At 70.8% G+C, this 42,306-nt stretch carries 33 protein-coding genes; 25 read left to right on the top strand and 8 right to left on the bottom strand.

Annotated elements, in window-relative coordinates; all coding sequences use genetic code 11:
• Positions 1–147 precede the first annotated feature (147 nt).
• The 5 genes from ACFRCG_RS18905 to ACFRCG_RS18885 all read left to right on the top strand — a co-directional run bounded on the left by ACFRCG_RS18905 (position 148) and on the right by ACFRCG_RS18885 (position 4,272).
• Entirely contained in the window at positions 148–441 is a 294-nt protein-coding gene (locus ACFRCG_RS18905; protein WP_078977441.1) for a DUF503 domain-containing protein, read from the top strand.
• A gap of 161 nt (positions 442–602) precedes the next feature.
• Positions 603–1,094, top strand: a complete 492-nt coding sequence (rbfA, locus tag ACFRCG_RS18900; protein ID WP_380032852.1) for a 30S ribosome-binding factor RbfA — start codon at positions 603–605, stop codon at positions 1,092–1,094.
• Complete coding sequence (locus tag ACFRCG_RS18895; RefSeq protein ID WP_380032851.1) at positions 1,091–2,221, top strand: bifunctional oligoribonuclease/PAP phosphatase NrnA; 1,131 nt, start codon at positions 1,091–1,093, stop codon at positions 2,219–2,221. Before rbfA ends, ACFRCG_RS18895 begins: the two co-directional genes overlap by 4 nt.
• On the top strand, positions 2,218–3,111 hold the full coding sequence (truB, locus tag ACFRCG_RS18890; protein ID WP_078977444.1) for a tRNA pseudouridine(55) synthase TruB: 894 nt from the start codon (positions 2,218–2,220) through the stop codon (positions 3,109–3,111). The genes ACFRCG_RS18895 and truB overlap by 4 nt, the downstream gene beginning before the upstream one ends.
• Positions 3,112–3,321: 210 nt before the next feature.
• Positions 3,322–4,272, top strand: coding sequence for a bifunctional riboflavin kinase/FAD synthetase (locus ACFRCG_RS18885; protein WP_380032849.1), 951 nt, complete (start codon positions 3,322–3,324; stop codon positions 4,270–4,272).
• Between the two features lie 53 nt (positions 4,273–4,325).
• Here the strand turns inward: ACFRCG_RS18885 and ACFRCG_RS18880 are convergent, their stop codons facing one another.
• The 3 genes from ACFRCG_RS18880 to eccE all read right to left on the bottom strand — a co-directional run bounded on the left by ACFRCG_RS18880 (position 4,326) and on the right by eccE (position 10,626).
• Positions 4,326–8,270 (bottom strand): AAA family ATPase, encoded by a 3,945-nt coding sequence (locus tag ACFRCG_RS18880; RefSeq protein WP_380032847.1) that lies wholly within the window; start codon positions 8,268–8,270, stop codon positions 4,326–4,328.
• Positions 8,271–8,474: 204 nt separating this feature from the next.
• Positions 8,475–9,299 (bottom strand): hypothetical protein, encoded by an 825-nt coding sequence (locus ACFRCG_RS18875; RefSeq protein ID WP_380032845.1) that lies wholly within the window; start codon positions 9,297–9,299, stop codon positions 8,475–8,477.
• 40 nt (positions 9,300–9,339) lie between these two features.
• Complete coding sequence (gene eccE / locus ACFRCG_RS18870) at positions 9,340–10,626, bottom strand: type VII secretion protein EccE (RefSeq protein ID WP_380032843.1); 1,287 nt, start codon at positions 10,624–10,626, stop codon at positions 9,340–9,342.
• Between the two features lie 167 nt (positions 10,627–10,793).
• Between eccE and eccB the strand changes: the two genes are divergently transcribed.
• The 7 genes from eccB to ACFRCG_RS18835 all read left to right on the top strand — a co-directional run bounded on the left by eccB (position 10,794) and on the right by ACFRCG_RS18835 (position 18,643).
• Positions 10,794–12,269, top strand: coding sequence for a type VII secretion protein EccB (gene eccB, locus ACFRCG_RS18865; protein ID WP_380032841.1), 1,476 nt, complete (start codon positions 10,794–10,796; stop codon positions 12,267–12,269).
• Between the two features lie 276 nt (positions 12,270–12,545).
• Entirely contained in the window at positions 12,546–12,851 is a 306-nt protein-coding gene (locus tag ACFRCG_RS18860) for a WXG100 family type VII secretion target (RefSeq protein WP_020553087.1), read from the top strand.
• 136 nt (positions 12,852–12,987) lie between these two features.
• Entirely contained in the window at positions 12,988–13,275 is a 288-nt protein-coding gene (locus ACFRCG_RS18855; RefSeq protein ID WP_078977448.1) for a WXG100 family type VII secretion target, read from the top strand.
• 250 nt (positions 13,276–13,525) lie between these two features.
• Positions 13,526–14,758: a type VII secretion-associated serine protease mycosin gene (mycP, locus tag ACFRCG_RS18850; protein WP_380032839.1), complete on the top strand. Its 1,233-nt coding sequence runs from the start codon at positions 13,526–13,528 to the stop codon at positions 14,756–14,758.
• A gap of 153 nt (positions 14,759–14,911) precedes the next feature.
• On the top strand, positions 14,912–15,343 hold the full coding sequence (locus tag ACFRCG_RS18845) for a hypothetical protein (RefSeq protein ID WP_380032838.1): 432 nt from the start codon (positions 14,912–14,914) through the stop codon (positions 15,341–15,343).
• A 9-nt stretch (positions 15,344–15,352) separates the two neighbouring features.
• Positions 15,353–17,500, top strand: coding sequence for a hypothetical protein (locus ACFRCG_RS18840; RefSeq protein ID WP_380032836.1), 2,148 nt, complete (start codon positions 15,353–15,355; stop codon positions 17,498–17,500).
• A gap of 90 nt (positions 17,501–17,590) precedes the next feature.
• A complete protein-coding gene (locus ACFRCG_RS18835) occupies positions 17,591–18,643 on the top strand; it encodes a hypothetical protein (RefSeq protein ID WP_380032834.1) in 1,053 nt (350 codons plus the stop codon).
• A gap of 24 nt (positions 18,644–18,667) precedes the next feature.
• Here ACFRCG_RS18835 and ACFRCG_RS18830 read toward each other — a convergent pair whose 3' ends face one another.
• The 3 genes from ACFRCG_RS18830 to eccCa all read right to left on the bottom strand — a co-directional run bounded on the left by ACFRCG_RS18830 (position 18,668) and on the right by eccCa (position 26,198).
• Positions 18,668–19,924, bottom strand: coding sequence for a S8 family serine peptidase (locus tag ACFRCG_RS18830; protein ID WP_380032832.1), 1,257 nt, complete (start codon positions 19,922–19,924; stop codon positions 18,668–18,670).
• Positions 19,925–21,663: 1,739 nt separating this feature from the next.
• Positions 21,664–22,065: a hypothetical protein gene (locus ACFRCG_RS18825; protein WP_380032830.1), complete on the bottom strand. Its 402-nt coding sequence runs from the start codon at positions 22,063–22,065 to the stop codon at positions 21,664–21,666.
• Between the two features lie 182 nt (positions 22,066–22,247).
• Positions 22,248–26,198 (bottom strand): type VII secretion protein EccCa, encoded by a 3,951-nt coding sequence (eccCa, locus tag ACFRCG_RS18820; RefSeq protein WP_380032828.1) that lies wholly within the window; start codon positions 26,196–26,198, stop codon positions 22,248–22,250.
• 273 nt (positions 26,199–26,471) lie between these two features.
• Here eccCa and eccD point away from each other — a divergent pair, with 273 nt between their 5' ends.
• The 6 genes from eccD to ACFRCG_RS18790 all read left to right on the top strand — a co-directional run bounded on the left by eccD (position 26,472) and on the right by ACFRCG_RS18790 (position 33,558).
• A complete protein-coding gene (gene eccD / locus ACFRCG_RS18815) occupies positions 26,472–27,872 on the top strand; it encodes a type VII secretion integral membrane protein EccD (RefSeq protein ID WP_380032826.1) in 1,401 nt (466 codons plus the stop codon).
• 144 nt (positions 27,873–28,016) lie between these two features.
• Positions 28,017–28,304, top strand: a complete 288-nt coding sequence (gene rpsO / locus ACFRCG_RS18810) for a 30S ribosomal protein S15 (protein ID WP_020553079.1) — start codon at positions 28,017–28,019, stop codon at positions 28,302–28,304.
• A gap of 327 nt (positions 28,305–28,631) precedes the next feature.
• The gene (locus ACFRCG_RS18805) at positions 28,632–30,857 is read left to right on the top strand and encodes a polyribonucleotide nucleotidyltransferase (protein ID WP_380003103.1); all 2,226 of its coding nucleotides are present in this window, start codon (positions 28,632–28,634) and stop codon (positions 30,855–30,857) included.
• On the top strand, positions 30,854–32,215 hold the full coding sequence (locus ACFRCG_RS18800) for a M16 family metallopeptidase (protein ID WP_380032824.1): 1,362 nt from the start codon (positions 30,854–30,856) through the stop codon (positions 32,213–32,215). Before ACFRCG_RS18805 ends, ACFRCG_RS18800 begins: the two co-directional genes overlap by 4 nt.
• Positions 32,216–32,338: 123 nt before the next feature.
• Entirely contained in the window at positions 32,339–33,091 is a 753-nt protein-coding gene (gene dapB / locus ACFRCG_RS18795) for a 4-hydroxy-tetrahydrodipicolinate reductase (protein WP_380032822.1), read from the top strand.
• A gap of 5 nt (positions 33,092–33,096) precedes the next feature.
• The gene (locus ACFRCG_RS18790) at positions 33,097–33,558 is read left to right on the top strand and encodes a hypothetical protein (RefSeq protein ID WP_380032820.1); all 462 of its coding nucleotides are present in this window, start codon (positions 33,097–33,099) and stop codon (positions 33,556–33,558) included.
• Here ACFRCG_RS18790 and ACFRCG_RS18785 read toward each other — a convergent pair.
• Positions 33,555–34,274, bottom strand: coding sequence for a TetR/AcrR family transcriptional regulator (locus ACFRCG_RS18785; protein WP_380032818.1), 720 nt, complete (start codon positions 34,272–34,274; stop codon positions 33,555–33,557). The genes ACFRCG_RS18790 and ACFRCG_RS18785 overlap by 4 nt on opposite strands.
• Positions 34,275–34,444: 170 nt before the next feature.
• Positions 34,445–34,990, bottom strand: coding sequence for a GNAT family N-acetyltransferase (locus ACFRCG_RS18780; protein ID WP_380032816.1), 546 nt, complete (start codon positions 34,988–34,990; stop codon positions 34,445–34,447).
• A 174-nt stretch (positions 34,991–35,164) separates the two neighbouring features.
• Between ACFRCG_RS18780 and ACFRCG_RS18775 the strand changes: the two genes are divergently transcribed.
• From ACFRCG_RS18775 to ACFRCG_RS18745, 7 genes are all read left to right on the top strand, one after another.
• A complete protein-coding gene (locus tag ACFRCG_RS18775; protein WP_380032814.1) occupies positions 35,165–35,887 on the top strand; it encodes a hypothetical protein in 723 nt (240 codons plus the stop codon).
• Positions 35,888–35,958: 71 nt separating this feature from the next.
• Entirely contained in the window at positions 35,959–36,702 is a 744-nt protein-coding gene (gene thyX / locus ACFRCG_RS18770; protein WP_380032812.1) for an FAD-dependent thymidylate synthase, read from the top strand.
• 311 nt (positions 36,703–37,013) lie between these two features.
• Complete coding sequence (dapA, locus tag ACFRCG_RS18765) at positions 37,014–37,913, top strand: 4-hydroxy-tetrahydrodipicolinate synthase (RefSeq protein WP_380032810.1); 900 nt, start codon at positions 37,014–37,016, stop codon at positions 37,911–37,913.
• 127 nt (positions 37,914–38,040) lie between these two features.
• Positions 38,041–39,729 (top strand): ribonuclease J, encoded by a 1,689-nt coding sequence (locus ACFRCG_RS18760; RefSeq protein ID WP_126638412.1) that lies wholly within the window; start codon positions 38,041–38,043, stop codon positions 39,727–39,729.
• 427 nt (positions 39,730–40,156) lie between these two features.
• On the top strand, positions 40,157–40,660 hold the full coding sequence (locus tag ACFRCG_RS18755) for a peptidoglycan-binding protein (protein ID WP_380032808.1): 504 nt from the start codon (positions 40,157–40,159) through the stop codon (positions 40,658–40,660).
• 172 nt (positions 40,661–40,832) lie between these two features.
• Entirely contained in the window at positions 40,833–41,753 is a 921-nt protein-coding gene (locus ACFRCG_RS18750) for a type IV toxin-antitoxin system AbiEi family antitoxin domain-containing protein (RefSeq protein ID WP_380032806.1), read from the top strand.
• Positions 41,754–41,772: 19 nt separating this feature from the next.
• Positions 41,773–42,294, top strand: a complete 522-nt coding sequence (locus ACFRCG_RS18745; RefSeq protein ID WP_380032804.1) for a GNAT family N-acetyltransferase — start codon at positions 41,773–41,775, stop codon at positions 42,292–42,294.
• Positions 42,295–42,306 lie beyond the last annotated feature (12 nt).

The following is a 42,306-nucleotide window of genomic DNA, read 5'->3' as shown; positions in this document are numbered from 1 at the left end:
GATCCGCCCGGTGTGCACCGGGCGGATCCGCCGTGTCGCGAAGCAGTGTGGTGGTATCCGGGCCGCGACGTGCGTGCCCGGTTCTTTTCGTCGGCGGCCCCGGTGGCCCCGACCCGAGGCCTCCCGGGCCGGCCAGGCCCGTCGCCTATGTTTGTGGGAACGATCAGCCTCGATGTGTTGTTCGGCGATGTGCACTCGTTGAAGGAAAAACGATCTTTGATCCGCCCGATCCTGGCGGACCTTCAGCGCAAGAATGCCGTTGCCGCCGCCGAGGTGGAGCATCAGGATTTGCATCGGCGCAGCGTGATCGGGGTCGCGGTGGTCTCCGCGACCGTCGAGCGGTGCGCCGAGGTGTTGGACAGCTGCGAGCGGCTCGTCGCGGGCCGGCCCGAGTTGGATCTGCTCTCCGCACGCCGCAGGGTGTACGGGGACGACGACTGACGGACCGGCGGCGACGGCGGTCGCCGCCGCCGCGGCCCCCCGGTCGCGGCCCGGTCGTGGTCGTCGCAGTCGCAGGGAAGAAGAACGAGAGCGGCTCCCGCGCCCGGTGACCCCGGGCGCGGGGGACCCCGCCGAAATGCCGAGCAATCGCAGGAGGATCAGTGGCCGACACCGCGCGGGCGCGCAAACTCGCGGACCGCATCCAGGTCGTGGTCGCCGAGACCTTGGAGCGCCGGATCAAGGACCCCCGTCTGGGGTTCGTGACGATCACCGCCGCACGAGTGACGGGTGACCTCCGTGAGGCGACCGTGTTCTACACGGTCTACGGCGACGAGACCGAGCGCGCGGCGACCGCCGCCGCGCTGGAGAGCGCCAAGGGCGTGCTCCGCAGCGAGGTGGGCCGGCAGACCGGCGTGCGCCACACCCCGTCGCTGACGTTCGTCGCCGACGCCCTTCCGGACAGCGCCAAACTCATCGACGATCTCCTCGCCCGGGCACAGCAGGCCGATGCGGCGGTACGCTCAACCGCCGCGGGCGCCGGCTACGCCGGTGACGCGGACCCCTATCGGACCCCGGCCGCGGGCGACGACGACTCCGACGACGAGTCGACGGCGCAGACCAAGGCGGACACACAGGAGGGCGACCGACCTTGACACCAGGCGTGGCGGCGGACCGGGACTCCGGTCCGGCCGCGGGAGCGAAGCCGCGGACCGGCGGTGGTTCCGACGCGGAGACGAGGCCGCCGACCGCGCCGGGTGCGGCCGACTGGGACGAGGCGGTACGCCTGCTCCTGACGGCCGAGGACATCACCCTGCTGGCACACGTCAACCCCGACGGCGACGCGCTGGGTTCGGCGCTCGCCGTCGGGCTCGCGCTGCGCGAGCTGGGGCGGAACGTGCGGGTCTCCTACGGCGACGATCCCCTCGTGGTGCCGTCCTCGTTGGAGTTCCTGCCCGGTCAGGACCTGCTGGTGCCGCACACCGAGGTCCCCGAGGAGCCGGAGCTGGTCGCGGTCTTCGACGCGGCCGGTTCGGCCCGGCTGGGCCTGCTGGAAGGCAAGGCCAAGGCGGCCGGGGCGCTCCTTGTGGTCGACCACCACGCCTCCAACACCCGGTTCGGCACCCACCACCTGATCGACATCGACGCGCCCGCCACCGCGGTGCTCGCCGACGAGCTGATCACCCGGCTCGGCGCCACGCTGACCGCCGACATCGCCACCGCGCTGTACACCGGTCTGGTCACCGACACGGGCTCGTTCAAGTACGTGGGGACCACGCCGGAGACGCACACCTTTGCGGCCCGGCTGATGGCCACGGGGATACGGCACGACCTGATCCAGCGGGCGATCTGGGACACCTGCCGGTTCGGCTACCTCAAGGTGCTCGCCGCCGCCCTCGCCGGGGCCCGGCTCGACACCGGCGCGGCCGGCGGTCTGGGCCTGGTGTCCACGGTGATCACCCGCGCGGAGCGGGCCGCGCACGGGATCCGCCTGGACGAGATCGAGGGCGTGATCGACGTGGTCCGCAAGAGCGGCGAGGCCGAGGTCGCGCTGGTGCTCAAGGAGGACGACGACGGCGCGCTGCGCGCCTCCGCGCGGTCCAAGGGCGCGGTGGACCTGGGACGGGTCTGCGGGGCCTTCGGCGGCGGCGGACACGCGTTCGCGGCGGGTTTCACCGCATACGATCCACCGGCCGAGGTGGTGGCCCGATTCCGGGACCTCCTCGCCGACGCACTACTGCCGGTCGCCCCGGCACAGGCAACCCCGGGAGACGACGCGTGAAGCGCCGCAACGCAGGACCCCCGCCGCCCGACGGTCTGGTGATCGTGGACAAGCCGGCCGGACTGACCTCGCACGACGTGGTGGGCCGGCTGCGCCGGATCGCCGGCACCCGTCGGGTGGGCCACGCCGGGACGTTGGACCCGATGGCCACCGGCGTCCTGGTGATCGGTGTCGAGAAGGCCACCCGCCTGCTCGGCCACCTCGCGCTCACCGAGAAGGGCTACGACGGCACGATCCGGCTCGGGCAGAACACGGTCACCGACGATGCCGAGGGCGAGGTCACCGACTCGACCCCGGCCGGGCATGTGGGCGACGCCGCGATCGCGGCGGGAGTGGCCGCGCTGACCGGGCCGATCATGCAGGTGCCCTCGAAGGTGTCGGCGATCAAGATCGACGGCAAGCGCTCCTACTCGCGGGTGCGGGCCGGCGAGGAGTTCGAGCTGGCCGCCCGCCCGGTCACCGTGTCCGCGTTCGAGGTGCTGGCCACCCGGCGCGAGGGCGAGACGATCGACCTGGACGTGCGGGTGACCTGCTCGTCCGGCACCTACATCCGGGCGCTGGCCCGGGACCTGGGCGCCGGGCTCGGCGTGGGCGGCCACCTGACGGCGCTGCGGCGCACCAGGGTCGGTCCGTACGGCCTGGACCGGGCTCGCACGTTGGAGGAGCTGGAGGAGTCCTTCGGCGTGTTGCCGATCGCCGACGCGGCGGCGGCGGCCTTCCCGCGCCGCGAGGTGAGCGAGGACGAGGCGCGGGCGGTCTCGCACGGTGGGCGGCTGCCGGCGGACGAGGCGTCGGGGCCGGTGGGCGTGTTCGGGCCGGACGGGACCTTCCTGGCGTTGGTGGAGAACAGCGGGGGCGTGGCCCGGCCGCTTGCGGTGTTCGTGGGCTGAGGTTGTGGGCTCGGCTCGTGGCGGGGCGGGGTTCGTGAGCCGAGGGTGTGGGCCGGGCTCGTGGGCTCGGTTCGTGGGTGGACGCGGGGCTCGCCCGGTGTGGGTTCGGGCCCGGGGTGATCGTCGCCACGGCGGGGTCGGGGCCGGGTGGGGGCCGGTACGTGGGAGGCTGGACCCGCGACACACCACGGAGAACGAGGAGCGGTTACGGTGCAGCGTTGGCGGGGCTTGGAGGACGTCCCCAGCGATTGGGGACGCTCCGTCGTCACGATCGGGTCCTATGACGGTGTGCATCGCGGACACCGGCGGACGATCGGCCGAGCGGTCGAGATCGGTCGCGAGCGCGGTCTGCCCGTGGTCGTGGTCACGTTCGACCCGCACCCCAGCGAGGTGGTCCGCCCGGGCAGCCATCCGCCGCTGCTGACGCCGCACTACCGGCGCGCGCAGTTGATGGCGGACCTCGGGGTGGCGGCGGTCCTGGTTCTCCCGTTCACCCTCGAATTCTCCCGGCAGAGCGCGGTCGACTTCGTCCGCCAGGTGCTGGTGGACACGCTGCACGCGGCCGTGGTGGTCGAGGGACGCAACTTCCGTTTCGGCCACAAGGCGACGGGCAACGTCGCCCTCTTGGAGGAGTTGGGCGTGGCGAACGACTTCACCGTCGTCGAGCCGGAGCTGTTCGTCTCCGGCGAGGTGACCTTCTCGTCCACCGTGGTCCGGGCCCGGGTCGCCGAGGGCGACGTGGCGGGCGCGGCCGAACTGCTCGGCCGGCCACACCGGGTCGAGGGCGTGGTGGTGCGCGGGGACCAGCGCGGGCGCGAACTGGGCTATCCGACGGCCAACCTCGAGGTGCTTCCGTATACGGCGATTCCGGCCGACGGGGTGTACGCGGGATGGCTGGTGATCGACGGCGAGCGGTTGCCGGCGGCGATCTCGATCGGGACGAACCCGACCTTCGACGGTACGGAGCGCCGGGTCGAGGCGTACGCGCTGGACCGGACCGACCTGGACCTGTACGGCGTGCACGTCGCCGTGGACTTCCTCGAATATCTGCGCGGGACGGTGCGGTTCGAGTCGGTCGACGATCTGCTCGACCAGATGGCGCGGGACGTGAAGCGGGCGCGCGAATTGATCGACGCGACGGATCTCGACGCCGCGGGCTGAGTGAACCGACGAGGGCCGCCCCGGAGATGTTCTCCGGGGCGGCCCTCGTGCGTTCAGCCCTGTCGCGGTGGTTGCCAGTCGCCGGGCGGGGGCTGCTGGTAGTACGGCTGTTGGGGCTGTGGTTGTTGCGGGTGCTGTGGCTGTTGTGGCTGTTGCGGTTGGTGTTGTGGGTGCTGTTGTTGCTGTTGGTATGGCTGCTGTTGCGGTTGGCCGTAGTAGGGCTGCTGCGGCGGTTGTTGCCCGTACTGCGGTTGCCACTGCTGCTGTTGTTCGCCGGGCTGGGTGCGGTGGAAGTCCTCGGCGACCAGCGCGGCGAGTTCGAAGTACGCCTCGCGGGTCTTGGGGCGCATCATGTCGAGGTCCAACTCGGCACCCGCGGAAAGGTGTTCGTCGAAGGGCACGACCACGACCGCGCGGCAGCGGGTCTCGAAGTGGGCGACGATGTCCTCGGTCTTGACCATCTTGCCGGTCTCGCGGACCCCGGAGATCACCGTGATGCTGTTGGCCACGAGGTCGGCGTAGCCGTGTGCGACCAGCCAGTCGAGCGTGGTGCTGGCGCTGGTCGCGCCGTCCACGCTGGGCGTGCTGATCACGATCAACTGGTGGGCCAGGTCGAGGACTCCGCGCATCGCGCTGTAGAGCAGGCCGGTGCCGGAGTCGGTCAGGATGATCGGGTACTGCTTGCCGAGCAGGTCGATCACCGAGCGGTAGTCGTCGTCGTTGAACGTGGTCGACACCGCCGGGTCCACGTCGTTGGCCAGGATCTCCAGGCCGCTGGACGACTGTGAGGTGAACCGCCGGATGTCCATGTAACTGTGCACGTGCGCCATCGAGTTGACCAGGTCGCGAATGGTCGCGCCGGTCTCCCGGCGGACCCGGCGGCCGAGGGTGCCGGCGTCCGGGTTGGCGTCGATCGCGATCACCCGGTCCTGGCGCTCGGTGGCCAGGGTCGAGCCGAGGGCGGTGGTGGTCGTGGTCTTGCCGACGCCGCCCTTGAGGCTGATCACCGCGATGCGGTAGCAGCCCAGGACGGGTGTGCGGATGCGTTCGAGGCGTTCGGCGCGGCGGGCGTCGGCGGACTTGCCGCCGAGCCGGAAGCGCGGGGTCTGCCGGCGGGGTTGCGGTTGTTTGCGCAGCAGGCGGTCGCTGGTCAGTTCGACGGCCGCGGTGTAGCCGAGGGGGGCGCCGCCGACGGTGCGGGCCGGGGCGCCGCCGCCGTCGGGGGACCAGGGCTGCTGCTGGGGTTGCGGGTTGCCCTGGGGCGGGGTGCCCGGGTGGTAGGGCTGGGGCGCCTCGGGGGGTTGGGCGGCGTATGGGTCGGCCGGGTTGGGGTGTTGGGGCGTGGGGTGGTTGGGGTGCCCTGGTTGTCCCGGCTGTCCCTGTGCTCCCGGTGCCGCCTGGGGGCCGGGGGCGCCGTGTGGGGGCGTGCCCTGGTGGGGCGGTTGGGCCTCCACGGGTTGGGCGGCGGCAGGGGGTTGGCCGTACGGGGGCTGCTGCGGGGCCGGGGCGCCCTGGGGCGGGATGCCCTGGGCGTAGGGCGGTTGCGGGTGGCCGGGGTTCGGCTGTCCGTAGGGCGCGCCCTGGGCGTAGTCCGGTCCCTGGGGGCCGGGGGGTGTGTGGCCGTAGGGCGGCTGACCCGGCTGTGCCTGGGCGTACGGGTTGGGTCCGCCCTGCTGCGGATCGGGCTGCGGGTACGGGGCGTGGGCCTGCGGGCCGGGGGCGCCGTGCGGCGGGGTGCCCTGGACGTACGGGCCGGGGGCCTGGGCGTACGGGGCGGGGGCCTGCTGGTACGGGCCGGGGGCCTGGGCGTACGGCGGTTGGCCGCCGTGCTGCTGTTGCTCCGGCGCGGCGGCCTGGTCGTTGCCGCCGCCGAAGGCACGACGCATCCACGAACGTTCGTCGCGCTGCTGCTGCGGGGGCGCGATCGGCGCACCGCTCGGCGGCGGCAGCGGTTGTCCGGTCGGCGGCGGTGCCGAGCCGCCCCACGCCTCGCTGTGGCCGGGGGCGGAGCCGGTCCAGGCCGGCGGCGGCAGCGGCGAACCCTGCGGGGGCGTCATCGGGCGCGGCGGGGCATCGGTCGGCGGGCCCTGCTGCGGGACGCCGGGCGGTGCGGCCATGTCGTCGGTGACGGGCGGGATCAGCCGGGTCGCCTGATCGGGGGTCGGGGCGTCCTGCCGGCCCGGATAGGGCTGCTGCGGGGCGCCCGGGTGCGCTGGGCCCTGGTACTGCGGGTAGGGCAGCGGCCCGCCCTGGGGCGGGGGCGGCTGCTGGGGCTGTCCGTAGGGCGGGTACGCGCCGGCGGGCGGCTGTTGCGCGGGGGCGGCCGGCGGGGCGGGGGGCTGGGGCTGCTGCGGATGGTCGGCGGCCGGTGCTTGCGGTGTCTCCGGCGCCTCGGGGGCCCGGGGCGGGCCGGGCGGCTGTGCTTCGGCGGCGTGGGGGGTGTACGGCTGCGCCTGGGGGTGCTGGTCGTAGCCCTGCGGCGGCTGCGGTGGCGGCGCGGGTGCGTCGGCCGGCTTGGTCGGGGGGGCTTCCGGGGTCGTCGGGGCCGGTCCGTCGGCGGGGAGGCCGGGGATCGGCGTGCCGCCGGCGGGGGTGGTGGGCACGTCGAGCGGGTCGAACGGCGCGGGTGTGTCCGGGCGGGCTTCCGCCGCCGGGGGCGCGTCGTCGGCGCGGTCGGGTGCGGAGTCGGGCCGCGGGGCGGCTTCGCCGGGCGGACCGGCGGGCGACTGCTCGGAGGGCGTGGTTTCGGTCGGGCGCGCGTCGCCGGCCTCGACGTCGGGGCGGGGCGGCTCGATCGGCTCCGGGTGCTCCGGGCTGTCCGGGGCCGCGTCGTCCGGAGCGCCGGCGGGCGGGTCGGCGGGGCCGGGCTCGGCCGGCTCCGCGGTCGGACGGCTCGGGTCGTAGGAGGGCGGTACGACCATGGCCGGGTCGCCGGGGGTGTGGGCCGGGCCGGGGTGGTTCGGGTCGCCGGACGGCGGGACGACGGTGGTGCGGTCGTCGGCCGGGGGAGTGGGCTCGGTCCGGTTTCCGTCGAACGACGGCGGGACGACCATCGTCGGGTCGCCCGGGGTGAAGGCCTGGGCCGGGCGGTTTTGGTCGTGGGAGGGCGGCACGACCGTCGTCCGGTCGTCCGTCGGTACGGGCGCGCCCGGGTGGTCCCCGTCGAGGGACGGGGGCACGACCATCGTCGGGTCGCCGGGGGTGTACGGCTGATCCGGTCGGTTGTCCCGGGCGGACGGCGGGGTGGCCGGGCCCGGGCGGTCCTGATCGGTCACCGGCGGCATGACCATGGTCTGGTCGCCGGGGGTGAAGGTCGGGCCGGGGCGGTCCTGCGCGGCGGGTGGTCGGCCGCCGTACGGCAGGGGGGCCGCGGGCTCGTGTGGGGTGTACTGCGGCGGGACGACGGTGGTCGGCTCGCCCGAGCCCGAGCCCGCACCGAACGCCGGCGGAGCCTGGGGCGCGGGCGTGTCCGTGTCGACGCGGTACGGCGCCGGCGGCGCGGTGTTCGGGTGCGCCTCGCCGGGCCCGGCCGGGCGGTGCGCGCCGTGGTCGACGGCGGCCGGGGGTGCCGGCTCGTGCGTGCGGGCCTCGTGCGCGCGGGGGTCGCCGGCCGGCGGTCGGTGGGTGGGCTCGTGCGGCGGGGCGCCCGTTCCGGGCGGGCCGGCGGGCGGCGGTACCGGTGCGCCGGAGCCGTACGGGCCCGGTGCGCCGGCGGTCGGTCCGGCCGGGTGCGCGGCGCCGTGGTCCGCCCCGTACGGCAGCGGCGCGGGCGCGTCCGGCGTGCGTGCCGGCGGCACGAGCGTGGGGTCCTCGCTGCCGTAGCGGGGCGCCTGGCTCGGCCCCGGTGGTGCGGGCGCACGGACCCCGGACGGGGGTGGCGCGGGCGCGCCGCCATCCTGGTGGGTGTACCACGAGGGCATGGTGAAGTCGGGTCCCGACCACTCCTCTTCCTCGTCCGCCCCCGCCTCGATGTGTGCGCCGTCCTGCTCGCTGCTCACGGTGTGGTCCTTCCGATCGTCCGGAGGCGGCTCGGCATCAGAGCACACGGCGCCGCCGTCGGCCGTACCCCGACCAGGGTCGAGGTTGCCCCCTACACGAGCCTCACAGCGTAGTCAGCGGCGTCGGCGGTCGTCGCCGGTCCGTCCCCTGTTCGCGTCGAGGCGGTGCGCGAAATCGCGCGGTCGGTGTGCCCGGACACCGGGTCAGTCCATCCGGCGCGGCGGTCCGAGCAGGTCGAGTTCGGCCCGAGTGGGCGTCGACATCACGTACTTGCGCGATTTCCTGGTGCTCCACAGGGTCAACTCGTCGGCGAGCGTGGGCAACGCGGCCTCGTCCTCGCCGGGCAGGCTCAGCACGGTCGCGGCCGCCTGCGCCTCCATCGGCGAGACCCGCTGGATGCCGATCAGCCCGATGCCCGCGCCGATTCGCTGCCGGGCCTGCGCCGGGTCGAGGAAGGGCAGCAGGGTCAGCGTGGTCTGCCAGGCGGCCGGCGCGAGCCGGTTGCGCGGCGGCCGGGCGCCGCAGTCGCGGACGACCAGGACCGGGCTGCCGGGGGTGGGGCCCTGCGGGCCGAGCCGACCCACCTGATGCACCGTCACGCACGGCTGCGCGCCGCCCGCGGCCTGGGCCATCGCGGACCACAGCTGCGGACGGCCGGACTCGATCGCCACGCGGGCGCCGATCGCCGCCGCCCGCAACGCGATGATCTGCACCACGTACGCGCCGCCGACGAAGGCCACCTCCAGCGGCTCGGGCCGGAACAGGCCCAGGACCGCCGGATCACGATCCGCGTCGACCCCGATCACCACGCCGTCGTCGCCCACCGGCAGGCCGAGCGCGGGCAACTGGGCGGCGGTCAGCAGGTGCCGCTCGTGGCGCGGGCCGATCAACCGGGCCAGGCCCCCGCGCCGCGCCGGCCGCGGTGCGGGGGTGCCGGACCCCGGGGTCGGATTCGGTGTCGGCGCGGGGGCCGGATCGCGCCCGTTCGGCGCCCGACGTCGGCCGCGGCCGGTGTTGGTCGTGCTCACAGCTGGATCCTCCCCGTACGCATGCACATGTGACGCTTCGTCACGACAGGCCGCCGAGCGGCAGCGTGGCCAGCAGGGCCGGCTGCTGCTCCCAGTCGAGCCGGGTCAGCCCGATCCGCTCGGTGCGCGCCCGGCGCTCCAGTTGCCGGGTCACGTCCGCCAGTTCGCTGCCGGAGCGGGCGGCGATGCGTACGTGCGTGGTGAGAGCGGTGGTCCCGCCCACGCCGTGGGTGGCGGTCAGCGCGAAGGTGGTGGCGATCGCCGGGGTCGCGGTCAGCGCGCCCACCAGGTCGGAGGTACGCCCCTGGGTCAACTGCGGCCAGCGGTTCGCCCAATAGGTGGTGTGCCATCGGTCGTCGCAGCGCCACGCGCGCTTGGACTCGGTGGTCCGCCGCCCGCCGCGCCCGTACTGGCGCGTGGTGCGGTTGACGCTGCACGAGGTGGCGAGCGCCTGGACCAACTCGGCCTCGTCCAGGGCCCGGGCCTCGAAACCGGCGCCGGTCAGGTTGCCGGCGAGCTGGTTGACCGCGCGCAACAGCGCCCGCTGGGCGCCCTCCTCGCCGCCGCCGCGCGCGGCCACCGCGCCCGCGCACAGCTCGGGTTCGAAGCGCAGCGCGATCCAGGTCAGCCGCAGCGCGGGCACGTCGTGCAGGCCCCGCTCGACGAGTTGCCGGTAGGAGCGGGTGGCCAGCGCCTCCTCGGGCAGGTGGGTGGCCGGCGCCGGCTGGGTGTGCTGGACCACCTGGACCGAGGCCAGCGTCACGTCGTCCACGTCGAGCGTGCTCACGATCGCGGGCAGCGGCAGCGGGCGTTGGGCCCGCGGGGGCCGCAGCGGTTCGTCGCGCGAGGTGACCAGCAGTACGGCGGTGAGGAAGGTGCCGTCGCCGATCAGGCCGATCGAGCGGCGGTCGCGGTCGGTGACCGAGGTGGTGGCCAACCGCGGCGCGCACTCCAATACCGGGACCAGGACCGGATCCGCGTCGTCCGGCACGGCCGGCATCCGACGCCTGCGGCGGAAGTCGTACACGATCGGCAACCACTGCGCGAGCCACCGGCCGCGCAGCCGCACGAGCGCGGGCACCACCAGCAGGATCGCCACCGCGCCCAGACCGATCAGCACCGCGGGGTTGGTGGCCAGACCGATCGCGACCAGCAGCATGGCGAGTTGGATCAGTACGATCTGCTGGACCAGCACGCCGCCGATCCGGCCCGCGCGCGGATGTACCCGCAGCGAGGCGCGTTGGGGCGGTGTCGGTGGTGACGTCCCGTCGGGTGGTGTGGGCGGGCGGGTCTGCCGATGCGTCCCTACCGGCGCGGGTGCGGCCACGTTTGTAGATCCCCCATGTCACGACTTGTCCCCGTATGCCGTCGCCCGAGTGTCACAACGGGTGCGGCACACCGTACGGTACGGGGCCGGGGGTCTGGCCGCGACCCTGCGACCGCGGCGGTGGTAGAACCGTCAGCCGGAGCGTTCGGTCGATCACGGGGAGAACGATGGCATCGCGCCGCGAGCAACTTGAGGCGTACATCTTCGCGCGCCGCCGCATGGTGGCGGCCTTCCTGCAACCCGCGCCCGGCGGGGGCACCGAGGAGAACGCCCCCAAGCCGATGCGGATGGTCACGCCCAGCATCGTGGTCGCGATGCTGGTGCTGGCCGGGTTCGGGGTCGTCGGTCTGATCAAGCCCGGGACGCCACCCGGTTGGAAGGACAAGAGCAGTCTGATCGTGGGCCGCGACTCGGCCAGCCGATACGTCTTCCTCGACGGCAAGCTGCACCCCGTGCTCAACATCGCTTCGGGCCGACTGCTCCTGGACCCGGGCAACTTCAAGGTCAACATGGTGCCGGAGAAGCAGCTCAACAGCGTGAGTCACGGCGCGCCGCTGGGTATTCCGAACGCGCCGGACCGGCTGCCCACGGCCAAGGAGGTCCGGGGGCGCAAGTCCTGGACCGTGTGCGAGCGTCCGGCGATCGGCAAGGACGGCAGGCCCGACCCGGCCGGCGAGCCGCAGCGCAGCGTGTTCATCGGCGCGGCTCCGGCGGACGGGCCGCTCGCCCCCGGGCAGGGGCTGTTCGTTCAGGACCGCAACCAGCGCAAGTACCTCGTCTACCAGGGCAAGCGCTACGCGGTGGAGGCGCCGACCGTGATCGGCGCGCTCAACCTGGTCGGCATACCGGCGCAGCCGATGAGCGACTCGTGGCTGGCCACGCTGATCGACGGCGGGGTGATCGACCACCCGCTGCCGGCCGACTACGGCAAGCCCACCTCGCTGCCGCTGGCTCGGGAGTACAACAGGATCGGCATCGTGTTGCGGGCCGAGGGCGGTGCCCAGCGGCAGAACTACGTGGTCACCGGGGAGGGTGTGATGCCGATCAGCGAGCTGACCGCCGTCCTGCTCACCACGAACCCGAGGGTCAAGGAGGCGTACGGCAACACGCCGCCGAACGCGTTCCCGGTGAACATCGGCACGCTCGGTACCGCCGTGGTGCAGGACCGCACCTACGCCGCGGACAAGGGGTGGCCGGAGATCCCGCCGACCCCGATGAACCGGATGACTCGCAACGACCTGGAGCTGCCGCGCAACGTGGTGTGCAACACCTTCGCCGACGACTGGCGCGGCACCCAGCCGGTGACCACGCAGTCCGCGGGGACCCGGCCGCCGGAGCAACTGGTCGACGGCATGGGCGGGGTGTGGGTCAAGCCCGGCGCGGGGGCGCTGTACCGCGAGGTCACCGGTACGCCCGAGGGCGGTCCGATGTATCTGGTCGCCGACTCGGGACTGCGCTACAGCGTGCCGGAGGAGGCGCAGGCCGGCGGTGCGCAGGCGCAGTCCGGGCAGGAGAGCGAGGCGAAGCAGCGTCTGGGGTACAAGGGTGTGGAGGCCAAGCCGTTGCCCCGGGCGTGGTCGGAACTGGTGTCGCGGGGACCGCAGTTGAGTACGGCCGATGCCAAGAAGCCACAGGGATCCTGAGCCTGGGGGCCGGAGTTGAGGTAGCGTCGTGGGGGTCGTGAGTGGCGACGAACCGACCCGAAAGCACCACTGAAGACCCGCGCATTGCACTGAACCCGCAGGGGTATTCACTGGGTCAAGGTTCCGTAACCTTGCGTAGGGCGTCGCTTGGGTGGCGTCCGGGGTTGCGGTTAGAGTTCCCACGACGTCGCAACGGTGACGTTGGTGCGGGGGCGCCCGACACGGGTGACACGAACCTTCCCTCGCGCACGTCTGTCTCATGGGGGATGGTGAAACATGGCAGGTGAAGCGTTCAAGATCACTCCGCAGATGTTGGCGGAGTTGTCGAAGAAGGTTCAGGGTGTCGCGACCGACCTCGAGGCGGCCATCCAGGAGATGAACCGCAAGGTCGACGCGATCGAGGGCCAGTGGCAGGGCGCTGCCAGGAACCAGTTCGACCCGCTGCAGGAGCAGGCCGTACAGAAGGCGCTCGGGGTCAAGCGCGCTCTGGACGCCATCTCCGGGGCGATGGGCCACAACGCCAACTCGTACGACCAGACCGAGACGACGGTGTCCGGCAACATCTCGAAGTTGATGTTCTGACCGAGGTTCGTACCGGGATTCGTACCGTCGTCGCCGTGCGCCTGGTCGCCCCCGTCGCCGACGGTCGAGTCCGCTCTCGTGGCGCTCGGGGCGATGCCCCGGTCGTACGCCCGTCATCCGACACTGGGGAGAAAGCATGTCGCAGGTAGTTGTCACTTTCGCTGCGCTCGAACAGGCCGCAGCCGATATTCGCGCCCTCAACGCCCGTCTCGCCGACATGCAGTCGGGTCTGAAGCGGGACATCTCGCCGGTCACCGAGTCGTGGTCCGGTGACGCCCGCGAGGGCTACCTCGTCCAGCAGGCGAGCTGGGACCAGAACGCGCAGGGGCTGCAGGACGCGCTCAACGGCATCGCCGACGGCCTGATGCGCGCGGCCGACGCGTACCGCCAGACCGAGGCGTCGAACGCCAAGATGTGGCAGTAGTCGCCGCTTCGGTCCTCGGCGTGGTGTGTCGTCGACGAAGCGCGTGTGTGCGAGTGCGCTGTGCATGGGTGCGCGAAGGCGCGATTGCGTGTGTGAGTGAGTGACGTGATGTGAGGAGGCGGGCTCGTGCCCGCCTCCTCCCGCGTCGTCCGTCATCGGTCTCACGGGGGCCGGGGACACCCAGAAGACGAACCGCCCGGCCCGGTGGATCGGGGCCGGGCGGACGGTGATCCGGAAGGCGAACGAACCGATGCGACCCGTGCGGCGACGGTGGGCGGCACCCCTTCTGGCGCTGGGTCTGGTGCTTCCCGCCGGATCGGTGGGCGCCGCCTCGGCCGACGGAGGCTCGGCGGACACCGCGCTGCTCGCGGGGAGCGACTGCCAGTACCCGTCCAAGCCGATGCCCGGCAAGCCGTGGTCGTTGCAACGGGTGTTGCTCGACGAACTGTGGCAGAAGGCGACCGGCAAGGGTGTCACGGTCGCGGTGATCGACAGTGGGATAGACGACGAAAACCCGCAGTTGGCGCCCGCGATCGTGGCCGGCAAGGACTTCTTCAACGACAAGGCGAACGGCACCGACGACACCAACGGCCACGGCACGATGGCGGCGGGCATTATCGCGGCCCGGCCCGGGGATCGGCTCACCCCCAGGCTGGAGACCGGCTTCGCCGGGATCGCGCCCGAGGCGATGCTGCTGCCGATCCGGCAGAACGGTGGCGACGACGCGACCAAGGGCAACGAGGACACCCTGGCCCAGGCGATCGACTTCGCGGTGGCGGGAGGTGCCTCGGTGATCAACATTTCGCAGGACACCGTGGGCGGCCAAGAGCCGGGCCAAAAGTTGCAGGACGCGATCCGGCGCGCGCTGGCCAAGCAGGTCGTGGTGGTGGCCGCGGCCGGGAACTCCGGCGACAAGGACAACCTCGACTCGTGGCCCGCGAAGTATCCGGGCGTACTGGGCGTCGGCGCCGCCGACCGCAACAACGAGCGGGCGCCGTTCTCGCAGAACAAGCCGTACGTGGGCGTGATGGCGCCGGGCGTGGACATGTGGTCGACGGTCCCCAAGGGCGGCCACTGCCGGGGTGACGGCACCTCGTTCGCGACGCCGTACGTGGCGGGCGTCGCGGCGCTGATCCGCTCGGCGCACCCGAACTACACCGCGGCCCAGGTGATCACCCTGATCGAACAGACCGCACAGCGCACCGCTCCGGGCCACGTGGACGGCGTCGGCTGGGGCGTGGTCGACCCCCTGCGCGCCCTCGCCTTCACCGGGGTCCCCGGCTCCGTCCCGGTCCCCGACCCCAAGGTCGACCGCAGCACGGAACTGGTCAACGTGGCCCCACTGGCCCACGGCCCCTCCCGAGCCGACCGCGACCGCCGCAAGGCCTCGGTGATCCTCTTCGTCGCGATCGGCCTCACAATCGTGGTGATCTGCGGCGCAATCGTAATCCGCGACGCCCGCACCCCCCCTCCCCCCGGCTGAACCTCGACCGGCCACGGCCGATCGAGGTTCAGCCGGCCATTGCGGCCATTGCGTGGTGACGACCCGTTATTTGGGGCGGGCTTCCGAGAATCAGGAAAGAACTTCATCGGACCACCTGGGGAAAACATGTCAAGCGGCATACCCGATACGAACTTGAGCCGTATCGCCTTTCCCGATCAGTTTCACGAGACCGATACCGCGCCTCCCGGCTCGCACCCGGCTTCGGCCGGCCCACCGAACCCACCCCCGGGTGTTCCGCCGATTCAGGACCCCGGCGGCTCGTTCGACGTGCCGGGTCGCACGTACGTGGAAGCGGACCAATTGACCCGACTCGCCGGCACGGCCGAAGGCTTCCAGGGCGAGATTCTGAAGATCAACCAGGACGCCGACGCCACCGCCCAGGCCGCGGCGGCCGGGCTGGAGGGCCACGCCATGCAGGCGGCGCTGCGCGAGTTGGCACACGACTGGCCCCTGCAGGCCGCCTCCGCCGCGGCCCAGTTCGGTTTGGCGGCGGAAGCCTTGCGTGCCAACGCCGACCAGTACCGGCATACCGAGCATGTCAACACCAACCTGTTCGGTTCCTGAGGAGAAGCGATGAACCTCGCACAGTTTCGACAGGCCGATCTCGATGGCCTGTCGGCGGCGGTGGCGTATTGGGATGCCCTGGCCGGACGGATGCAAGGCGTTGAACTCCGCCTGGGTACCGAGTTGTCGGGGCCGATCAAGAGCGGTAAGTGGCAGGGGCTTTCCGCCAAGTTCGCCGGCCTGCGCATCGATACGGTGCACAAGCAGTTGACCAACGCCACGCTCGAAAGTCGGGCCGTCGCTTCCGTGCTCAGTGACGTCAACGGCGATCTTCGCAAGCTGCGTGAGGAATTGCGGGCGATCGAGGCGGAGGCCGTCGCCAAGAAACTCGTGATCGCGCCGGACGGGGCGGTCAGCTGGCCACCGATGCAGGGTGTTCCGGGGCAGGAGGTGAGCAAGGAGGCCGGCGATCGTTACACGGCCGAGCAGCGCTCACACGCCGAGGAAATCGGTCGCCGTATCGCCGACCTGCTGCGCCGGGCCGGTGACGCCGACGAGCGGGGAGCGGCGGCGTTGCGCGCCACGCGCGGCAAGGACGCGACCTTGTTCGACTCGCCCGACGCGCTCGGTGGTGGTGCCGAGGCGGACGCCAAGCGCGCCGCCGACCTGTTCACCCGCCTGTCCTCGCTCGATTCGGGTGATCTCGACCTGCTGCGCAACATCATGCAGGCGAATTCCGGAAACCCGAACTTCGCCGAAGCACTGACTCGTTCGATGAAACCCACCGGCCTCTACGATGCCACCGGTCTGATCGCGCAGATGAACGCGCGGATAGCCGCGGGCGACAAGAATGACCCGAGACTCGCGGACTTGAGGCAACTTCAGACCGACTTGGGCAATTCCCTGGCCGCGGCCAGTCCGCGACTGGTCAAGGATCCCGCGTGGATGGCGTCGATGACGGAGGCGGGCCGAAAGTTCGTCCGAGTCGGCGACAGCGACGCGTATCCGGGACGGGCCACGGTCTACGGGTACCAGTTGCTGGGCACGCTGCTGGGCCACGGCACATACGACACCGCCTTCCTGCGACAGACCGCCGATGAGGTGATCGCGTTCGAGAAGGCCGCCGGCAAGCCCTCGATCTGGAGCACGACCCTCATTCCGCCGCCGCGTTTCGGCCTGGATCTCTCCCGTCCGGGCAGCGGCTACGATCCGGTGACCGGCGTGCTGACGGCGATGAGTTGGAACCCCGAGGCGGCGAAGGGCTTCTTCGGCGACGGCGGCCCGGCCCGGCTCGACTACCTGTTCAAAGGCCGCAGCCCGATTTCCGACCATATCGGCGGTGGGGGCGAGCCGACGAGCTTCGACGCGCTCGGGAATGCGCTCCAGGCCGCCACAACCGGCCGAATCCCCACCGGCGCGGTGGGCCTCCCCGATTCCCCGATGGTCCCGCACGATGACGTCATGCGACGTATCGCGGCGGACACGGTCAACTACATCGGGGGCCGGGGAGGGTTGCACGGCGCGGTACCCGGGAGCATGAGCGACAGCATGGCGAACATATTCGCGGAATATGTGGACGAAACGCATCTCGCTCTCTCGGGCGATCGACTCCATAATTCCCTTTTCGGTAACACGAACGATCTGGTTCGGGCGATGAAGGGCACATCCGAAAACCCGGAAGCCTTCAGGTTGCTCTATGATCAGGAACTCAACTACGGCGCGGCAAGAATGGCTACCCCCGCCGATCCGGAAGCGGTGAAGGTGGAGGTCAACGCCGGATCCAGGGCTCTGGGCGCGCTCGATGAAATTCGGGCCCAAGTGATCATGGACTACGGAAGCGACTCGGATACCGCGAGGAGTTGGGACAGTAAATATCTCTACCACGGCTACGGTGGTGGAGCGAACGCCGTGGCAGGGGTTGTCCTGCCTCCGCAGCTTGCCTTTTTGGGAGACTTCGCCCAACGGAGGGTGAATCTTATTACTGATCACTGGTATGCCGACCGCAGCAGTGAGATCGCCGAGCAGACCTCGATCGACCTCGAGGCCATGCGCAAGGAAAATGCGGATCGATTGAGCGCGGCACTGAAGGCATTTGCCGAAAGCTCTCCGGAGCGAGGGGCTCCGGACTTCGACGTGAAGCTTCAAGGACTCCTCGGGAATTCGCAGCTGTACTACGGAAACGGCAGTCACATGGTGCAGCAGGTTTTCGATAAATAGCAGTCGACGGCCTCTGTTCGTGAATTCGAGAAGTTGAAGGGCGCGATAATGTCCGATCGATCTCCTTGGGCGTTTCGCAGTCGGCGATGGGTGATCGCTCTCGTGACGTGCGTCTCATTGACTGCTGTCGGGGTTTTCCTGGGTCGCAGTGACCGGCTGCCGTGGCAGGAGAAGACCTACTCGGCCCCGGAAAAGTTTTGTTTCGATGCGATGTCCGGGGCTGAGGTGGCGCGTTTCATCAGCGGATCGCCCACGGGAAAGCACGGTCGTATCGGGCGCGTGACATCCGCGACCCCGGTCGACCGGGATCACATCGGTACCACGAACTGCCACCTCTCGGTGCCGGTTGCCCGGGGACGTGTACAGCCACAAGGGACGCGGCTCAACACATCCCGAGATGACGATCGCGCCGAATTCGCTTTCAGATTGTTCATTGCCGACTGGGCCGTGGAAGGTCAGATCGCCGAGGACTTCCCCACCGGCGCCACCCCACTCGGCGGTGGCATCAGCGGAGCGGTCACCGACAACGAGGCGTGGCTACGGGTGCCGGCGTGTTCGGCGGGTCCCGAGGAGACACGCAAGACAGCGAGGTTCGCCAACATCGGTGTGCGGCGCTCCCAGGATGCTTCGCTCAAGAACATACGGCCGATCCTGGCGTCGATGCTCACCCGTTTGACGAATCGCGGGCTTGAGGCCATGGGCTGCCCGGACCGCATTCCGGAACTGGACATCTCCGCGGGACCGGTGCGCAGAGAGCCGCTTCCGAGGGATGGGCGGTGTCTACCTGTGGACGCGACGGCCCTCGGGATCACGGATACGACAGGGTGGACGGCGGAGAAGTTCGAGACCGCCCGAACCGATGTGTCCTGGTGTGATGTCTTCAACGAGAAGGGCGAACGAGCCCTTCGCTTCACGAGCATGAACGCGGCCTTCGCCTGGCAGTACCCCCTCAACGCCGAACGTCGTCGCACGATCGCGTGGGGCTGCGAGCGCGGAGTGGTTCCCGACGAAAACGCGGCCCTGGTCCATGCACTCGAACGTTTCGATGAACGGCTCCGGCCGCTGCGGGAGTTGAAGGCGGCCATCGTGGCGGCCGTGCCCGAATCGGCATGCGCGGGCGGCGGCGCGGCTTCGGCGAAGTAGGCGGGGTTGGGCGTGCCGTCGCGTTCAGCGCCGGTCGTAGGGGCCGCCACCCGGCGGGTGGTAGGTCGGTGGCACGGTGGGCCAGGGCGGCACGGCGGCCTGTTGACGGGCCGCGAGCTCGCGGGCTCGGCGGCGGCGCATGGTGACGACGACGGCGCCGGCGCCGAGGGCGACGACGACGGCGGTGCCGATGAGGATCGGGACGAGAAGGCTGTCGCCGTCGTCGGACTTGCCGGCGACTGCCACCGGGGGCGCGGTAGTTGCGGGTGGCGCGGTCGCCGGGGACGGGTCGCTCGACGCACCGGTGGTGGGCGGCGCACTCGGTTTGTCTCCACGCACCCCGACGAGCGGATTCACATCGGCCGGCCCAGGCGTATCAGTGGCAGCAAGGGCTTTGCGGGGACTCACGGCCCCATAGCCAAAGGTGTCGGAAGGAACAGGCTCGGTAGGCCGATTGGCAGTATCGATCAGCCGCCGAATGACCTGATTGGCGGTCCAATCGGGATGCACCGACCACACAAGCGCCGCTACCCCGGACGTGAGTGCGGCGGCACCGCTGGAGCCGACACCCAGGCAGTAGCGCGTGGCCGTGGTGCAAGCGTGTGGGAGATCCTCCCCGGGAGCCGAGAGCGAGATCCAAGGGCCTTGAACGCTATTGCTGGCCGGACTGCCCTCACGATTCACTGCGCTGACGGCAAGAACTCCGGGATAAGAGGCGGGATATGCCGGGACACCGTTCTTGGCGTCGGGGGTGTTACCTCCTGCCGCGATCACAAGTTTCCCTTTGCCCAACGCGTAGGCGACGGCTTCGCGCTCGGCAATCTCGTTAGCCGAACCACCCAAGGAGAGGTTGATGATACGGGCCGAGGAATCTGCTGCGAGGCGGATGCCGACCGCGACCGAATTGGGATCCACGCCATTGATTAGGCCTTTTGCGGACCTAAAGGGAAGGATCTTCGCATCGGGTGCTACGCCGTAGGCACCCTGACCGTTACCGGATTTTCCCTGCCCGGCAATGAGACTGGCCATTCCGGTGCCATGGCCGTCGAGGTCACCCGGAGTGTTGAGACTCGGCTGAATTTGTCCTACCAGGTCAGGGTGTGTGGCATCGACGCCCGTATCGACCACGGCGACAGTGACTCCGGCCCCTCGGGTGGTCTTCCAGACATCATCGATTTTCCAACCGTCCAAATACCACTGTTGGGCACGGATGGAGTCGGCCTGAGCTGGCGGCGCGAGACCCACGACGAGGGCGAGGGGGATCAGGAGTGCGCCGAGCATGAGGGACAGCGGGCGAACTCGGCTGGGGCGTCCACTCATGCGAGGACGGGGTCCTTCCTGGGGTGACGGTGAAATCCGGTTACTCGATGACGGGTGGGACAACTCCGGGACGACGAGGACCATCCCACGTATTTTCTTCGTCCTCTTCGGTGCGTAGGGGGCGTCGCCGAACCTGCTCGGAGCGCGACCCACCAGTGAACGGTGTGCGCTGCCCAGGGGGTGTTCTGCGCTGCTGCGTGGAGTCGCCTGAGGGGGATTCGGGGGTCGTACCAACTGTGGGCAAGGCTTGGAGCCGGGGAGAGTGGCGACTCGAAGCGGTTCCGGAAGCGTTGCCCACGGATCCGCCCTGCGAGTTCGCGAGCCTGCGCCCTGGGCCACTGCGTGTCGGTGAGCCAATCGCTGATCCTGCGACTCCCGGCGCACCCGGCATGCCCGGGATCCGCCCTGAGGGGCTAGTCCCCCCTGCGTTGCTTATGCCGCCTGAATTGGGGCCGCGCATCTCGGGATGTGCGCTGAATGGGCCTCTTGAGCCGCCCGCTCCCGAAGGCCCACCACCCCGCGGTGTGACTCCTGGGTTGATGACCCCGCCTCCAGGGACACCACCTCTGTAGGTGCCGCCACCGGTTGCTGGGGTCGTCCTTGAGGTACCACTCTTGCCGCCGCCCTCTGAAGGGCTCGATCCGAATGGCCCGTTGCTGCGGCCGGTTCCTCCTGCGGTCGGGGCGGGCGGAATAGGAGCATCTCCAGGCATCCCATTCCACGGTGTGCTCCCATTGGGCGAGTTCGCGGGTCCTGGGCCTCGCCCCGAAGCCTGTGGTTCCCAAGGATTGTCGAGCGTGGATCCGGAAGCCGTCAGCGGGCTGGAACCTTGAAGATTGGTCGACTGAGGAATATACGGAGCCGTATCACCATTGGATTCAAGGTCCGCAGGGCCGCCAGTCGGAACTCGTCCTTGCGGTGCCGTGTAGATTCCGGTACGCGGACTACCGCCCCCGGAGTGCGTACCAGGTGTACCAGATGTTCTGCCTGCGGTGCTCTGGTTTCCGGGTCCTGGGCCTTCGGCGCCAGGGCTACCGATAGATCGGCTATCAATCCAGTCACCCCGAAAGGGTGGTTGGGGAAATTCCGGCGCTGGCAAAGCCTTTAGGTCTGCGGCGGCGACTCTGTATGTCGAGGCTAGTGTGCGCATTTGGGTTACTGCTTCGTGGTGGGCTGCGTCTACCTGGGCCTTGGCTTGTTCGTGGGCCTTGATTGGGTCGACGCCGTCGGGGGGTGGGTTTGTGGCGGCTGAGACGACTGCCACCGGGCCCTGGTTGGCTGTGGCCAGGACTGTCGGGGGCACCCGCGGCATGCGCATCTTGGCTACGAAGATTTGCTGGCCCACATGGTTGACGTGGGTGCCGGCTGCCGAGACGTAGTCGCCGAGGCCGGCTGCGGCGGCCGTGACGCCGCCGGCCCACGTGCGGAAGCTATCCGCTGCCGGGCCCTCCCAGGCGCCGCTAAGGGCCTGGATGCACTTGGTGAGGCCGTCGGTGGCGGTTTGGATGCGTTGGGCGGTTCCGTGCAGCTTGTCGGCGTAGACACCCAGTGCCGAGGGGTTCGCCCCGGCGATCATCGCCTGTAGTTGTTCGAGCGTGTAACCCTCGAAGTCGGTTCCGCCGCCGCCCGGTCCCCCGGTCGGCGCGCCGTCCGCGTGCACCATCAGATTCCCCCCACGACGCCGGATTCGTGTAGTCGTGTCATTCCAGGCCCACCGTGCCGCCCGACTTGGTCGTCGAGCCCGTCGTCACCGGCGTCTGTCCACCCTGGCCGATCCGCGCCATGATCTCGTTCAGCGCGCGGCGCGTGTCGTCGTCCACGTCGGCCGTGTTCGCGCCGGTCACCCTGATCGACAACTTCATCGCCGTGATCTGGTCGTGCAGTGTGGCGATCAGTGCGCGCAATCGGGTGGCGGTCTCCTGGATCACCCCGCCGATCATCGGGGCCTCCGCGAAGGACACGCCCAAGTCGGTTGCGCCGATCCCGTGTTCGGCCGCGTTCGCCCCCGGATCCTCGCCGATCAGATCGGCGAGCACCCCCTCCAACGCCCCCTGAAACTTCTCCAGCATCTCCAGGCTGATCTGAAAACCGGATCCCGCCATAGCCAACGTTTCCCCCGGGCTTGGTGACCTTCGGCCGCGACCCTCCCCGGCGGACGTCGGACACGCCTGCGCGTCGCGGCGCTGACCATTGATCCACGAATGGTCAGCGGACCGCAAGAGGAGGCTGACGTTCCGTTATAACTATTCGGATGGTAGGTCCGGCATATCGACGCGAAACGCCGTCAGTTGTCCGGCAGCCAGGCCGTCTGGATCAGCTGCACGCCTCGCCGCCTGGTGATCAACTGCCCACGCCCTGGCGGGAGTTGGGTCGGCTTGACGTTGGCCATCAGGGCGCCCTCGTCCCGGTTGCCGGACAGGATCAGGCCGGACGTGCCCAGGTCGAGGAGCTTTTGCAGCACGGGCTCGTACAGCGCGCGGCCCGCACCGCCGCTGCTGCGGGCGATGATCAGGTGCAGGCCGACGTCGCGGGCCAGCGGCAGGAACTCGGCGATGCTGCCCACCGGGTTGCCGCTGGAGGAGGCCACCAGGTCGTAGTCGTCGATCAGCAGGAACAGTTCCGGGCCGCTCCACCAGCTCCGGTTGCGCAGCTGTTCCTGCGTCACCTCCGGCCCCGGGAGCCGCCGTTCGATGCCGCCGCGGATCTCGCCCATGAACGAGGTCAGCGCCGGCGCCGCCGCCGCGTACTCCAGCAGGTGCGATTCCGGGACCACGTCCAAGAGCGTGCGTCGGTAGTCGGACACGATGATCCGCGCCTCGGCCGGGGTGTACCGCTCGGCGATGCCCCGGGAGAGCAGCCGCAGGAAGTTGGTCTTGCCCGACTCGCTCTCGCCGAACAGCACGAAGTTCGTGTCGACGTTGAAGTCCAGGTACACCGGGCTGAGCGTCTGCTCGTCCACACCGATCGGGATCCCGCGACCGGACACCTGCGCCGGCGTCGGCAGTTGCTCGTACGGCAGCAACACCGGCAACACCCGCACCGGCGGCGCGGGCGGGCCCGCCCACGCCGCCTTGACCGCGCCGACCATCGCCGCCATGCCCTCGCCCAGGTCCTCCGCCGTCGACGAGCCGTCGATCCGGGGCAGCGCGGCCAGGAAGTGCAGCTTGTCCGGAGACAGACCGCGACCGGGCGCGCCGGAGGGCACGTTCGCCGCGAGCCGCCGGTCGACCTCGGACTCCATCGTCTCGCCGAGCCGCAGTTCGAGCCGGGTCTGGATCTGGTCCTTCAGCGCGGGCCGGATCTCCGGGTGCCGGGACGCGGAGAGGACCACGTGCACCCCGAAGCCCAGACCGCGCGTGGCGATGTCGGTGACCTCGGCCTCCAGCGCGTCGAAGTCGTTGCGCAGGGTCAACCAGCCGTCGACGAACAGGAACACGTCGCCCCACGCCTCGTCCGGCAGCGTGCCCGCGGCGCGGCGCCGGCGGAACGTGTCGATCGAGTCGATGTTGTTGACCCGGAACATCTCCTCGCGCCGGTCCAGGATGCCCTTGACCTCGCTGACGATCCGGCGCACCCGCTCGGCGTCGAGCCGGCCCGCCACCCCGCCCACGTGCGGCAGATCGCTCAGCGCGACCATCCCGCCGCCGCCGAAGTCCAGGACGTAGAACTGCACTTCGGCCGGCGTGTGGGTGAGCGCGAACGAGGTGATCATGGTGCGCATCAGCGTGCTCTTGCCGCTGCGCGGGCCGCCCACCACGAGGGCGTGGCCGGCCGCGCCGGACAGGTCCGCGTACATCACGTCGCGGCGCTGCTCGAACGGCTTGTCCACCAGGCCCAGCGGCACCACGAGGCGGCCGTTGGCCCCCCATTCGGGCGAGCTCAACCCGCGCTCCGCGGTGACCCGCAACGGCGGCAACATCCGGTCCACCGAGTTGGACTCGGCCAGCGGGGGCAGCCACACCTGGTGCGCCGGCGGGCCCTGGTTGACCATCCGCCGCACGATCACGTCCAGCACGGTGTCCGCGAGCGCGCTGTCGACGTCCGGCTCGGGCTCGGGCTCCGGCGGCAGGTCCGGCTGTCGGTTCCACGTGTTCGCGGCCGTCCACCGGCTGTCGAACAGCACCGGCATCGGCGAGCCCGTGCGGTTGCGCCGGACCCGGTCCGAGGCGCGGTAGGTGCCGGACACGTACGCGGCCTTGAACTGCACCATCGACTCGGTGTCGAACTTGAGGTAACCCGCGCCGGGCACCGACGGCAGGTGGTACGCGTCGGGTACGCCGATCGCCGCGCGCGACTCGGCGGCGGAGAAGGTGCGCAACCCGATCCGGTAGGACAGGTAGGTGTCCAACCCGCGCAGCCGGCCCTCCTCCAGCCGCTGCGACGCGAGCAGCAGGTGTACGCCGAGCGATCGGCCGATGCGGCCGATCTGGATGAACATGTCGATGAAGTCCGGCTTGGCGGTCAGCAGTTCGCTGAACTCGTCGATGATGATCACCAGCGAGGGCAGCGGCTCCAGGGCCGCGCCGGCCACCCGGGCCCGCTCGTAGTCGTGCATGTTGGCGTAGTTGCCCGCCGAACGCAGCAACTCCTGGCGCCGGTTCAGCTCACCGGTGATCGAGTCGCGCATGCGGTCGACCAGGGTCAGGTCGTCGGAGAGGTTGGTGATCACCGCCGCCACGTGCGGCATGTCCGACATCCCGGAGAAGGTCGCGCCACCCTTGAAGTCGGCGAGCACGAAGTTGAGGATCTCCGAGCTGTGCGTGGTCGCCAGCCCGAGCACCAGGGTGCGCAGCAGCTCCGACTTGCCGGAACCGGTCGCGCCGACGCACAGGCCGTGCGGACCCATGCCCTCCATCGCCGCTTCCTTGATGTCCAGCATGATCGGCTCGCCGTTCTGGCCGATCCCGATCGGCACCCGCAGCCGGTCGTTCGGCGGCCTGGGCCGCCAGGTCTGCGACACATCCACCTGGGCCGCGTCGCCGATGCCCATCAGGTCGGTGAAGTCCAGATTGGCCAGCAGCGGTTCGTCGTCGTCGTTCGCCGACAGCCGCAGCGGCGCGAGCTTGCGGGCCAGCGCCTCCGCGTCGCCCGCCGACAGGAAGTCGGGCACCCCCTCGTACGCGCCCGCCGTCGACTCCAGCGTCAGTCGGTCCTCCTCGGCGATGATCGCCAGCCCGCCGCGCAACTCGTCCAGCGGCCCGGGGACCACCTCGACGATGGTCACGCCCTGCAGCCCGTCCGCGCCCGCCAGCAGCGAGTTGGCCGGCACCCCGCCGCCGTCGAGCACCACCACCAGATGCGGCTGGTCCAGCACCGGCTGCGCGCCGGCCGCGAACCGCGAACGCCCGGCCAGCTCCTCGGCCAGCCACTCCTCGATCTCGCCGAGGTCGCCGGCGATCATCCGCACCGAGCCCGCGCCGTCCGACTGGGACGGGTGCTGCACGTGCGGCAGCCACTTGAGCCAGTCCCAGCGCGGCAGCGAGTTCGTGTCGCACGCGACCACGATGCGCACGTCGTCGGGGGAGTGCAGCACCGCGAGTTGGCCCAGCATCGACCGGGTCAGCCCGTACACCCGCTCCGGCTCGCCCGAGACGGTCAGGTGATAGAAGGAGCGCAGCGAGACCGCCATCGGCAGATCGTCCAGCGTCGCCTGGGTGCGCAGGAACCGCCGCATGGCGTCCGCGCACAGCGGCTCCAACTCCTCCAGCGGCGCGGTGTCCGGCGCCACCAGCGGGGTGGACAACTGTTGCTGACCCACCCCGACCCGGACCTGCCCGAAGTCGGGGTCACCGGCCCGCCGTTCCCAGATCCGCCGCTCGCCCGCGGCCACCGACCACAACTGGCCCGGATCCGGATGCGTCCACAACTGCGCGTCGCGCTGCCTGCGGGCGGTCCGCCGGACCTCCTTGCGCTGCTGGGCGAGGTACTTGAGGTAGTCGCGCCGGGAGTCGAGCATCTGCACCCGGTTGCCGCCACGCGACTTGAGGATGTTGGCGACCACCATGACCAGCGACGAGATCATCATCATGCCGCCCATGACCATCATCATCTTGGGCGCGCCCGGCATGAAGAAGAAGCCCGCCGACCCGAGCATGCCCATCATCGGGAGCACGCTCATGATCCAGTTCTGATCGGTCGGGCGCTCCAACTCGGGTGGCGATTGGAGTCGGATCTCCTCCGTGGGGACAGGAGAGGGCAGCACCCTGGGCGGGCGCTTGACGATGACCACGGTCAAGGTGAATCAGCCTCATCCGTCGCGAGGATCCCGGACACGGATCGAACCCGCCGCAAAGCACGGAAAAGGAGCAGGTGATGTGAGTCAACCCACCCCGTCAGGGTCGTCTCCATGACACACGGTAGACCGGTGGTCCGTTCGTGTGTGCGCCGCATACTACTGGCCGGTCCTCCCGACGCCACCGTCGCGTGAAGCGGTGACGTATAGAGTCGTCGTCCCGCCCCCTCGGGGTCGCGGGACACGGGGCGGCTACAAGCAGGGGGATCTGCACAGGTGAACTCCACGACCACGACGGTCACCACCGGGTTCGCCCGGATCACCGTCATCGCACCGGACTGTCGCGTCGACCTCGCGCTGCCGGAGGAGGTCCCGCTCGCGGAGTTGTACCCGGAGATCCTGCGGCTGTCGGGGCAGACCCAGCGCAACGGCGCGGTGACCGGCTTCCAACTCACCAGGCTCGACGGCGAGGCGCTGGACAGCGGGCTCACGCTGGCCGCGCAACACGTGCGCGACGGTGAACTGCTGCGCTTCACGGCGCTCGCGGACGCGCCGCCCCCGCCGGTGTACGACGACGTCGCCGACTCGGTGGCCACCTCCGTCACCGGCGACAACCGGCTGTGGACGCCGGAGATGTTGCGTATCGCCGGCCTGTCCGGCGCGGCCGTCTTCTTCACCCTCGGCGCCGTCGTGCTCTGGCGGACGACCCCCCTGCCGCACGGCCTGCCCGCCATCGTCGGCGGCTCGCTGGCCCTGGTGCTGACCGTGGTCGCGGGCGTGCGCGCCCGGGTGTACGGGGACCACTCCGGCGGCGCCGTGCTCGGCCTCGGCGCGCTGCCGAACGCGTTCCTGGCGGGCCTGGGCCTGATCGAGCCGCCCGCCCGCGAGGGCCCGGGCCGGGTCCAGTTCCTGGTCGCCTGCGTCGCCGTGCTCGTCGTCTCCACCCTGATCGCCGCCCTGCTGCCCGCCCGCGGCGCCGTCTACATCGCCGGCGCCGGCGCCGGCGCCCTGGGCACGCTCGCCACCTTCGGTCTGATCACCGTCGACGGCGCCCCCCGCGAGGCCGCCGCGGTCACCGGCACCGTCGCCCTCGCCATGATCGCCTTCCTGCCTTCCTGGGCGGCCCGCCTCGCCCGGCTGCCGATCGGCTTCCTGCCCTCCGACGCGCCGACCTCCCGCCAGAGCGACACCCTCGACCACGCCGACGTCGCCGCCCGCGCCCGCCGCGGCCACGAGGTGCTCAGCGGCCTGGCCGGCGCCTGCGCCGCCGCGCTCGTCGCCTCCTGCGTCGTGCTCGGCAGCGTCGACACCCTGTGGGCCCGGGCCCTGACCGCCGTACTCGCCCTGGTCACCCTGTGCCGGGCCCGCCTGTTCCGGCACACCACCCAGGTCACCGTCCTGTACACCGCCGGACTGCTCGCCCTGGCGATGTTGTTCGTCGGCCTGGCCCTGGACACCGGTATGGCGGACAAGGAGCGTCAGGGCTGGATCTTCGCGCTGGTCTGCGTGGTCGGCGCGCTGCTCGCGATCGTGGCGACCACCGTGCCCTCGCGTGGCCTGTCCCCCTTCTGGGGGCGGCTGATGGACGTGCTCGAAGGCATGCTGATGGTGTCGGTCGTACCGCTGTGCCTGGCGGTGCTGGATCTGTACGACAAGCTGCGGAACATCACGGCCTGATGCGCTCCTGCTAGGGTTGTCCGTATCCCGGAGCCGCGTGCCCGGGATGCGTGCTGCCCACGGGCCGCGCGCCCGCACCATGTGAGCCCAGTCGCCGCCGTGAGTAAGACCGGTGGCGCTCACCACCTTGCAGAGGGAGAACACGTGTCGCTCGACACCGCAACGAAGAAGCAGATCATGGCCGACTACGCCACCAAGGAAGGCGACACCGGCTCCCCCGAGGTGCAGGTCGCGATCCTGAGCTACCGGATCAACGAGCTCACCGCGCACCTCAAGGAGCACAAGCACGACCACCACAGCCGCCGGGGCCTGCTGCTCCTGGTCGGCCAGCGCCGTCGCCTGCTCGGCTACCTGGCCAAGAAGGACATCGAGCGCTACCGCACGCTGACCGACCGGCTGAGCATCCGCCGCAGCGGCGTCGGCATCCGCTAGCAGCACACGACGGGGGAGCGGCTTGCACAAGCCGCTCCTTCGCCGTATCCGGATGCCGTCTTTGTAGGCTGTGTTCCGCACGCGGGCATCCGCGGTGAGATAGAACAAGACAATCGACGTCGGTCGTGCCTCGCGCACGCCCGACGACGAGGACGAACGACAGACACTGGGAGCGCCGCGTCGCGACCAAGGCGCCGACCTCCAGCGCCGGTCCTCGGTAGTGGCCCCCGGGTAACGCACCCGGGTGCTTCGATCGAAGACCGGCACGGTCGGCCCTCAGGCGTCATGCGCCGCGGACCTCCCTCGAAACGAACGAGGAGGGCACCCGTGGAGGGTCCCGACATCAGCTTCGCCGAAGCGGTCATCGAGAACGGCACCTTCGGCAACCGCACCATCCGCTTCGAGACCGGCCGGCTCGCCAAGCAGGCCGCCGGCTCCGCCGTGGTCTACCTGGACGACGACACCATGGTGCTCTCGGCCACCACCGCCTCGAAGCGCCCCAAGGACCAGCTCGACTTCTTCCCCCTGACGGTGGACGTCGAGGAGCGCATGTACGCCGCGGGCAAGATCCCCGGCTCCTTCTTCCGCCGCGAGGGCCGCCCGTCCGAGGACGCCGTGCTCACCTGTCGGCTGATCGACCGTCCGCTGCGCCCGTCCTTCAAGAAGGGCCTGCGCAACGAGATCCAGATCGTCGAGACGATCATGGCGCTCAACCCGGACCACCTGTACGACGTGGTCGCGATCAACGCGGCCTCGATGTCCACCCAGCTCGCGGGCCTGCCGTTCTCCGGCCCGATCGGCGGCGTCCGGGTGGCGCTGATCGACGGCACGTGGGTCGGCTTCCCGACGCACACCGAGCTCGAGCGCGCGGTGTTCGACATGGTCGTCGCGGGCCGTGTGCTCGACGACGGCGACGTGGCGATCATGATGGTCGAGGCCGAGGCCACGACCGGCACGATCGAGCTGGTCAAGGGCGGCGCCGAGGCGCCGACCGAGGAGGTCGTCGCCGACGGCCTCGAGGCCGCCAAGAAGTTCATCAAGGCGCTGTGCGCCGCGCAGGTCGAGGTGGCCGACAAGGCCGCCAAGGAGACCGGCGAGTTCCCGGTCTACCTGGACTACCAGGACGACGTCTTCGAGGCGCTGGCCGCCGCGGTGACCGACGAGCTGTCGGCCGCGCTGACCATCGCCGGCAAGCAGGCCCGCGAGAGCGAGCTCGACCGGGTCAAGGACCTGGCCGCGGAGAAGCTGCTCCCGGCGTTCGAGGGTCGCGAGAAGGAGATCGGCGGCGCGTTCCGCGCGCTGACCAAGAAGCTCGTCCGGCAGCGCGTGCTGCGCGACAAGGTGCGCATCGACGGTCGCGGGCTGACCGACATCCGCACCCTGTCGGCCGAGGTCGAGGTCATCCCGCGCGTGCACGGCTCGGCCCTGTTCGAGCGCGGCGAGACCCAGATCCTGGGCATCACCACGCTGAACATGCTGCGCATGGAGCAGATGCTCGACACGCTCTCGCCCGAGACGCGCAAGCGCTACATGCACAACTACAACTTCCCGCCGTACTCGGTCGGCGAGACCGGCCGCGTGGGCTCGCCCAAGCGCCGCGAGATCGGCCACGGCGCGCTCGCCGAGCGCGCCCTCCTGCCGGTGCTGCCCGCGCGCGAGGACTTCCCGTACGCGATCCGCCAGGTGTCCGAGGCGCTCGGCTCCAACGGCTCGACCTCGATGGGCTCGGTCTGCGCGTCCACGATGTCGCTGCTCAACGCCGGTGTGCCGCTCCGGGCGCCGGTCGCGGGCATCGCGATGGGCCTGATCTCGGACGAGGTCGACGGCAAGACCGAGTACGTGTGCCTGACCGACATCCTCGGTGCCGAGGACGCGTACGGCGACATGGACTTCAAGGTCGCCGGCACCAAGGAGTTCGTCACCGCGCTCCAGCTCGACACCAAGCTCGACGGCATCCCCGCGTCGGTGCTGGCCGCGGCGCTCAAGCAGGCCAAGGACGCCCGTCTGCACATCCTCGACGTGATGATGGAGGCCATCGACACTCCGGACGAGATGTCGAAGTTCGCGCCGCGCATCATCACCGTCAAGATCCCGGTGGACAAGATCGGCGAGGTCATCGGCCCCAAGGGCAAGATGATCAACCAGATCCAGGACGACACCGGTGCCGAGATCACCATCGAGGACGATGGCACGATCTACATCGGTGCCTCGGACGGCACCTCGGCCGAGGCCGCGCGGGCGACGATCAACGCGATCGCCAACCCGACGATGCCCGAGGTCGGGGAGCGTTACCTGGGTACGGTTGTCAAGACCACCACGTTCGGCGCGTTCGTCTCGCTCATGCCCGGCAAGGACGGCCTGCTGCACATCTCGCAGCTGCGCAAGATCGCCGGTGGCAAGCGCGTCGAGAACGTCGACGACGTGATCAAGGTCGGCGACAAGGTGCAGGTCGAGATCGCCGAGATCGACCAGCGCGGCAAGCTGTCGCTCGTCCCGGTCATCGAGGGCGAAGGCGACGCCGCCGAGGACACCGAGGACGCTGCCGCCAAGTGACGTCCTCCTCGTCGAAGAACCAGGCCGCTGCGTCCGCGCAGCGGCCTGGTTCCACGAAGACCCTGCTGCGTGACGCGGACGGTGTGGGTGCCGTCCGCCGCACGGTCCTGCCCGGCGGCCTGCGGGTGATCACCGAGAACATGCCGTCCGTGCGCTCCGCGACCTTCGGTATCTGGGTCGGGGTGGGCTCGCGCGACGAGACCCCCGCCCTGGCCGGCACCTCGCACTACCTCGAACACCTGCTGTTCAAGGGCACCGCGAAGCGCGACGCGCTGGAGATCTCCGCGGAACTGGACGCCGTCGGTGGTGAGATGAACGCGTTCACCACCAAGGAGTACACGTGCTACTACGCACGCGTGCTCGACACCGACCTCCCGCTCGCCATCGACGTGATCTGCGACATGGTGACCGGCTCGCTGATCGACTCCGAGGACGTGGACGCCGAACGCGGCGTGATCCTCGAGGAGATCGCGATGAACGAGGACGAGCCCGGCGACCTGGTGCACGAACTCTTCTACGACGCGATGCTCGGCGACGCCCCGCTCGGGCGGCCCGTACTGGGCACCGTCGAGTCGATCAACGCGCTCACCCGGACCCAGATCAACGGTTACTACCGGCGCCGGTACAAGGCGCCGAACATGGTGGTGACCGCGGCCGGCAACATCGACCACGCCAAGGTGGTCCGGCTGGTCAAGAAGGCGTTCGCCCAGGTCAAGGTGGACGAGGACGCGGTGGCCGCGGCGCCGCGCGCCGGCGGTCGCGGGACGCGTTCGGCCGGCAGCGTCCGGGTGCTCAACCGGCCGACCGAGCAGGCCCACCTGGTCCTGGGGATGCCCGGCCTGGCCCGCGACGACGACCGGCGGTTCGCGCTCAGCGTGCTCAACACCGCGCTCGGCGGCGGGATGAGCTCGCGCCTGTTCCAGGAGATCCGGGAAAAGCGCGGGCTGGCCTACTCGGTCTACTCGTTCCACTCCGGCTACGCCGACCTGGGCGTGTTCGGGATCTATGCCGGCTGCCAGCCCAAGAAGGCCCGCCAGGTGATCGAGATCTGCCGGACCGAGCTGGAGCGGGTGGTGCGCGACGGGCTGCCCCGGGACGAGATGGATCGGGCGATCGGCCAGCTGCGCGGCTCGACCGTGCTCGGCCTGGAGGACACCGGGTCGCGGATGAGCCGGATCGGCAAGAGCGAACTCGTCTACGGCGAGCACCTGTCCGTCGACGAGGTGCTGGCCCGGATCGCCGCGGTGACCGCCGACGAGATCCACGACGTGGCGAAGGTCCTGTTCGCCGCGCGGCCCACGCTGGCCGTGGTCGGGCCGTTCGCCGACGACGCGGACTTCGTCGCCGCGTCGGCCTGAACGACGGCGAAACCGTGCCGGCCGGGTCGCGAGCGGGTCGGTGGGCACGGAAGTGGTGCGCTCCGATCGGCCGCGGTGTCGATCGGGACGAAGAACTGTGCTGACGGGAGAGTGCGCGACATCATGACTGCGATCCGGGTGGGTGTGATCGGTGCGGCCGGCCGCATGGGCTCCGAGGTGTGCCGTGCCGTCGAGGCGGCCGACGACCTCGAACTGGTGGCGCGCGTCGACGAGGGCGACGACCTCGCCGACCTCGCCGAGGCGGGTGCGCAGGTCGCCGTGGACTTCACCCATCCGGGTGTGGTCATGGGCAACCTGGAATACTGCGCGGGCGCCGGGATCCACGCCGTCGTCGGCACCAGCGGCTTCACCCCCGACCGCCTCGCGCGGTTGCGCGAGTGGCTGGCGAAGAGCCCGGAAACCGGCGTTTTGATCGCGCCGAACTTCGGCATCGGCGCGGTGCTGATGATGCGGTTCGCGGCCCAGGCGGCGCGCTTTTACGAGTCGGTCGAGATCGTCGAACTGCACCACCCGAACAAGGTCGACGCGCCCAGCGGCACCGCCCGCCGGACCGCCGAGCTGATCGCCGAGGCGCGCGACGGCGCCGGCCTCGGGGAGATGCCCGACGCGACGGTGGACGACCCGGACGGCGCGCGCGGCGGCAAGGTCGACGGCGTGCCGGTGCACGCGGTCCGGCTGCGCGGCCTGGTCGCCCACCAGGAGGTGCTGCTCGGCGACGACGGCGAGATGCTGACCATCCGGCACGACTCGTTCCAGCGCACGTCCTTCATGCCGGGTGTGCTGCTCGGGGTGCGTCGTGTGGTCTCCACGCCCGGCCTGACCGTGGGCCTGGAACACTTCCTCGATCTGGGCTGAGCATCGTGAGGCAACGTGTCACCGCGCTCGTGCTGATCGCGGTTCTGGTCTTCTACGTGTTCCTCGTCGGCAGTCGCGGCATGATCGCGATTCGCGACGGGCGGCCGGTCACCGTCGTGCTCGGGCTGGCGATCCTGCTCGTGCCGGTGGTGGGCGCCTGGTACATCTGGCGCGAGGTGCGCTTCGGCTTCGCGATGCAGCGGCTGGCCCGCGAATTGGCGGCCGAGGGCGGGCTGCCGGCCGACGAGTTGGCCCGCACCCCCGGCGGGCGGGTCGATCGGGACAGCGCCGACGAGGTGTTCGAGCGGCGCAAGGCCGAGGTGGAGGCCGCGCCGGACGACTGGCGGGGCTGGTACCGGCTGGCCGTGGCCTACGGCGACGCGCGCGACAACGCGCGCGGGCGCCGGGCGATGCTGACCGCGATCCGCCTGCACGCGGGCCGGGCGCCGGCCACGAACACGCGCTAGGGTCTGGCGCCGGCCGGGCGGTCGAGTGTCGCGGGGCCGGCCGGGTGGGGTGTGGCGGGCCGCGCGGCGGTCGGGTCCAGGGCGGTGAGCAGCCGGGTCGATACGGGCGCGGCCAGGATGCCCGCCACCGCGTCCACCAGGTCCTCCACGAACGCCGCGGGGGGCAACACGTCGTGCGCCTGCCCCTCGTGGACGCGCTGCTCGCGATCGGCCGTCGCGTGCACGGCCAGGCTGCCGCCCAGGCGCAGCCGGTTGCGTCGCACCGCGCTCGGCAGGTGGCCCAGGGCCAGGTCGATCAGGTGGGCGAACTCCGGCGTGCTGCCCTCCAGGCCCATCGCCGGCAGCGCGTAGGCGGAGGCGCCCGGGTGCTGGTGCACCCGGGCCAGAAAGCGCAGGTAGAAGCTGCCCCCGACGTCGATCTGCTCGGCCAACGGGCGCACCATGGCCTCGGCCAGGGCCCGGGGGTCCCGGTCGAGGCCGGCCCGGACCAGTGCGCGGACCAGGTCCTCGCGGCGCCCGTTGACCGCCGCGAGCCGGAAGCCGAAGATCGCCCGGATCAATTCCTCTTTGCTGCCGAAGTGGTACTGCGCGGCGGAATTGTTGCGCTGACTCGCCGCGACACTGATCCGGCGCAGCGAGACCGCGTCGATTCCGTGTACGGCGAACAGCCGCTCGGCGGTGAGCAGAAGGCGCTCGCGGGTCGGAGTTCGGCTCACGGCGCCCACGTTAAGTCGGCTGACTTACCCACTTCAATGGCACGTCGGTGTGGTCTTCACCGTGTTCGTCGGCCGTTTCGCCCGCCGATTTCCCGCCGGCGTCACGGGATTGCCGTCGGGCGGAAACGGATCGACCCCGAACCGGGGCGACGAACGTGATCGGATCCTGCTCAGGGCATCGGGGAGACCGCCGTGTGCAGTCGCACCTGGCGGATCACCGCGCCGCCGGGTTCGTCCACCCACAGTTCGCGGGTGGCGCCGTCCGCGGCCCAGCCCGCGCCGGTCAGGAAGTCGTACAGCGGCTTGTCGTTCTCCAGGACCCAGGTCACCAGCGTGTCCACGCCGTCGGACACCGCGTCCGCGACGACCGCGGTGAGCAGCCGGGAGGCGTGCCCCTCGCGCTGTCGGGCCGGGTCGATCACCAGGATCGCCAACTCGCCCGCGCGGGCCGGGTCGAGGTCCTCGTCCGAGCCGGGGACGAGGGCCGCGAAGCCGGCCGCAGTGGAGCCCGCGCAGGCCACGAGCACGCGGTGGCGCGGTGAGGGTGGCGCGACCGCGGCGTCCTCCCATTCGGCGGCCAACGCCTCGGGTGTGGCCGCCGCCAGGGCCGCGGCGGGCAGCACGCCGGTGTAGGCGTCGTGCCAGGCCCGGGCGTGCGCGGCGCCCAGGGCGGCGCCGTCTCCGGCGTGGGCCGGCCGTACGTAGCAATCGCTCATGTGGTGCCCCCATCGTCGAGTTCGGCCGATTCTCGCGCGCCCGAAGGTTTCCTGTCCGCCGCTCGCCGAACGCACACACCCGTGGGCGACACGCGCCGCCGGCGTTCCCGCCCCCGCGCGCGGCGTGCGACGCTGTCGGCCAAGGATTGGTGGGCGCGGCAGCGGAGGATGGTCATGGGGGTCCGGGTCCGACGAATCGCCCCGGTGTGCGCGGTGGTCGCGGTGCTCGCGACCGGCTGCATGGTGGGTCCGACGATCGACGACGAGAAGCCGAAGCCGGCCGCGGCCGGCCCCACCGGCAACCCGCCGGACCTGCCCGACAAGAACCCGACCGACGGCTCGACCCCGGCGGCCCCGCCGCCTTCGGGCGCGCCGCCGCCGTCCGACCGGACCGGACAGAAGAAGCAGACGCACACCTACTCGAACGGGCTGACCGTCACCGCCTTGGCGCCGGCGGTGACCCGGACGGCGGCCGTGCCCGGCGAGCGGCGCGAGACGGTCGACGTGGCGATCCCGATCCGCTACGGCAACCGCACCGGATCGAACCTGGTCGCCGATCTGTTCCAGGTGACCCTGTACGCGGGGCCGGACGCGCTGCCGTGCGCCCTCGCCAAGGTCGGCCCGCCACGCGGCGGCCCGAGTGAGGCCGCGGTGAACGCCGACACGGTGATCACCTACAACTTCGCGGTGCCGAGGGAGTTGGTCGGGAAGCTGGAGGTCCAGGTGCAGCCGTACATGGGCCGACTGGACCGGGTGACCTTCGCGACATCCGCGGCGCTGCCGGCGGGTGCGCCGACGCGGCCCGCCGAGGGGCCGTCGACCCAGCCGAGCACGGTGGTGGTGCCGCGCTCCGCGCCGACGGGCACGGGGACGAGCGCGGCTCCGAGCGGTGGTTAGGCTTATCCGCCGCCGCACCCCCTTCATCGACGCACGGCTGCGTGCGTTCGCCCGACGAGGAGCCACCCCGCGTGACCGAAACACCCCAGGAGAAGCCGGCCGACGTGCGATTCCGGGACGACGTGACCGTCGAACTGATCAAGCACAGCGCCTCGGACCAGGACGTGCTGTGGGCGGCCCGGGTCTCCACGGCGGGGGAGAAGTCCCTCGACGAGTTGGACAAGGACGCCTCGCGCTCCAGGGGATTGATCAACTACCTGATGCGCGACAAGCACGGCAGCCCGTTCGAGCACAACTCGATGACCTTCTTCGTCAGCGCCCCGATCTTCGTCTTCCGCGAATTCCACCGCCACCGCGTCGGATGGTCCTACAACGAGGAAAGCGGGCGTTATCGGGAGCTTTTGCCGGTGTTCTATGTGCCTTCGGCGGAGCGGCGGCTGGTGCAGCGGGGCAAGCCGGGGGCGTATGAGTTCGTCGACGGCACGGCCGAGCAGCACGCGGTGGTCGACGAGGCGACGCGGGCGGGCTACGAGGCGGCGTACGCGGCCTACCGGCGCATGCTGGAGGCGGGTGTCGCGCGGGAGGTGGCGCGGACCACGTTGCCGGTCGGGCTGTACTCGTCGATGTACGCGACCTGCAACGCGCGCTCCCTGATGCATTTCCTGGGGCTGCGCACCAAGCATGACGACGCGACCTTCCCGTCGTTCCCGCAGCGTGAGATCGAGATGGTCGCGGAGCGGATGGAGGCGGTGTGGGCGGAGTTGATGCCGCTGACGTACGCGGCGTTCAACGCCAACGGTCGGGTCGCGCCGTAAGAGGCGAGGGCGGGCCGGGGCCGGTTGAGCCGTCCGAGTGGTCAAATCGGCACATAGGGTGACATTGGAAATTTTTCACCAGAATCCCTAAGGTTTCACCCGTCGTGGTCGATACTGAAAGAGATCAGGCGCTGCTCGAACCCCCGAGCGGGCAGCGTCTGGTCCCTTTTTCCGTGCGCCCCGGTCCCCGGTTTCGTCCGGGTGTCGTTCGGGCCGACGGGGCGGGCTCCCGGGCGGTGGAGGTCTCGGTGGAGGTCTCATAGGGCGGGTGCTACCCGCAGGTCAGGTGCGGGCCCGGTACGGTTTGGGCCATGGCTCCGACGTCTACCCCCCAGACCCCCTTCGGCCGGGTCCTCACCGCGATGGTGACCCCCTTCACGGCCGACGGTGCGCTCGACCTCCCCGGCGCCCAGCGCCTGGCCGCCCATCTTGTCGATGCCGGCAACGACGGACTCGTCGTCAACGGCACCACCGGCGAGTCGCCCACCACGAGCGACGCGGAGAAAGAGCAGCTGGTCCGGGCGGTTCTGGAGGCCGTGGGCGATCGCGCGTTCGTGGTCGCCGGTGTGGGTACCAACGACACTCGGCACTCGGTCGAGCTGGCCCGGCAGGCGCAGGCCGCCGGCGCGCATGGCCTGCTCGTGGTCACCCCGTACTACAGCAAGCCTCCGCAGGAGGGCCTGTACCGGCACTTCACCACGGTCGCCGACGCGACCGGGCTGCCGGTGATGCTGTACGACATCCCCGGTCGCAGCGCCGTGCCGGTCGAGACCGAGACCCTGGTCCGCCTCGCGGAGCACCCCCGGATCGTGGCGAACAAGGACGCCAAGGGCGACCTCGCCTCGGCGAGTTGGGTGATGGCGCGCACCGACATGGTGTACTACAGCGGTGAGGACATGCTGAACCTGCCGCTCCTGTCCATCGGCGCGGTCGGTGTGGTGAGCGTGGTCGGACACCTCGTTTCGGCCGAGCTCCGCGCGATGATCGACGCCTTCACGGCCGGCGACGTCGCCAAGGCGCGCGAGATCCACCAGCGTCTTCTTCCGGTGTACACCGGCATTTTTCGTACCCAGGGCGTGATCCTCACCAAGGCCGCGCTGGGATTGCAGGGCCTGCCCGCCGGGCCGCTGCGGCTGCCGCTGATCGATGCCGACGAGGCACAGATCGCGCAGCTGAGGCAGGATCTTTCGGCGGGTGGGGTAGAGCTGTAAACAGGAATATCTGTAAGTAGTGCCCCGGGCGGGTACCACACCCGCTCGGGCCGAACACGAGCTTTTGCGCGTTCCCGTCCGGCCGAGCATCGATCGGCCGGACGGCGGCACGTGGCGAGGAGAGAACTTGAGCCATCCCCACCCCGAATTCGGCCCGCCGCCGGTGCTGCCGAAGGGCGGCCTTCGGGTCACCCCGCTGGGCGGCCTCGGCGAGATCGGCCGAAACATGACCGTCTTCGAGTTCGACGGCCGGCTGCTGATCGTCGACTGCGGGGTGCTGTTCCCCGAGGAGGAGCAGCCCGGAGTCGACCTCATCCTGCCGGACTTCAGCTCGATCCGGGATCGCCTCGACGACATCGAGGCGGTCATCCTGACCCACGGGCACGAGGACCACATCGGCGCGGTCCCGTACCTGCTGCGGGAGAAGGCCGACATCCCGCTGATCGGGTCGAAGCTGACCCTCGCGTTCATCGAGGCGAAGCTCACCGAGCACCGCATCCGGCCGTACACCCTCGAGGTCAAGGAAGGCGACATCGAGCGGCTGGGGCCGTTCGAGTGCGAGTTCATCTCGGTGAACCACTCGATCCCGGACGCGCTCGCGCTGGCGATCCGCACCGAGGCCGGCACCGTCGTGCACACCGGCGACTTCAAGATGGACCAGTTGCCGCTGGACAACCGGCTCACCGACCTGCCGGCGTTCGCCCGGCTGGGCACCGAGGGCATCGATCTGCTGCTCGTGGACTCCACGAACGCCGAGGTCCCGGGCTTCATCCCGGCCGAGCGGGACATCGCGGGCGTGCTGGACCGGGTCTTCGCCGACGCCGACCAGCGGATCATCGTGGCCAGCTTCGCGAGCCACGTGCACCGCATCCAGCAGGTGCTCGACACCGCGTACGCCTACGAGCGCAAGGTCGCCTTCGTCGGCCGCTCGATGGTGCGCAACATGAAGATCGCCGGGGAACTCGGCTATCTGAAGATCCCCGCCGGCCTGGTCGTGGACGTCAAGACGCTCGACGACCTGCCGCCGGACGAGGTGGTCCTCGTCTGTACCGGCTCGCAGGGCGAGCCGATGGCGGCGCTGTCGCGGATGGCCAACCGTTCGCACCAGCAGATCCGGATCGTCGAGGGCGACACCGTGGTGCTGGCGTCCTCGCTGATCCCGGGCAACGAGACCTCGGTCTACCGGGTGATCAACGGGCTGACCCGGTGGGGCGCAAAGGTCGTGCACAAGGGCAACGCCAAGGTGCACGTCTCCGGTCACGCCTCGGCCGGTGAACTGCTGTACTTCTTCAACCTCACGCGCCCGCGCAACCTGATGCCCGTGCACGGCGAATGGCGCCATCTGCGCGCCGCCGCCGATCTGGGCGTCAAGACCGGGGTGCGCAAGGACCGGGTGGTCCTCGCCGAGGACGGGCTGACCGTCGACCTGGTCGACGGTGTCGCCAAGATCACCGGGAAGGTGCAGGCCGGATACGTCTATGTGGACGGTTTGTCCGTGGGCGACGTGACCGAGTCCTCGCTCAAGGACCGTCGGATCCTGGGCGAGGAGGGCTTCGTGTCCGTGTTCCTCGCCGTGGACTCCAGCTCGGGCAAGGTGGTCGGCGGGCCGACCATCACGGCGCGGGGATCGGGCATCGACGACGCCCGGTTCGACGCGGTGATCCCGAAGATCGAGGAGATGCTGCAGAAGGCGGCCGCCGACGGGGTGGCGGAGCCGTATCAGTTGCAGCAGCAGGTGCGGCGGATCGTGGGCAAGTGGGTGTCGGACACCTATCGGCGCCGGCCGATGATTCTGCCGGTTGTGGTGGAGGTCTGAGACCTCGTCGATCGTTTTGCGCGGGGCCCGCTACGAAATCTTCGTAGCGGGCCCCGTGTGGTTCGGGGGCGGGGGTGAGCGTGGGCGTGGGCGTGGTTCGCGGGAGTCGGCGGTTGTGGTCGGGGGCGGTGGCGGGTTGTCGACCGGATGTGCGAGGCGGTGGGTGTGGGGTGGCTGCGCTTGGCGGACCGTGGCGGGGCCTTGGTGGGTCTTGGCGGGCTTGTCGTGGTGCGGGGGAGGATGCCGCTGGCCTGAAGCGGGGGTGTCATGGGGGATTTGCGGACTTTTTGTGGTGTGAAGGTCGGGTTCTCGTACTTATGGGTGGCTCGACTGCCGGCTCCTAACGTCGGTCGTGTTCGGAGGGCAGCCGCTCTCCGGGCGCTGGACAGGTCGACACGGTCGACAGGATCGGCAGTCAGGAGCACACATGTACGCGGTACAGCGGAATCGGCGTTGCGGCGGCCCACGACGGGGCGCTCCGCCGCCCGCGCCGTGGGGCGCGCCGATCTCGGTGCCCGGGCGGCGGGTGGCCGCCGGGTTCGGGCGATCGCGGCGTGGGCGGGTCGCGGCGCTCGCGCTGAGCTCGTGTGCGGCGCTGGGTCTGGGCGCGGGGATGACGGGCCCCGTCTCGCCGGCGGCGGCCGCCCCGCGCTGCGACCACGTGGCGAAGGACAACCGGCCGGAGCTGCGTGAGGGGGATCGGGACGACGCGGTCGCCCAGGTGCAGTGCCTGATCGACACGAGGTCCGGAGCCCCCGGCGAGTTGCCGGAGACCGGGGTGTTCGACGCGGCCACCGCGGACGGGGTCCGGTGGGTGCAGAAGTGCAACGGCCTCGATCCTTCGGGGGTCACCAACGAGGCCACCTGGAAGGTGCTCTATCGCGCGAAGAAGGGATGCGGGCGGCAGGCGGAGCACACCGGCACCGAGTAGCGGGTGCGGGCCGGGCGGGAGGCGGAAGGGGCGTCGGCGGGTCGGCCGGGGCCGGGTCGTGGGGGCGGCCGGGCCGAAGTCGTACACAGGCCGGGTGTGATGGTCACACCCATCCCGGGGGCTGTGGACGACGGACGGCGCGCGTGGAGGGGGCGCGCGCACACTGGCCCGCATGACGCCGACCGATCTTTCCGCACTGCTGTCCCGGCCCTTCACCCTCGCCGTCGCCGCCCGCCACGGGGTCGGCCGGTCGGTCGTCCGACGCCTGGTGCGTGACGGCGACGTGCGTCGGGTCATACACGGGGTCTACGTCGGCGCGCACGTCGACGACACGCCGGAGGTGCGGGCCCGGGCCGCGGTCATGGTTCTGCCCCGCGGGGCCGTGGTCTGTGGGCGCACCGCGGCGAGGTTGTACGGCGTGCGGGTTCCGGCGCGGCCCCGGACGCGGGCGCGGCGCGCGGCACCGATCGAAGTGGTCGTGCCGGTGGGGGCGGCTCTGCCCCGCCGGCACGGCTGCCGGGCGCGGATCATGGCGCTCGGACCGGGGGAGACGGTGTGGCGGGCCGGGATTCCGGTCACCTCGCCCGCCCGGACCGCGGCGGACCTGGTCCGGACCTCGGATCGGGAGACCGGCGTGGTGGTGCTCGACGGGTTCCTGCGGGCCGGGCTGGTCGCGCCCGACGCGTTGGCGGCACTGGTCGAGCGCTACGCCGGACATCCGGGGCGCCATCGGCTCGCGGAGGTGGTGCGGCTGGCCGACGGGCGCAGCGCGGGCGAGGACGAGACCCGGCTTCGGCTGGCGCTGCTCGACGCCGGGGTGCCGGCGGCCGAGGTCGGCTGGGAGATCCGGTCGGCGTTCGGTCGGGTCCTGCGGCGCTTCGCGCTGGCCTGGCCGGGGGCGCGGGTCGGGGTGGAGCTGACCGACGACCGGCAGTGGGTCAGGGCGCGGCCTCGGAGCATCGCCGGGCAGAGCTGGCTCGTGCTGCACTGCCCGACACTCCAGGCGCGCGAGCGGCCGGCGGCCACCGTCGCCCGGATCGGATCGGAGTTGCGGCTGCGGGAGCGGCGAAATCGCGGCGACATCGCCGCGTAGGCGCCGGCATGCTGCGACGATGAACGTGGACGAGGCAGGGCCGGTGGTCACCGATCGGCTTGAGTTGATTCCGATCGAGGTCGGTCACGCCGAGGAGATGGCGCGGGTGCTGGGCGATCCGGCGCTGCACACCTTCATCGGTGGTGAGCCGGAGGACGTGGACGCGCTGCGGGCGCGCTACACGCGCTGGGCGAAGGGATCGCCGGATCCCGGCGTGGTCTGGTTGAACCGGGTGATCCGGCTGCGGTCGCAGGGGTGTCTGGTGGGCACGGTCCAGGCCACGGTGGGGCCCGGGCCGGTCGCCGACGTGGCCTGGGTGGTGGGAACCCCCTGGCAGGGCCGGGGCATCGCCAAGGAGGCGGCGGTCGCGTGGGTGGCCTGGCTCCGGGCCGGGGGCATCGAAGAAATCGGCGCCCACATCCACCCGGCCAACACAGCCTCCGCCGCAGTAGCCGAAGCGGCGAGCCTGACCCCCACCGAAACCTGGCAGCAAGGCGAACAACGCTGGTCCACGACCCACGCGACACCGACACCCAAGTAGGCCCCGGCCGGC

It is taken from the genome of Embleya sp. NPDC056575, assembly GCF_042793325.1.
Classification (GTDB): Bacteria; Actinomycetota; Actinomycetes; order Streptomycetales; family Streptomycetaceae; genus Embleya.
Note: the sequence above shows the minus strand (reverse complement) of the source record. Positions and strands in the feature narration are given on the sequence as shown.

What these genes read in the sequence shown, in the direction of transcription:
- ACFRCG_RS18855 (WP_078977448.1), top strand. Translation starts at nt 12,988, where the DNA reads ATGTCGCAGGTAGTTGTCACTTTCGCTGCGCTCGAACAGGCCGCAGCC.
- dapB (WP_380032822.1), top strand. Translation starts at nt 32,339, where the DNA reads ATGACTGCGATCCGGGTGGGTGTGATCGGTGCGGCCGGCCGCATGGGC.
- ACFRCG_RS18775 (WP_380032814.1), top strand. Translation starts at nt 35,165, where the DNA reads ATGGGGGTCCGGGTCCGACGAATCGCCCCGGTGTGCGCGGTGGTCGCG.
- ACFRCG_RS18840 (WP_380032836.1), top strand. Translation starts at nt 15,353, where the DNA reads ATGAACCTCGCACAGTTTCGACAGGCCGATCTCGATGGCCTGTCGGCG.
- ACFRCG_RS18755 (WP_380032808.1), top strand. Translation starts at nt 40,157, where the DNA reads ATGTACGCGGTACAGCGGAATCGGCGTTGCGGCGGCCCACGACGGGGC.
- ACFRCG_RS18780 (WP_380032816.1), bottom strand. Translation starts at nt 34,990, where the DNA reads ATGAGCGATTGCTACGTACGGCCGGCCCACGCCGGAGACGGCGCCGCC.
- dapA (WP_380032810.1), top strand. Translation starts at nt 37,014, where the DNA reads ATGGCTCCGACGTCTACCCCCCAGACCCCCTTCGGCCGGGTCCTCACC.
- mycP (WP_380032839.1), top strand. Translation starts at nt 13,526, where the DNA reads ATGCGACCCGTGCGGCGACGGTGGGCGGCACCCCTTCTGGCGCTGGGT.
- ACFRCG_RS18905 (WP_078977441.1), top strand. Translation starts at nt 148, where the DNA reads ATGTTTGTGGGAACGATCAGCCTCGATGTGTTGTTCGGCGATGTGCAC.
- ACFRCG_RS18750 (WP_380032806.1), top strand. Translation starts at nt 40,833, where the DNA reads ATGACGCCGACCGATCTTTCCGCACTGCTGTCCCGGCCCTTCACCCTC.
- ACFRCG_RS18745 (WP_380032804.1), top strand. Translation starts at nt 41,773, where the DNA reads ATGAACGTGGACGAGGCAGGGCCGGTGGTCACCGATCGGCTTGAGTTG.
- ACFRCG_RS18830 (WP_380032832.1), bottom strand. Translation starts at nt 19,924, where the DNA reads ATGCTCGGCGCACTCCTGATCCCCCTCGCCCTCGTCGTGGGTCTCGCG.
- eccB (WP_380032841.1), top strand. Translation starts at nt 10,794, where the DNA reads ATGGCATCGCGCCGCGAGCAACTTGAGGCGTACATCTTCGCGCGCCGC.
- ACFRCG_RS18860 (WP_020553087.1), top strand. Translation starts at nt 12,546, where the DNA reads ATGGCAGGTGAAGCGTTCAAGATCACTCCGCAGATGTTGGCGGAGTTG.
- ACFRCG_RS18825 (WP_380032830.1), bottom strand. Translation starts at nt 22,065, where the DNA reads ATGGCGGGATCCGGTTTTCAGATCAGCCTGGAGATGCTGGAGAAGTTT.